General features: G+C 71.3%; 45 protein-coding genes, 3 tRNA genes and 1 pseudogene (1 of these 49 running past the window's edge). 20 read left to right on the top strand and 29 right to left on the bottom strand.

Annotated features, from left to right (window positions below; all coding sequences use genetic code 11):
* Nucleotides 1-447, top strand: the final stretch of a protein-coding gene (locus QM641_RS02845) for a serine hydrolase domain-containing protein (protein ID WP_415113222.1). Its footprint begins 729 nt before the window's first position; 447 of the gene's 1,176 nt are visible here — the last part of the coding sequence; the start codon falls outside the window, past its left edge; its stop codon occupies nt 445-447.
* Nucleotides 448-839: 392 nt separating this feature from the next.
* Here the strand turns inward: QM641_RS02845 and QM641_RS02840 are convergent, their stop codons facing one another.
* The 4 genes from QM641_RS02840 to QM641_RS02825 form a co-directional block, all read right to left on the bottom strand.
* A complete protein-coding gene (locus QM641_RS02840) occupies nt 840-2,924 on the bottom strand; it encodes a glucose PTS transporter subunit IIA (protein WP_415113220.1) in 2,085 nt (694 codons plus the stop codon).
* A 97-nt stretch (nt 2,925-3,021) separates the two neighbouring features.
* Entirely contained in the window at nt 3,022-4,227 is a 1,206-nt protein-coding gene (locus QM641_RS02835) for a serine hydrolase domain-containing protein (RefSeq protein ID WP_415113218.1), read from the bottom strand.
* Nucleotides 4,228-4,255: 28 nt separating this feature from the next.
* Nucleotides 4,256-5,896: a biotin carboxylase gene (locus QM641_RS02830; protein ID WP_415113216.1), complete on the bottom strand. Its 1,641-nt coding sequence runs from the start codon at nt 5,894-5,896 to the stop codon at nt 4,256-4,258.
* A gap of 205 nt (nt 5,897-6,101) precedes the next feature.
* Nucleotides 6,102-7,901, bottom strand: coding sequence for a DUF2207 family protein (locus tag QM641_RS02825; RefSeq protein WP_415113214.1), 1,800 nt, complete (start codon nt 7,899-7,901; stop codon nt 6,102-6,104).
* Nucleotides 7,902-7,985: 84 nt separating this feature from the next.
* Between QM641_RS02825 and QM641_RS02820 the strand changes: the two genes are divergently transcribed.
* Entirely contained in the window at nt 7,986-8,420 is a 435-nt protein-coding gene (locus QM641_RS02820) for a MarR family winged helix-turn-helix transcriptional regulator (RefSeq protein WP_415113212.1), read from the top strand.
* A 323-nt stretch (nt 8,421-8,743) separates the two neighbouring features.
* Here QM641_RS02820 and QM641_RS02815 read toward each other — a convergent pair whose 3' ends face one another.
* From QM641_RS02815 to QM641_RS02785, 7 genes are all read right to left on the bottom strand, one after another.
* Complete coding sequence (locus tag QM641_RS02815; protein WP_415113210.1) at nt 8,744-9,478, bottom strand: ABC transporter permease; 735 nt, start codon at nt 9,476-9,478, stop codon at nt 8,744-8,746.
* Nucleotides 9,475-10,257 (bottom strand): ABC transporter ATP-binding protein, encoded by a 783-nt coding sequence (locus QM641_RS02810; protein ID WP_415113208.1) that lies wholly within the window; start codon nt 10,255-10,257, stop codon nt 9,475-9,477. Before QM641_RS02810 ends, QM641_RS02815 begins: the two co-directional genes overlap by 4 nt.
* Before the next feature lie 36 nt (nt 10,258-10,293).
* Nucleotides 10,294-10,896 (bottom strand): TetR family transcriptional regulator, encoded by a 603-nt coding sequence (locus QM641_RS02805; RefSeq protein ID WP_415113206.1) that lies wholly within the window; start codon nt 10,894-10,896, stop codon nt 10,294-10,296.
* A 36-nt stretch (nt 10,897-10,932) separates the two neighbouring features.
* Nucleotides 10,933-11,673, bottom strand: coding sequence for a hypothetical protein (locus QM641_RS02800; RefSeq protein WP_415113204.1), 741 nt, complete (start codon nt 11,671-11,673; stop codon nt 10,933-10,935).
* A 122-nt stretch (nt 11,674-11,795) separates the two neighbouring features.
* Nucleotides 11,796-12,251: an Hsp20/alpha crystallin family protein gene (locus QM641_RS02795; RefSeq protein ID WP_415113202.1), complete on the bottom strand. Its 456-nt coding sequence runs from the start codon at nt 12,249-12,251 to the stop codon at nt 11,796-11,798.
* Between the two features lie 142 nt (nt 12,252-12,393).
* Complete coding sequence (locus QM641_RS02790; RefSeq protein WP_415113200.1) at nt 12,394-13,875, bottom strand: L-serine ammonia-lyase, iron-sulfur-dependent, subunit alpha; 1,482 nt, start codon at nt 13,873-13,875, stop codon at nt 12,394-12,396.
* Between the two features lie 38 nt (nt 13,876-13,913).
* A complete protein-coding gene (locus tag QM641_RS02785; protein ID WP_415113198.1) occupies nt 13,914-15,725 on the bottom strand; it encodes a GMC oxidoreductase in 1,812 nt (603 codons plus the stop codon).
* Nucleotides 15,726-16,062: 337 nt separating this feature from the next.
* On the opposite strand from QM641_RS02785, the gene QM641_RS02780 reads away from it, so the two are divergent.
* The gene (locus tag QM641_RS02780; protein ID WP_415113196.1) at nt 16,063-17,943 is read left to right on the top strand and encodes an alpha-amylase family protein; all 1,881 of its coding nucleotides are present in this window, start codon (nt 16,063-16,065) and stop codon (nt 17,941-17,943) included.
* A 388-nt stretch (nt 17,944-18,331) separates the two neighbouring features.
* Here QM641_RS02780 and QM641_RS02775 read toward each other — a convergent pair.
* From QM641_RS02775 to QM641_RS02750, 6 genes are all read right to left on the bottom strand, one after another.
* Nucleotides 18,332-18,404, bottom strand: a tRNA-Arg gene (locus tag QM641_RS02775).
* Nucleotides 18,405-18,443: 39 nt separating this feature from the next.
* Nucleotides 18,444-19,037 carry an asparagine synthase gene (locus tag QM641_RS02770; RefSeq protein WP_415113194.1) on the bottom strand — a complete coding sequence of 198 codons (594 nt, stop codon included), beginning with the start codon at nt 19,035-19,037 and terminating at the stop codon, nt 18,444-18,446.
* A 79-nt stretch (nt 19,038-19,116) separates the two neighbouring features.
* Nucleotides 19,117-19,713, bottom strand: coding sequence for a helix-turn-helix transcriptional regulator (locus QM641_RS02765; protein WP_415113192.1), 597 nt, complete (start codon nt 19,711-19,713; stop codon nt 19,117-19,119).
* 488 nt (nt 19,714-20,201) lie between these two features.
* Nucleotides 20,202-21,524: an O-acetylhomoserine aminocarboxypropyltransferase/cysteine synthase family protein gene (locus QM641_RS02760; RefSeq protein ID WP_415113189.1), complete on the bottom strand. Its 1,323-nt coding sequence runs from the start codon at nt 21,522-21,524 to the stop codon at nt 20,202-20,204.
* 84 nt (nt 21,525-21,608) lie between these two features.
* A complete protein-coding gene (locus QM641_RS02755; RefSeq protein WP_415113187.1) occupies nt 21,609-22,502 on the bottom strand; it encodes a universal stress protein in 894 nt (297 codons plus the stop codon).
* Nucleotides 22,499-23,986 (bottom strand): APC family permease, encoded by a 1,488-nt coding sequence (locus QM641_RS02750; RefSeq protein WP_415113185.1) that lies wholly within the window; start codon nt 23,984-23,986, stop codon nt 22,499-22,501. Before QM641_RS02750 ends, QM641_RS02755 begins: the two co-directional genes overlap by 4 nt.
* A 195-nt stretch (nt 23,987-24,181) precedes the next feature.
* Here QM641_RS02750 and QM641_RS02745 point away from each other — a divergent pair, with 195 nt between their 5' ends.
* Complete coding sequence (locus QM641_RS02745; RefSeq protein WP_415113184.1) at nt 24,182-26,089, top strand: hypothetical protein; 1,908 nt, start codon at nt 24,182-24,184, stop codon at nt 26,087-26,089.
* Nucleotides 26,090-26,096: 7 nt separating this feature from the next.
* Here QM641_RS02745 and QM641_RS02740 read toward each other — a convergent pair whose 3' ends face one another.
* On the bottom strand, nt 26,097-27,584 hold the full coding sequence (locus QM641_RS02740; RefSeq protein WP_415113183.1) for a phytoene desaturase family protein: 1,488 nt from the start codon (nt 27,582-27,584) through the stop codon (nt 26,097-26,099).
* A gap of 432 nt (nt 27,585-28,016) precedes the next feature.
* Here QM641_RS02740 and QM641_RS02735 point away from each other — a divergent pair, with 432 nt between their 5' ends.
* A complete protein-coding gene (locus tag QM641_RS02735) occupies nt 28,017-29,669 on the top strand; it encodes a thiamine pyrophosphate-binding protein (RefSeq protein ID WP_415113181.1) in 1,653 nt (550 codons plus the stop codon).
* Between the two features lie 15 nt (nt 29,670-29,684).
* Here the strand turns inward: QM641_RS02735 and QM641_RS02730 are convergent, their stop codons facing one another.
* Together QM641_RS02730 and QM641_RS02725 are read right to left on the bottom strand one after the other, a co-directional pair.
* Complete coding sequence (locus tag QM641_RS02730) at nt 29,685-31,565, bottom strand: FAD-dependent monooxygenase (RefSeq protein ID WP_415113246.1); 1,881 nt, start codon at nt 31,563-31,565, stop codon at nt 29,685-29,687.
* A 28-nt stretch (nt 31,566-31,593) separates the two neighbouring features.
* On the bottom strand, nt 31,594-32,973 hold the full coding sequence (locus QM641_RS02725; protein WP_415113179.1) for an MFS transporter: 1,380 nt from the start codon (nt 32,971-32,973) through the stop codon (nt 31,594-31,596).
* A 173-nt stretch (nt 32,974-33,146) separates the two neighbouring features.
* Here QM641_RS02725 and QM641_RS02720 point away from each other — a divergent pair, with 173 nt between their 5' ends.
* The 8 genes from QM641_RS02720 to QM641_RS02685 all read left to right on the top strand — a co-directional run bounded on the left by QM641_RS02720 (nt 33,147) and on the right by QM641_RS02685 (nt 42,225).
* Nucleotides 33,147-34,094: a helix-turn-helix domain-containing protein gene (locus QM641_RS02720; protein ID WP_415113177.1), complete on the top strand. Its 948-nt coding sequence runs from the start codon at nt 33,147-33,149 to the stop codon at nt 34,092-34,094.
* An 87-nt stretch (nt 34,095-34,181) separates the two neighbouring features.
* The gene (locus QM641_RS02715) at nt 34,182-35,591 is read left to right on the top strand and encodes an aldehyde dehydrogenase family protein (protein WP_415113175.1); all 1,410 of its coding nucleotides are present in this window, start codon (nt 34,182-34,184) and stop codon (nt 35,589-35,591) included.
* A 104-nt stretch (nt 35,592-35,695) separates the two neighbouring features.
* Nucleotides 35,696-37,183 carry a fumarylacetoacetate hydrolase family protein gene (locus tag QM641_RS02710; protein ID WP_415113173.1) on the top strand — a complete coding sequence of 496 codons (1,488 nt, stop codon included), beginning with the start codon at nt 35,696-35,698 and terminating at the stop codon, nt 37,181-37,183.
* On the top strand, nt 37,180-37,872 hold the full coding sequence (locus QM641_RS02705) for a GntR family transcriptional regulator (protein WP_415113171.1): 693 nt from the start codon (nt 37,180-37,182) through the stop codon (nt 37,870-37,872). Before QM641_RS02710 ends, QM641_RS02705 begins: the two co-directional genes overlap by 4 nt.
* Nucleotides 37,873-37,892: 20 nt before the next feature.
* Nucleotides 37,893-39,410 carry a 5-carboxymethyl-2-hydroxymuconate semialdehyde dehydrogenase gene (gene hpaE, locus QM641_RS02700; protein WP_415113169.1) on the top strand — a complete coding sequence of 506 codons (1,518 nt, stop codon included), beginning with the start codon at nt 37,893-37,895 and terminating at the stop codon, nt 39,408-39,410.
* 24 nt (nt 39,411-39,434) lie between these two features.
* Nucleotides 39,435-40,595 (top strand): 3,4-dihydroxyphenylacetate 2,3-dioxygenase, encoded by a 1,161-nt coding sequence (hpaD, locus tag QM641_RS02695; RefSeq protein WP_415113167.1) that lies wholly within the window; start codon nt 39,435-39,437, stop codon nt 40,593-40,595.
* Nucleotides 40,596-40,651: 56 nt separating this feature from the next.
* On the top strand, nt 40,652-41,437 hold the full coding sequence (gene hpaH / locus QM641_RS02690; RefSeq protein WP_415113165.1) for a 2-oxo-hept-4-ene-1,7-dioate hydratase: 786 nt from the start codon (nt 40,652-40,654) through the stop codon (nt 41,435-41,437).
* A complete protein-coding gene (locus tag QM641_RS02685; RefSeq protein WP_415113163.1) occupies nt 41,422-42,225 on the top strand; it encodes an aldolase/citrate lyase family protein in 804 nt (267 codons plus the stop codon). The genes hpaH and QM641_RS02685 overlap by 16 nt, the downstream gene beginning before the upstream one ends.
* Before the next feature lie 20 nt (nt 42,226-42,245).
* Here QM641_RS02685 and QM641_RS02680 read toward each other — a convergent pair whose 3' ends face one another.
* Nucleotides 42,246-42,839, bottom strand: coding sequence for a TetR/AcrR family transcriptional regulator (locus QM641_RS02680; RefSeq protein ID WP_415113161.1), 594 nt, complete (start codon nt 42,837-42,839; stop codon nt 42,246-42,248).
* Nucleotides 42,840-42,938: 99 nt separating this feature from the next.
* Here QM641_RS02680 and QM641_RS02675 point away from each other — a divergent pair, with 99 nt between their 5' ends.
* Nucleotides 42,939-43,952, top strand: coding sequence for a zinc-dependent alcohol dehydrogenase (locus QM641_RS02675; protein WP_415113159.1), 1,014 nt, complete (start codon nt 42,939-42,941; stop codon nt 43,950-43,952).
* Between the two features lie 12 nt (nt 43,953-43,964).
* Here the strand turns inward: QM641_RS02675 and QM641_RS02670 are convergent.
* The 5 genes from QM641_RS02670 to serS all read right to left on the bottom strand — a co-directional run bounded on the left by QM641_RS02670 (nt 43,965) and on the right by serS (nt 48,080).
* Nucleotides 43,965-44,056, bottom strand: a tRNA-Ser gene (locus QM641_RS02670).
* Between the two features lie 352 nt (nt 44,057-44,408).
* On the bottom strand, nt 44,409-45,665 hold the full coding sequence (locus QM641_RS02665) for an LCP family protein (protein WP_415113157.1): 1,257 nt from the start codon (nt 45,663-45,665) through the stop codon (nt 44,409-44,411).
* Nucleotides 45,666-45,725: 60 nt separating this feature from the next.
* Nucleotides 45,726-45,810: transfer RNA gene (locus QM641_RS02660), tRNA-Ser, on the bottom strand.
* 99 nt (nt 45,811-45,909) lie between these two features.
* Nucleotides 45,910-46,818 (bottom strand): HAD family hydrolase, encoded by a 909-nt coding sequence (locus QM641_RS02655; RefSeq protein WP_415113154.1) that lies wholly within the window; start codon nt 46,816-46,818, stop codon nt 45,910-45,912.
* Nucleotides 46,815-48,080 (bottom strand): serine--tRNA ligase, encoded by a 1,266-nt coding sequence (serS, locus tag QM641_RS02650; RefSeq protein ID WP_415113152.1) that lies wholly within the window; start codon nt 48,078-48,080, stop codon nt 46,815-46,817. Before serS ends, QM641_RS02655 begins: the two co-directional genes overlap by 4 nt.
* A gap of 191 nt (nt 48,081-48,271) precedes the next feature.
* Here serS and QM641_RS02645 point away from each other — a divergent pair, with 191 nt between their 5' ends.
* From QM641_RS02645 to QM641_RS02635, 3 genes are all read left to right on the top strand, one after another.
* A complete protein-coding gene (locus tag QM641_RS02645) occupies nt 48,272-49,267 on the top strand; it encodes a diacylglycerol/lipid kinase family protein (protein ID WP_415113150.1) in 996 nt (331 codons plus the stop codon).
* A gap of 197 nt (nt 49,268-49,464) precedes the next feature.
* Nucleotides 49,465-50,511: an LLM class flavin-dependent oxidoreductase gene (locus tag QM641_RS02640; protein ID WP_415113148.1), complete on the top strand. Its 1,047-nt coding sequence runs from the start codon at nt 49,465-49,467 to the stop codon at nt 50,509-50,511.
* Between the two features lie 120 nt (nt 50,512-50,631).
* Nucleotides 50,632-51,057: a hypothetical protein gene (locus tag QM641_RS02635; protein ID WP_415113146.1), complete on the top strand. Its 426-nt coding sequence runs from the start codon at nt 50,632-50,634 to the stop codon at nt 51,055-51,057.
* A 29-nt stretch (nt 51,058-51,086) separates the two neighbouring features.
* On the opposite strand, the gene pheA is transcribed toward QM641_RS02635, so the two are convergent.
* Nucleotides 51,087-52,046, bottom strand: coding sequence for a prephenate dehydratase (gene pheA / locus QM641_RS02630; protein WP_415113144.1), 960 nt, complete (start codon nt 52,044-52,046; stop codon nt 51,087-51,089).
* Between the two features lie 55 nt (nt 52,047-52,101).
* On the opposite strand from pheA, the gene pgm reads away from it, so the two are divergent.
* On the top strand, nt 52,102-53,745 hold the full coding sequence (gene pgm / locus QM641_RS02625) for a phosphoglucomutase (alpha-D-glucose-1,6-bisphosphate-dependent) (protein WP_415113142.1): 1,644 nt from the start codon (nt 52,102-52,104) through the stop codon (nt 53,743-53,745).
* Nucleotides 53,746-53,944: 199 nt separating this feature from the next.
* Here the strand turns inward: pgm and QM641_RS02620 are convergent, their stop codons facing one another.
* Nucleotides 53,945-55,039, bottom strand: coding sequence for a glycerate kinase (locus QM641_RS02620; RefSeq protein WP_415113244.1), 1,095 nt, complete (start codon nt 55,037-55,039; stop codon nt 53,945-53,947).
* 81 nt (nt 55,040-55,120) lie between these two features.
* On the opposite strand from QM641_RS02620, the gene galE reads away from it, so the two are divergent.
* On the top strand, nt 55,121-56,095 hold the full coding sequence (galE, locus tag QM641_RS02615; RefSeq protein WP_415113140.1) for a UDP-glucose 4-epimerase GalE: 975 nt from the start codon (nt 55,121-55,123) through the stop codon (nt 56,093-56,095).
* Nucleotide 56,096: 1 nt separating this feature from the next.
* Here the strand turns inward: galE and QM641_RS02610 are convergent, their stop codons facing one another.
* Nucleotides 56,097-57,071 carry a LacI family DNA-binding transcriptional regulator gene (locus tag QM641_RS02610; protein WP_415113242.1) on the bottom strand — a complete coding sequence of 325 codons (975 nt, stop codon included), beginning with the start codon at nt 57,069-57,071 and terminating at the stop codon, nt 56,097-56,099.
* A 188-nt stretch (nt 57,072-57,259) separates the two neighbouring features.
* On the opposite strand from QM641_RS02610, the pseudogene QM641_RS02605 reads away from it, so the two are divergent.
* A pseudogene (locus QM641_RS02605) lies at nt 57,260-57,671 on the top strand (galactose-1-phosphate uridylyltransferase); the annotation flags it as partial.

The following is a 57,671-nucleotide window of genomic DNA, read 5'->3' as shown; positions in this document are numbered from 1 at the left end:
ACGAACGCGCTGCCCGAGCCGTTCCTGTCCGGGTCGACCATGCAGGGCAGCCCCGACGGCGATCCGCAGGATGCCACGCGGTTCGACCCCTCGTTCACGGGCGCGGCCGGCGGGGTCGTCTCGACGCTCGACGACCTGGAGAAGTGGGCGCACGCGCTGTTCACCGGTGACGGCATCCTGGACGAGAAGACCCAGCAGCTGCGCCGGGACTCCATCCTGACCTCACCGCTGCCGAACACGCCGATCTCGGGCTACGGGATCGGCATCGCGAACCACGACGGCTGGTGGGGGCACACCGGGGAGCTCCCCGGCTACAGCACCGCGGTCTTTCACGACGACGACCTCGACACGACGATCATCGTCGTGGTCAACAGCGACATCGCCCTCGACAGCGGCGTGGCCCCCGCCCCCGCGGTGCTGGCGGCGCTGCAGGCCGCCCTGCGCTAGCCCAGCCGAGCCTCTGCCTTGCTGGCCGAGTCACTGCCCAACTCGCGAGTCACTGCCCTAACGCCGAGTCACTGTGCTCGAACCCAGTGACTCGCCGCGAAGGCAGTGACTCGACGAACGAGAGAGGGCGGGGACAAGCACGCACGGGGCCGGCGTCGCCCAATCACTGCCCTGCTGGCCCAATCACTGCCCTGCTGGCCCAGTCACTGCCCAACCAGCCGAGTCACTGCCCTGCTGGCCCAGTCACTGCCCAACCAGCCGAGTCACTGCCCAACTCGCGAGTCACTGTGCTGGAGAGCAGTGACTCGCCGCGAAGGCAGTGACTCGACGAGGGAGACCGGGCGGGGGCAAGGCGAGACCGCGGGCAGGGCGGGGAACGCGGATGCCTCCACCTACGCCTTGGGCTGGATCGACAGCAGCGGGGCGCCCGCGGCGACCTCGCCGAGCGAGACCGGGTCCACGGAACCGAACTGCTCGGCGTTCAGCACGATCACCGGCGTGATCAGCGGGTAGCCCGCAGCCTCGATGACCGCCCGGTCGAAGACGACCAGCGGCGTGCCGACCTCGACCCTGTCGCCCGCCTTGACCTTGACGTCGAAGCCCTCGCCGTTGAGGTTGACGGTGTCGATTCCCACATGGATGAGCAGCTCCACCCCGTCGTCGAGCACGACCCCGAAGGCGTGGCCGGTCGGCTGCGCCGCCGCGATCGTGCCGGCCCCGGGCGAGAAGACCGTGTTCCCGCTCGGCTGGATCGCCACCCCGGGCCCCATCACCCCGGTGCCGAACACCGGGTCGGGGACCTCGGACAGCGGCACGGCCACGCCATCCAGCGGCGAGTACACCTCGACGACCGTGCGAGTCGCGGTCGCCACCGCGGCCGTGGCCGCACCGCCGACGGCCGCTGCCGCGACGGGAGCGGGGGCAGGAGCGGGGGCAGCAGCGGCGGCGACCGGCGCCGTGCCGGCCTCGGCGGCCTGACGGGCGAACAGCTCCTCCTTCTGCTCGGCCGTCTGGTAGCCGGTCAGGAGGATCAGGATCATCGACGTGGCGAACGCCGCGAGCACCGCGACCGCGTACAGGCCGATCGGCTCGAACGCGGGGATCGTCAGCAGCGACGTGAACACGAACGCCTGCGTCGTGACCCCGTGCTCAAGCCCCAGGAACATGCTGCCGAAGCCGATGATGAGGCCGCCCACGAGGCATCCCACGAGCATGCGCGGATAGATGCGCTTGAATCGCAGATGGATGCCGTAGAGCGACGGCTCGGAGATGCCGCCCAGCAGGCCCGCCGCCAGCGCACCGGTCGCGGTCTGCTTCATCGCCTTGTCGCGCTGGCGCCACGCGATGACCAGCACCCCGGCGGTCGCCCCGAAGCAGGCGAAGTTCCACGCGCCCATCGGGCCCTGGATGAAGTCGTAGCCGAGGGTCTGGATGTTCAGCAGCATGATCGCGTTGATCGGCCAGTGCAGGCCCAGCGGCACCATGAACGGGTACACGAGCGGGATGATGATCGCGAAGATGAAGGGCGAGAACGCGTTGATCGCGCTCAGGATGTTCGCAAGGCCCGCGCCGACGTACACGCCGATCGGCCCGAGCAGGAACGCCGTCAGCGGGATCATGATGAGCATCGCCAGGAACGGCACGAAGATCAGGTGGATGTTCTCCGGGATCACGCGCTTGAGCAGCTTGGTGAGCGGCCCGAGGACGGCGGCCATCAGCAGCGGCGGGAACACCTGCGAGCTGTAGTTGAAGATCGTCAGCGGGATGCCGAAGATCGGGATCGTCGTGACCTCCGAGCCGAGGAAGACGATGTTCTGCGCGCCGTCCTGCGTGGCCAGGGCGGTGAAGCCGGGGAGCATCACGACCGCCATGACAGCGAAGCCCACCCACGGGTCGGCGCCGACCTTCTGCGAGGCGTTGTAGGCGACCATGAGCGGCAGGAAGACGAACACGCACTGCCACATCAGGTTGATGAACTGCCACGACGGCGGCAGCACGACGCCCGGGGCGTTCCACGCCGGGATCACGCCGAGGGTGGCCATCAGCGCCATGAACGTGATGAACAGAGATGCCCCGAGCAGGGCTCCCAGGATCGGCCGGAACGAGTCGGACAGGAACTCGAACAACGTGTCGATCCAGGCGACCTTGCCGCGCACCCCGCTCTCTCGCGCGGCCTTCTTGAGATCGGCATCGGACTGCGCGCCGCCCGAGGGCGCGCCGCCTCCGCCGGCCATCGCGGGCAGGGCCATGATGTCGTTGTAGACGGACTGCACCGCGCCGCCGATCACGACCTGGAAGCGGTCGCCGGCCTGCGGCACGGCGCCGAGGACCCCGGGGATCGCCTCGACAGTGGCCTTCTCGACCACACCGCCGTCGCGCAGCTGGAACCGGAGGCGGGTGGCGCAGTGGGTGAGGCTCTCGATGTTGCCGGGACCGCCGACCGCCTCGACGATCGCTGCAGCAGGACTGTTGGCCATAGCACCTTCTCCTTCGGCAGGCTCCCCCTATGACTCTACCGAGAGCACGCGGCCGGGGTCGAGAGGCGGCGCGGGCAGGCGGCGCGGGCCCCGTAGGTCAGGACAGCGACCACGCCGCCGCGTCGAAGGCGGCCACGGTGGTGAGAAGCTTGTCGCCGTCCTGCGGCGTCGGCCACGTGGAGAGCTTGGCGGCCACGACGCGCGCGGGGCGGTTGACGTAGATCATCTGCCCGTGGATGCCGAGGGCGAGGAACACGTCCGATCCGGGCCGCGGGAACCAGAAGCCGTTGCGGTACATGCCGCCGGGCATGAGCGTCGGCTCCACGGCGGCCGCGAAGGCCTCGCGGGAGTCGGGCGCACCGGTGAGCGTGTCGTCGATCCACCAGGCCGGCAGCACCGGCATCCCGTCGAGCGCGCACCCGTCGCGCAGGAACAGCGAGCCGAACCGCGCGAGGTCGCGCAGTGTCGCCGACACCCCGCCGTCGAACATGGGACCGCCGACCGCGTCGACGCCGACGTTGGCGTCGTGCTCGGCGCCCATCGGCTGCCACAGCCAGTCGGACATGACCTCGGCGCCGGCGCGACCGGTCGCACCCTCGATCACGAAGCCCAGCGCATCGGTCTCGCACGACTTGTAGTCGAACCGGCCCCCGTGCGGGCGGTCGGAGCCGAGCGAGGCGAGGAAGCCGAGCAGGGTGTCGGCCACCCCCTCGTGCTTTCGCGGCGCCCAGCCGATCGCCTGCTCCAGCAGGCGCACCTCGGCGCCGTCGTCGAGATAGTCCTCCGAGAACGCGATGCCGGTGCGCATGTCGACGAGGTCCCGGATGGTCGCGCCGGCATAGCCGGAGCCGGCCAGCGCCGGCACGTAGTCGGACACCGGGCGGGCGGCATCCAACAGCCCCGCACCCATGAGTGCTCCCGCCGTCGCCGTCGTCAGCGACTTGCTCACCGACATGAGCAGGTGCACCGTGGATTGCGTCATCGGGTCGGAGTACGACTCGCCGACGATCGCGCCGTCCCGCGTGACGATCCAGCCGTCGGTCGCCGTCGCGGCCATGACGTCATCGAAAGTGAGGTTCGCACCGGTCCACGGGTGGGTCACCGGCACGCGGGAGAGATCCTCGGCCGCCAGCGCGAACGAGGTCGTGCGCTCGCCTCGGCGGATCGAGTGCACGGGCAGGAAGCTCGCCATGTTCTGCATCGACCAGGACAGATACCCGGCCGACTGCCACTGGTCGAACGGCGGTCCTGCCGGCCTGCTCGCCGTCCCGCCGATCACGTCGCGCTCACCGGCCGGTGGCACGAGCTCTCGCCATGGTGCTCGATCGCGCTCATCCCTTCGCGCCGCCGCTCGTGCGCTCCGGGGCCGGCTGCGCGAGCGGCGAGACCGTGTACATCGCGCGGATCGAGTCGATGAAGTGGGTGGCGCGGATCGACAGCGCACCACGTGTGGTCTGCAACCGCCCCTTGGTGACGAGGATGCCGAGATCCGCGCCCTTCCAGCGGTAGTCGCCGGAGCCGTACACGCGCAGGAAGAACGCCTCGTCCTTGTTGCTGAGCAGGTGCCAGTCGAGCTCGGCCTGGGCGGGAACGAGCGACCCGTTCTCGTCGACGACGTAGCGGCCGGTGGCCGGAGCGGTGGTGATCAACTCGACGGTGGGCTGGGTGTGCTTGATCACCATCGTGCTCCACTCGTCCTCGGCCGCGAGCTCCTCCCACCGCGCGTTGACCTCGGCGACGTCGAGCTCGAACTCCACCTCGGCGTACTCCAGGAGATGGAAGACGAACAGCGGCACGTCCGCGTAGGCGCCCGCGGTGACGTTCGTGATGGCCGACGCGCCGCTGATGCGCGGGTTGAGCTCGCCGAGGTAGACGTCGCCGGTGTCGGTGTCGACGAGCACGTCGACCTCGAAGAAGCCGCGGTAGCCCTCGCCGCCGAGCCGGTTGCCGAGGCGTTCGACGAGGGATGCCGCCTTCTTGCGCGTGGGCTCGTCGAGGACGTCGGGGAACATCTCGTTGCCCGACCAGCCGCCGCGGTACGGGGTGAGCGCCTTGTGCCCGGTGATCTCGGTCATGAACGGACCGACCACGGTGCCGTGCCGGGTGAGGACCGCCTCGACCGCGATCGGGCGGTTGTTGATCCGCTTCATGATCTTCAGCGGAACGCCGCACACCTCGCCGGCGATCTTGGCGAACTCCTCCTCGCTCGTGATGAAGTAGGTCGTCTTGCCGGAGTCGCCGTAGGCGGTCTGCAGCACGAGATCGGTGCCGAGCCTGGCCTTCTTGGCGGCGGCGACCACGTCCTTCCAGCCCTTCACGGTCGTGAGGACGTTGGGGACGCTCGGCACGCCCACCTCGTTGCCGAGCTGGGTGGTGACGATCTTGGAGTCGAGCCGCTCGCGCAGCTGGGCCGACGGCAGGATGAGGTCGTAACCGAGCTCCTCGCAGATCGCCTCGGTCTCGCGGTCGAAGAAGACCATCACGACCTGCGGGCGCACCCCGAACGGCGTGCGCCGGGCGATGTGCGCGCGCACCTCGGCGTTGCGCAGCAGCCAGTTGTTGATCTGCTCGCCGCTCTCGAACTCGATGTAGGGCTTGTCGAGCGGGCTGAACACGCGCGGGTGGTTGCCGTCCCACGCGTCGTAGTAGGTGATGTACGAGAAGCCGCGCACCCAGCGGTCAAGGCCGAGCAGATTGAACGCGGTCGCGCCGACGAAGAACACGGGGCGCTCGTTGGTGCGGAAGTAGTGGCGGATCTCCGACATGTTGCGGAGGGCGTGCTCGGCGCCCTCCTGCTTGGCGGCGCGCGCGTTGGCCGTGCGCCGCTTGGCACGTCGGGAGGGTTTCGCCACGGCATCCTGGTCATCCACGATCGCGATGGCGGTCGTCGGCGGCGGCGCGACGACCGCCTCCGCAGCGCTGTTGCGTCCGGAACTTCTCCGCCCCATGGTGCACTCCTCATCGGCCCTCATCGGCTCAGGCTCAGCCATCCTCGCACAGCGCGAGGACCGGCGACGACCCTGGCGTCGGCACGACGCTGCGGAGTCTTGCGCGAAGGCCTGTCCTCGGCATCCGGCTCACGCGGGTCGGCCCGGAGAACTGGCACCCTCGCGGGGGAAGCTGGCACCCTCGCGGGAGAAAGGGGCACCCTCGCGGGACGGGGAGCGCGGGCGGGGGTCAGACGCCGCCGCCTCCGCCGCCTCCCCCACCGCCTCCGGCGCCGCCCCCGCCGGAGGAACCGCCGGAGGTGGACGACGAGGAGGTCGCCGCCGACGACAGCGAGCCGATGCCCGCGGAGAACGCCGAGGCGTCGAAGGTCCCCGATCCGTAGTACCAGGTCGGCCCGGCGACGCCCGTCTCGGAGTAGAGCACCGCGAGCTGCCGGGACCACTCCTTCTCCTGGCCGAACACGACGGCGTAGGGCAGGAGCGCCTCGTACAGCCGGAGCTTCTGCCTCGGATCGTTCGCGTCGATGCGTACGCGCTCAGCGCCGGCCGGCGACTGCAGCATGCGGATGCGGTCGGCCTCGGCCCACTCGATGAACTCGCGCAGCCCCTTGAGGTGGTCCCTCGCCTCGGCGCCCGCCGCGGTCAGCGGGCGGCGCGAGACGAAACCGACCACGAGCATCAGCATCCCGATGGCGCCGACGTCGACCAGCACCGGCACGAGCGCGTCCGTGCCGTAACCGATCGCGAACATGCCGAGGGCGATCACGGCCGCCGCGCCGAGGGCTGCGAGCACCAGCGGCACGACTCGCGTGCGCACCGGCACCCGGGCGCGCAGCCCGCGCTCGACGAGCGCCTGCGCGGCGGCCTTGAGGATCGTCTGCGCCGCGGTCGACAGCCGCGCGTCGCTCCGGCCGAACTCGTACGTCTCGCCGGGCCGACCGCTCGGGAAGAGCCCTCGCAGCAGCATCCGCCCGTCCGCGTCGGCGCGGGAAGGGTCGACCAGCTCCGCCGTGAGCTTCGCGCGGCGCCACCGGCGCTCGCCCTCCACGATGCGGAGGGAGCCGACGACGGCCTGCTCCAGCACCTCGGCGGGGATCGCCTGGGCGGTGCGGCCCAGCAGCACCGCGCTCTCCAGCGCGTCGAGCCCTGGCGGCGGGGCGTACTCCGCGATGATCGTGGGCCGGCCCGCGGCATCCCGCAGCCGGGTCAGCCGCGCGCGCAGCGCGAAGGCGCCGGCGCCCAGCAGCGCGACCCCGGACAGCCCCTGCGCCCAGCCGAACGGCGAGGCGAGATAGCCGGAGTCGAACAGCGCGAACGTGCCGTCGCGGAAGCCCACCGCCAACGACAGGGTCTCGGAGGGCCCGAGCGCACCGCTGCGGGCGGTCACCACGACCCCGCCGTCCTCGTCGGCGGTGCCGACCTCGCCGCACGGCGTCGAGGCGCCCTGAGCGCCCTGGTAGCAGGCCATGCGACCGGTGAGGGCGGCGGCGAGCTCGGCATCCAGATGCAGCCGCGCGGTCACCGACCCGAACGGCTGCTGCCAGTCGACGCCGTTCACGTCCCAGTAGAACTCCCACCCGGTGTCGGGGAAGTCCCACACGACGTTGTCGAGCGTGTAGGTGAACACGAACGTCTGCCGGCCGTGCAGGTAGTCGTCGGCGCGCGAGGTCATCGTGAACTCGCCGTCGTCGGACGCGCTCTCGGCGGGGCGTCGGGCGCCGTCGGCGTCGGTGACGGAGACCATCCGCGGATGCAGCGGCTGCCCGTTGTAGGTCGTCGGGATCGTCCTGCGCAACCCCCGGTTCTGGTCGTACTCGGGGAAGACCGCGACGAACTCCTCGACGACGCGGAGCCTGGTCGTGGAGTCCTCGGCGCGCGTGAGGGTGTAGTCGACGGTGAGGCTCTCGAAGGTGAAGTCCTGGAGGTTCCCGCCGTCCGACCCGCTCGATGCGGCGGCGGCCAGCGGCACGCCGCACACGAGAAGCACGGATGCCACGAACCCGAGCACGACCCGCAACCACCGCCGCATGCCCCTCAGCCTAGGAGCCGGACCGGCGCCGCGGCGAGGGTCGCCCTTGGCACACCGCCCGAGGCCGGCGCTACAGTGGTCGCCATGACCGACCGCCGCCTCGCCGTCGCGGCGTGGGAGAGCCTTTTCCGCGCGCAGCACGAGCTGTTCGAGGAGTTCTCCGGCGACTTCGACGAGGGCGTGCTCGGCGAGGCCGAGTACGACGTGCTGCTGACCGTGGTGCGCGGGGACGATCAGTCCGCTCGGCTCCGCGACATCACCTCGCACATGCTGATCAGCCAGCCGAGCGTGTCGCGCCTGGTCGATCGCATGGTCGCCAAGGGACTGGTCACGAAGTGCCCCGACCCCGACGACGGACGCGGCGCGCTCGTGCGGGCCACCGACGACGGCGCCGCGGCCTTCCGCCGGGTCGCCGCCGTGCACAGCCGGTCGATCTCCGAGCGCATGGCGGCGCTCTCCGACGACGAGCTTCGATCCCTGCTCGAGCTGACCTCGAAGCTGCGCTCCGACCCTCGCTGAGCCGCGGCACCGAGCGCGGGTGGGCCCGCACCACGGCCCATGACCTCGCACCACGGACCATGGCCCCGCACCACGCGCCATGACCCCGCACCATGGACCGTGGCCCCGCACCATGACCTCGCACCATGGACCGTGGCCCCGCACCATGACCTCGCGAGACCTCCCGTTTGCACCGTTTTCCGGCGGAAAGCGGTGCAAACGGGAGGTTTCGCGGGGACGAGGGCGCGGGGACGAGGACGCGCGGACGAGGGCGCGGGAACGAGGGCGCGGGAACAAGGGCGCGGGAACGAGGGCGCGGGAACGAGGGTGCGGGTGAGCCGCGGTCAAGGGGTGCGGCGGCGCAGGGTGAGCGACGCGAGCACGAGCGCGCCGAGGGCGAAGGCCGCCACGACGAGGATCGGCCGGTACAGCTCCCACCCGACGTCGCCTGTGGCGACCGCGTTCACGGCGTCGATCGCATGACTCAGCGGCAGCCAGTCGCTGATCGCGGCGAGCACCTCCGGCATCCGATCCCGGGACATGAACAGGCCGCCCAGGATGATCTGCGGGAACACGAGCACCGGCATGAACTGCACGGCCTGGAACTCGGTCTGCGCGAACGCGCTCGCCAGCAGCCCCAGGGCGGTGCCGAGGATCGCGTCGACCACCGCGACCAGACCCAGCTGCCAGAGCTCGCCGGCGACCTCCAGCCCGCACACGAGCACCGCGAAGCTCACCGTCACGACGGCCTGCAGGGCGGCCATGAGCCCGAAGGCGAGCGCATAGCCGACGATGAAGTCCGCCTTGCCGAGCGGCGTCGTCATGAGCCGTTCGAGCGTGCCCGACCGGCGCTCGCGGAGCGTCGTGATCGAGGTGATCAGGAACATCACGACGAACGGGAAGAGCGCGAGGATCGGCCCGCCGAACTGGTCGAACACGCCCTGCTGGTCGCTGAAGAGCCACGCGAAGAGCCCGACCAGGATGCTCGGGGCCACCAGCATGAGCGCGATCGACCGCGGGTCGTGGCTCAGCTGCCGGAGCACGCGGCCGGCTGTCGCGAGGGTACGGGTGCCGTTCACGACGCGGCCTCCCCTCTCGCCTCGCGGCGCGACCTCGGATGGGCGGGGTCGCCGTGCGCGGCGATGTCTCGCTCGACGAGAGCGAGGAAGGCGGCATCCGGATCGGACTGCCCGGTGTCGGCGAGCAGGCGCCCCGGGTCGGTGTCGGCGACGATGCGGCCCGCGCGCATGAGCACGAGGCGGTCGCAGCGGAGGGCCTCGTCCATGACGTGGCTCGACACCAGCAGCGTCGCCCCGGCGTCGGCGAGGCTGCGGAAGACGGTCCACAACTCGGCGCGCAGGAGCGGATCCAGGCCCACGGTCGGCTCGTCGAGGACGATCAGCTCGGGTGCACCGAGCATCGCCACGGCGAGCGAGGCGCGGTTGAGCTGGCCTCCGGACAGGTCGGACACGCGCTGGTCCGCCTGCGCGCGCAGTCCCACCTGGTCGAGCACGCGGTCGACGTCGGCGCGCGGGGCGGAGACGACGCGCGCGAAGTAGCCGAGGTTCTGGCGCACCGTGAGGTCGGCGTAGACCGACGCGGTCTGGGTGTCGTAGCCGACCCGGTGGCGCAGCCCCGGCGAGCCGGCCGGCTCGCCGAAGACGGTGACCTGTCCCCCGGCGACGGTCTGCACCCCGACGATCGATCGGATGAGGGTCGACTTGCCACAGCCGGAGGGCCCCAGCAGGCCCGTGATCTGCCCACGCGGGATCGTGAGATCGAGCGCGTCGAACACCGCGGTGCGGCCGCGCGTGACGCGCAGGCCGCGGATCACGACGGCGTCCGATTTATTCATCATGTGATGAATTATGCGCCGACGGATGCCGCCCGTCAATCACCCGAACAGATAGCGCTGCACGGTCGGCCCGACCCGCGCGACGAGGTCGTCGACCGACGCCTCGGCCAGCGCCGGGAGCCGCGCCACGTAGCGGGCGATGATGAGCCCGGCCATCTGGCTGGCCGCGAGGGTCGCGCGCAGCTCCGCGTCCGGCGCGTCCAGGCCCGCGGCGATGCGAGTGAGGAGCTCGCGCTGGAGGAACCCCGCCAGCAGCGGCGTCGTGAGCCGGTTGCCGAGCGCGGCGCGCAGCAGCACGACCGCGCGCTTGCGGATCGCGGCATCCTCGAACTGCTCCAGCACGAACCGCACGGCGCGCTCGCCGACCTCGTCACGCGGGCCGGCGAGGATGCCGGGGATCACCCGGTCGGGGCGGATCGGGATGTCCACCGTCTCGGCGAACAGATCGGCCTTGGTGCCGAAGTAGTGGTGCACGAGCGCCGAGTCGACCCCCGCGCGCGCCGCAATGTTGCGCATGGTGGCGCCGTCGTACCCGCGCTCGCCGAACTCCTCGGTCGCGGCGGCGAGGATGCGCGCGCGCATGTCGGTCCTCGTGACCGCACGCGGTCGCCCGCGGCGGCGGGGCGCGGCGTGCTCGGGCATGACGCCAGCCTACGAGGCCGCGGGAGGCTGGTCAGTTCATTCCCGCGGAGCCTCTTCTTCACCGGGGAGCAGGTTTCCGACGGCAGGCCCTCCGGGCAGCGCGTCCTTCAGGTCGCCGCTGCGCGTGACACCGGTGAGCGGCCAGTAGATCGTGCCGTCGGCGAGGCGCACCGCGAATCCCTGCACAGCGGGTGTGTACACGTCGGTTCCCGCAGGGACACCGACCGACGCGTCGATCGGCCCGAACCGGTCGTGCGCGTCGCTCAGCCTGCTGACGGTCGAGTAGACCACGACCGGCGTTCCCTGGGGAAGGGACTCGTTCCACAGCGCTGCGTCGACGCCGACGGGTGCGTACATCAACACATGGGCACTGCCGCCGTCGGGGCGCTCGCCTTTGATCGTCTCGGTCGCCTTGACCTCGATGAGGACGGAGCCGAAATCGGACAGCGCGTCACCCGCGGCGCCGTACGTCGGGCCGTCTGCGGCTCCGACGACCTCTCCCATGACGACCGAATCGGAGATCTCGGCGAGCTCCGCGTTCGAATACATGATGTTGTAGTCGAACGTGATGTCGCGCATCAGACGCTGGAGTCCCGCGACCGACGGCTCGAGTCCCGCGGCTGCGGCATGCGCGGGGGACGTGGTCGCCGACGCCGTCGCGGCGTCCGGTTCAACGGACCCGCACCCCGTGAGCGCCACGACGACGAACAGGGACAGTCCGCACAGCCACGCCCTGCCACTCTTGCGGATGTGTGCGGTCCTACCGATCGTGGCCATCGGGCCTTCTCCGCCTCTGGAGCAACCTGACGCGCCCACGCTACTCGGGCACGCATCGGAGGACAACCACCTACGAGGCCGCGGGATGCCACGGCACCGGGCCGAGGCATCCCGCGTCGTCGCTACTGGTCGATGGGCTGCGGCCCCTCGGCGCTCTCGTGCGCGCGGATCGTGGGCGCGTCGCCCGCGGCCACGACCTGCACCTTGCGGGGCTTCGCGCGCTCGCTGACCGGGATCGTGACGGTGAGCACGCCGTTGTCGTAGGTCGCGGCGATGCCCTCGGTGTCGATGCCCTGGCCGAGGTTGAGCTGACGCAGGAAGCTCGCGGCCTCACGCTCGCGCGTGATCCACTTCACTCCCTCGCCCTCGGGCAGCGTGCGCTCGGCGCGGATCGTGAGCAGCTGGCCGTCCACGTCGATGTCGACCGAGCCGGGGTCGATGCCGGGCAGGTCGGCCGAGAGCACGTAGTGGTCGCCGTCGCGGTAGAGGTCCATCGGCATGCGGCGCGGGCCGCGGCGCGGGTCGAAGAGGCTCGAGGCGAGGCGGTCCAGGTCACGGAACGGGTCGTAGTTGGCCATTGTTCTCTCCTTCTTCGGATGCTGGTTGTCAGGTGGTCTGCAAAGTTGAGCCTTGTCGACTCAACCAATCACAGATTAGCACTCTCGACCGGAGAGTGCCAACGCTTCGCGTACGGCGAACACCCCGAACCGCTGCGGTCGGTCAGCACTCCACGACGTTGACGGCGAGTCCGCCCTCGCTCGTCTCCTTGTACTTGGTCGACATGTCGATGCCGGTCTGCCGCATCGTCTCGACCACGGTGTCAAGCGGCACGTAGTGCGAGCCGTCACCGCGCAGCGCCAGCCGCGCGGCCGTCACCGCGGTGGAGGAGGCGATCGCGTTGCGTTCGATGCACGGGATCTGCACGAGACCTCCGACCGGGTCGCACGTGAGGCCGAGGTGGTGCTCCATCGCGATCTCGGCGGCGTTCTCGATCTGCCGGTTGGTGCCGCCCATCACCGCAGTCAGGCCGCCCGCAGCCATCGCGCACGCCGAGCCGACCTCGGCCTGGCATCCGCCCTCGGCGCCCGAGATCGACGCGTTCGCTTTGAAGAGCGACCCGAGCGCGGTCGCGGTGAGGAGGTATCGACGGATGCCGCGACGCCGATTCGCCTCGGCGAGCTCCGCCTCATCGAGCCCCGGCCGCGCGCCGGAGCCGAACCCGAGCAGCGCGCTCCCGACGAGCTCCCCATATGGCGTGACCGCGTTGCCGGCGCCGAGCCCGGAGTCGGCCAGGAACCGCCACCAGTACATCCCGACCGCCGGCACGATGCCGGCGGCGCCGTTCGTCGGCGCCGTGACCACCCGCCCACCGGAGGCGTTCTCCTCGTTGACGGCGAGGGCGAAGGCGCCCAGCCACTCCCCCGGCAGCTCGCGGCGCCCGTCCGCCTCGGCGGCCTCGAGCTGGGCACGGATCGTGCTCGCGCGCCGCTTCACCTTGAGCACGCCGGGCAGCACGCCGTCGGCAGTGAGTCCCGCCTCGACGCAGCCGGACATCGCGTCCCAGATGGCGTCGAGACCCGCCGCGACGTCGCCCTCGCTGCGCAGCGCCTCCTCATTGCGGCGCGCGGCGTCGGCGATCGTGATGCCGAGCTCGTCGCACAGGGCCAGCAGCTCACCGGCGCTGTCGAACTGCAGCGGGAAGGGCCGCTCGGCCACGCGCGGGGCCTCGCCGTCGCGGCGGATGAAGCCTCCGCCCACGGAGTAGTAGGTCTCCTGCGCGAGTGCGACGCCGCCGGCATCCCACGCCGTCAGCGTCATCGCGTTCGGGTGTCCGGGCAGCCGCGTGCGCGGCGCGAACTCGATGTCGTCGCGGCGGAAGGGCACCGGCGTGGATCCGGCCAGCGGTAGGGCCTGCCCCTCGGGCCAATCCGACCACGCGGCGCGGACGGCGGCCGGATCGACGGTCTCGGGCTCCAGGCCCATCAGGCCTGCGACGACGGCATCCGGAGTCCCGTGCCCGATGCCGGTCGCGCCGAGCGACCCGTACAGCACGCACGTGACGCGAGCGACGCCGTCGAGCAGCCCGCCGGACCGCAGCCGGGCAGCGAAGTCGAGGGCGGCCCGCATGGGTCCGACCGTATGGGAACTCGAGGGTCCCACGCCGATGGAGAACAGCTCGAACGCAGACACATACGCGCTCACCCTTCCAGCGTAAGCGCCCCCGCGGGCCTGCCGGGCCGTCAGGCGGTGAGGTGCGCCGCGAGCCGCAGCGCGAGCGCCGTCGTGGTGAGGCTGGGATTCGCCGCGGGGGATGCCGGGAACACCGAGTTGTCGCACGCGTACAGGTTCTCGTAGGCCAGGAAGCGCAGGTCCTGATCGACCACGCCGGAGCCGTCCCCGGCCATCCGGAGCGTGCCGACCTCGTGCGCGACGCCGCCGAGCCCCGCGGTCTGCAGGCCGGGAAAGCCCTGCTCGCCGAGCACCGGCTGCGCGCCCCAGGCGGCGAAGAAGTCCGCGGCAAGTGCGTCGGTCTCGGCGAGCACAGCCGGCGGCGGGGGCACCGGCGTCACGGTGACCTGCGCCTTGACCGCCGGGTCGCCGTTCGCGACGACCTTTCCGGCCGGGTTCAGGTCGGCGTAGTGCAGGAAGACGAGCTCCCCCAGCATCCAGTCCCCGCGCGCCGCGCGCTCGCGGCGCAGATGCTCGGGATCGATGTAGCGCCCCTGGTTGAAGTTCGCCCCGAGCTCGACGACGGCGAGGAATGCGTGGTCCTGAGCCGTGGCCTGCGGATGCCGGAGCGCCACCTTCGCGGACTGCGTCGTGCTCGCGAACGGCGAACCGGGCGGCAGCGTGAAGTGGCGATAGCGGATCGTGTGGTCGGTGATGCCGGTGCCGATCAGCCCACTGGGATCGGCGAGCCCGCTCTGCAGCGCGATCTTGGCCGACTCGATCGTCCCGGCACTCAGGACGACCGTCTTGGCGCGGAACTCGCGCTGGCGGCGGCCGAGCATGTCCCAGCCAACGACTCCGGTCACCCGCCCCGGGTCGGCTGGATCGGTGAGCACGCGCCACACCGCCGTGTTGAGGTTGACCGTCGGCTTCACGTAGGTGTCGTCGTCGACGAGCCGGCCCTGCATGAGGAGGTCGGCGGTGGAGAAGACCCCGGCGCCGAGCGACAGCTCGGTGGTCCCCTCGTACTGCACGGCGACGCGCGCGTCCGTGGCGGTGAACCCGGGGAAGGCGGCCTGCAGCGCCTGGCGACTCGAGCCCTGGTACGGGTCGGGGTCGGGCGGCACCGAGCCCATGAACGCCTCCGCGGCCGCGAACCCCTCCTGCAGCAAGTGGTCACGCACGGCGGCGGGCCAGGCGGCGAGCTCCCAGGGCGCCTGGCGCGGGATGAGCCCGCCCCAGAACAGCGATCGCCCGCCCAGGTTGAACGCCTGCGCACCGGCGAACTGCGAGCCGGGACCGGGCACGTAGTTGATGACCTTGAAGTCGTCCCACAGCGACCAGATGTGCTTGTCGAACCTGCCGGTCTTCAGGCGCCGGGGCAGGTTGCCGATGTGGGTCGGGAACAGGTACGAGCCGACCTCGAGCACGAGCACCTCGGCGCCGAGCGCCGCCAGCCGCGACGCGAGCACGCCGCCGCCCATGCCGGAGCCGACGACGATGACGTCCCACTCCTTGTCGGGGCTGAGGTTGCGCGTGAAGAAGCGCTGCGCGACCGCAGGGTTCTCGACGATCGCCTCGTCCGCGAGCTGGAAGGGGCTCGTGGCGGGATCGGCGGGGTCATAACCCGCGTCTCCGTCGACATCGAGTCCAGCCGCGAACTGCCCCGGATCGAGGTGCCGGTTGCCGGCCTTGTGCCACCGGCCCGGCGTCAGCACGAACGTGAAGTCGATGCCGCCGGGGAAGGCGGCCTCGTCGAGGTAGAAGGTCCACGCGCCGTCCACGTAGACCCCGCCGCGATCGAGGTCCCAGTTCGGGCCCCAGCGCATCGTGACGGTCTGGCCGGGCGCGAAGTAGTCGGTGACGTAGCGGATCGTGAACATGGGGCCTCCTCCGTTCCAAGAGCGGGCGCCGTTGCCCCTGATACAGCGGATCCTCGCCCCGATCGATACGCTCCGCACCCAACGCTGCCGGCGCGTTCGCCGAGTCATTGCTCTCCCACCGAGTCACTGCGCTGCAGGGCAGTGAGTCGCAGCCAAGGCAGTGACTCGGCAAACTCGGCAGTGACTCGGCGCGGGGCTGGGGGCCGGTGCGAGGCGGTGATCCGGCGCGAGGCTGGGGGCCGGCGCGGGGCTGGGGGCCGGCGCGAGGCTGCGGCTCGACGGATGCGCGTCCGGCGGCGCGACCTCCTAGTCTGGGTCGGGTGGAAAGGGGTCCCGCATGAGCGCACTGACGACCGTCGAGGCCGACCGCGCCGCCGCGCGGGAGGCGGCCGGAGACGTCGACGAGGCCTTCCTCGCCCGCTTCGACACCCAGTTCCCGCGTCTGCACAGCCTGTTCACGCGGCTGTACGGCGACCGCGCGGACGGCAGCGAGGCGCTGGCGGCGGTCGTGGCATCCGCCGCCTCGTCGTGGATTGCGCGGCCCGCCGACCTGAAGGCCCACGACGCACGGCGCGAGGCGGACCCGGCATGGTTCCAGTCCGAGCGGATGCTGGGCGGCGTCTGCTACGTCGACCGCTACGCGGGCGACCTCGAAGGCATCCGCGCGCAGATCCCGTATTTCCGCGAGCTGGGGCTCACCTACCTGCACCTCATGCCCCTGTTCGACGCTCCGGAGGGCGACAACGACGGCGGTTACGCGGTGTCGAGCTACCGGCGCGTGAACCCCGCGCTCGGGACGATGGAGCAGCTCGCGGAGCTGGCATCACAGCTTCGCGAGGCGGGCATCTCGCTCGTGCTCGACTTCATCTTCAACCACACCAGCAACGAGCACGAGTGGGCCCGGAAGGCCGTCGCGGGCGAGCCCGGCTACGAGGACTTCTACCTGATCTTCCCCGACCGCACCCTGCCCGATCGGTACGAGCAGACCACGCGTGAGATCTTCCCCGACGACCACCCTGGCTCGTTCGTGCCGCTGCCCGACGGCCGGTGGATCTGGGCCACGTTCTACCGGTTCCAGTGGGACCTCAACTACGCCAACCCCGCGGTGTTCCGCGCGATGGCCGAGGAGATGCTGTTCCTCGCGAACCAGGGCGTGGAGGTGCTCCGCATGGATGCCGTCGCCTTCATCTGGAAGCGCCTGGGCACCCCCTGCGAGTCCCTCCCCGAGGCGCACCTGCTGCTGCAGGCGTTCAACGCGGTGCTGGCGATGGCCGCCCCCGGCATGGTGTTCAAGTCCGAGGCGATCGTGCACCCCGACGAGGTGGTCACCTACATCTCGCCGGATGAGTGCCAGCTCTCCTACAACCCGCTGCAGATGGCGCTCACGTGGGAGGCGCTCGCCACGCGCGACCCGCGCCTGCTGCAGCAGGCCCTGGAACGCCGGCACGCCCTGCCCGCAGGGACGGCGTGGGTGACCTACGTGCGCGGCCACGACGACATCGGCTGGACCTTCGCCGACGAGGATGCCGCCGAGCTCGGCATCCACGGTTTCTCGCACCGCCGTTTCCTCAACGACTTCTACGTCGGCCGGTTCGAGGGCACGTTCGCCCGTGGGGTGCCCTTCCAGGAGAACCCGAAGACCGGCGATGCCCGCGTGACCGGCACCACGGCATCCCTCGCCGGCGTCGAGGCGGGCGACCCGCACGGCGAGGACCGCGTGGTGCTCGCGCACGCGATCCAGCTGTCCACCGGCGGCATCCCGCTCGTCTATCTCGGCGACGAGGTCGCCCAGCTCAACGACTACACGTTCGCCGACGACCCCGACCATCGCGGCGACAGCCGCTGGGTGCATCGCGGTCGGCGTCCGGACGCGCGCTACACCGAGAGGACGGATGCCACGACCACCGCCGGCCGCGTCTTCGGCCGCCTCACGCGCCTGATCGCGGTGCGCAAGGCCACGCCCGAGCTCGGCGGCAACGAGCTGATCGGCTTTCACGCGTCGGCGCCGGGGGTGCTGGGCTACCAGCGCCCGGGAGACGGGTCGGTCGTCCTGGTGCTCGCCAACGTGGGCGACCACGCGGCGCACGTGTACCCGCGCACCCTCAGCGGCTTCGCGTCGTCGGCGACCGACCTGGTCGCCGACACCGAGGTCGACCTCTCCGAGGGGCTGACGCTGCCCGCGTGCGGCTTCGTGTGGCTGCGGGTCACGCCGCGCTGACCCGATCTCCGCCGGTCAGCCGGGCCCGCTGCATCCGCCGGTCTGGCCGGCCGGTCTGGCCCGCCGGCATCCCTCGCGCTTCACTTGGCGCACTTCGTCGCCGCGGCCGGATTCCGCGACCATACGCGCCAAGTTCACGCGCACCCCGCGCCCTTCACTTGGCGCACATCGTCGCCGCACGCGGGTCACGCGACCATACGCGCCAACCGAAGGGACGCAGCTCCCCCGGCATCCCAAACCTGGCGCATCCCGTCGCCGCACGCGGGTCACGCGACCATACGCGCCAGGTTTGCCCTCGGGGAGTTCGGGCACGGACCGGCCTGGCGTGGCTGCGTCGGCGCAACGCGAAACCCCGGCCGACCTCATGGTCGACCGGGGTCTTGTGCTGCGCGCCCGAAGAGACTCGAACTCCCAACCTTCTGATCCGTAGTCAGATGCTCTATCCATTGAGCTACGGGCGCACGGTCAGCGCTCGCGCGAAGACCGACGATCAGGATACCTCACGACGATGCATCCGCCGAATCGGTGCCGACCATCTCCCGCAGGGCATACTCCTTGGCCAGCTTGCGCAGATCGACCCTGCGCAGCGCCTTGATGCGCTCGGCGCGCTGCGCCGCGTAGTCGGCGTCGCGGTCGGGGCGAGCCGCGGTGATGTCGAGGGAACGCTCGATGTTGCTCGCGACCTCCGCCCACGCGGCCTCGCGCGCCTCGAGCACGAGCATGACGAGGGCGAGCTCGTCGTCGGCGCGCTCCCGCAGCTCCTGCGCGACACGGCGGGACTGGTTGCGCCGGCGCTTGAGGTTGCGCACATCGCGCTTGCGGTAGTCGTGCGTACCGTCGGACTGCGAGTGACGGTGCTGGGCGATCTTGCGCTCGTAGTCGGTGCGCTTGGCATCCTGGTCCGCCTCGTCGGCGAGGGCGAGCAGCGCCTCGCGGGCGACGACGACGAAGTGGTCGACATCGAAGTCCTTGCCCTCCGCGAGGACGTACATGAGGATGCTGTTCTTCAGCTTGAGCCTCGTGACGGCAGCCGCGAGATAGACGCCCTCGGCGACGATGTCGGCGTTCTTCGGCCGCGTACGCTCTTCGGACACCGGACCCCCTCACCTCGATCCTACGGTGCTCCGGTGCCCGCGCCGACCGGCCCCGGGTTCGCCCGCGGCGCGTTCGCCCTCAGTCCCCCGGCGTCGCGCTTCGCGCCGCCGGGCGCCCGCGCTTGGGACGGTCGGCGGAGAGCTCGAGCACGGCCGCGGTCCCGCTCGACGCGAGGCGCGCCGCCACGCCGTCCAGCCATCGCAGCTCGGCCTCGGCCGCGAATACCGCGGCCTCGTGCAGAAGCTCCCGCACCACCTGTTCCGGGCCCGCGTCGTGCGTCGAATCGTCCGCCCGCAGCGCGGCCAGCCGGCCGGCCGAGGCCGCGCGCTGGGTTCGGACGACCGCGGCGACGTCGACGCCCGGGAGCGTCGCTGCCATCGTGAGCTTGATCGCCAGGTCGTCGCGCGAACCGTCCGGGCGTGCGACCGGCGCGCTCAGCCAGTCCGCGACCTCGTGCGATCCGGCATCCGTGATGCGCCAGTAGACGTGGCCCTGCGCATCGGCTTCGCCCCGGGCCACGAGGCCGTCGCGTTCGAGCCGATCGAGCGTGTTGTAGATCTGTCCGACGTTCAGCGGCCACGTGCCGCCGGTGCGACGGGCGAACTCGGCGCGCAGCTGGTAGCCGTAGCACGGCCCCTGATCGAGGATCGCCAACAGGCTCTGGCGTACCGACACGGCTCTCCCTCCTGACCGTCGAGCGGTTCTCGACGATGTGGTTGTCGAGTATATGCATACGCGGCATCCCGAACCTCTTCGCGGAGCTCCGGCTGAACCTCATCCCGAGTCACTGCTCCCAGAATCGAGTCACTGCCCCCGCGCCAGCGGTACCCAGCGCGCGAGTCACTGCTCCCAGAATCGAGTCACTGCCCCCGCACCAGCGGTAGCCAGCGCGCGAGTCACTGCTCCCAGAATCGAGTCACTGCCCCCGCACCGAGTCACTGCCCTGGAGCGCAGTGACTCGCGCGGAAGGCAGTGACTCGGCGCGGAAGGCCGGGGATGCGGAGGGACGGGGATGCCGGGGAGACAGACACACGCGGGCGCCACGACACCGCGCGCGACCGCACGCGGGCGCGACAGCACCCGGGCGAGACCGCACCCGGGCACCACGACTCCTGGGCGCAACAGCACGCGGGCGCGACAGCGCGCACCGGGCGGGACGAGCGTCAGGCGGCGAGAGCCTGCGCGAGGTCGGCGACGATGTCGTCCACGTCCTCCAGCCCGATCGACAGCCGCACGGTGGTGGGCGAGATGCCGCCGTCGGCGAGCTGGGCAGGGGTCAGATGGCTGTGCGTCATCGAGGCGGGGTGGGCGACGAGGCTGCGCGCGTCGCCGATGTTCGCGACCAGGCGCACGAGCCGGAGCGCGTCGACGAAACGGGCCACGCGCGCGAAGTCCGACTCGGGGTCGCCGGTGCCGTGCAGGTCGAACGCGAACACGGCGGGCACGCCGCGCGGCAGGTATCGCTCGGCCAGGGCCGACCAGCGCCCGCCGGCAAGCCCCGGATGGTGCACGACGGCCACCTCCGGCCGGCCGGCGAGAAACTGCGCGACGCGCAGCGCCGAAGCGCTGTGCCGCGCCACGCGCAGATCGAGCGTCTCGATGCCCTGCAGGAGCTGGAAGGCGTTGAAGGCCGACAGGGTGGGGCCGAGGTCGTGCACGTACTTCGTGCGGATCAGCGTCGTGAGCGCCGTGCCCTCCGCTCCGAACCGCTCCCACAGCACCAGATCCCCCACGCGCGCGTACGGGCGCGTCAGCTGCGGCCAGCGGTCGGGCTCGGCGCCGAAGTCGAACGAGCCGATGTCGACCACGACCCCGCCCAGCGACGTGCCGTGCCCGCCGAGGTACTTGGTCGCCGAGTGCACGACGATGTCCGCGCCGTGCGCGCCCGGACGCTGCAGGTAGGGCGTGGCGATGGTGTTGTCGATCACGAGCGGCACGCCCGCCTCGTGCGCGAGGTCGGCGACCATGCGCACGTCCAGCACCTGCGCGGTGGGGTTGGTCACCGACTCGGCGAAGAACACGCGCGTGGCGGGGCGGACGGCATCCCGCCAGGCGCGGGGATCGTCCTGGTCGACGAAGGTGACGTCGATGCCGCAGTCGGCGAACGTGTCGGCGAACAGGTCGATGGTGCCGCCGTACAGCGGCGCGGCGGCGACGATGTGCCCGCCGGAGGCGACCAGGGGCAGGAGAGCGACGGCGACGGCGGCCTGGCCGGATGCCACGGCCACCGCAGAGCGTCCGCCCTCCAGCGCCGCGACCCGCTCCTCCAGGACGGTCTGTGTGGGGTTGCCGGCACGGCTGTACACGTGACAGGAGCTGCGCAGCGCGAACGCGTCGGCGGCCTCGGCGAGCGAGGAGAACCGGTACGCGGTGGTCTGGTGGATCGGGGGGACCGCCGCCGGACCGGGCTGGTCGTGCCCGTACCCTCCGTGCACCTGCCGGGAGGCGAATCCATGGGGTGCGGCGGTCGGGTCGGGCGCAGTCATGCCCCCCATCTCAGCGGAGCGAAGGCCCGGCCCGCCCGGGTGTGTCGAAGTGTTGCGAACCCGCGACCCACCCGGGCGATCGGGTCAGCGGATCGCCGCACCCGGGACGGCGATGACCGGCACCGGCGCGTAGCGGATGATCTTGGTCGCGCTCGAGCCGAGGAAGACCTGCGCCAGCCGGTGCGTCGAGGACGATCCGACGATCATGATGTCGCCGTCGTTCCACTCCAGCGACCCGATGGCCTGCTCCCAGTCGTCGCCCTCGGCGAGCTCGGCCTCCACCTCGGCCTCGAAGCCGGTCGAGTGCAGGTGCTCCCGCGCCTCGCGCTGAGCGGATGCCGCCTGGATCTTCCAGCGCTCGATCACCTGCGTCTCGGCGTGGCTGACCGTGTTGGTCGCCATGCGCCGCGGCGCGACCAGGAACGTCACGATCCGAAGCCGCGCGTTCACGCTCCGGCAGATATCGGCGACGGCGGTCAGCAGCGTCCAGCTCACGTCGTCGTCGCGGAAGCCCACGGTCACCCGGGTCACCGGGCTCTCGCTCCGGTAGCCGCGCGGGGCGAGCGCCACCGGGACGGTGGACGAGTGCACGAGCCGGTCGGTCTTCGAGGTGAGCCGGATGCGGCCGTCGACGACGTCATCGCCCGAGCCGACCACGATGGTCGAGGCATCCAGCTGCGTCGCCTGCTCCAGCAGGGCCTGCGGCACCGAGCGTGCGCTCACCCAGCCGGCGGTCGCCTCGATCCCGACCTGCTCGGCCAGATGCTCCTGAGCGAGCTCCGCGCTGCGTTCGCCCTCCTCGCGCGCCCACGCCTGGAACTCGCGGTCGGTGCCGCCGGCCGCCACCGGGACGGCCCAGCCGCTGGGCACGACCGTGACCACGCGCACGGGCTCGGGTCGCGAGCGGGCGAACTGGCAGGCCAGCTCGATCGCGCTGCGGTCATCCTTGTGCGGACTGTATCCGACGACGTAGGTCACTTCTCAAGCTCCGGGTGGATCGGCTCGGCGATCTCCTCGTCCGAGGTGTAGGTGTTCAGCGTAGCCTTTCGGCGCCCGTAGCCCAGGTAGAACAGGAACACGATCACCAGCCACGACACGCAGATCAGCCACGTGATGGGACGCAGGCTCGTGAGCACGTAGACGCACACCACGACGGTGAGGATCGGCACGACGGGGTACAGCGGCACCTTGTAGGGCCGCTCCAGGTGCGGGTGGCTGCGACGCAGCCGCATGAGCGAGATCGCGACCACGCTGAAGGCCACGAGCGTGCCGAACGAGACGCTGTCCCACAGGTAGTCCGACGGGACGAGGCCCGCGACGATCGCGACGAGGATCGAGACGACCGTGATGTTGAACCTCGGGGCGCCGGTGCGGGCGTCGACGTGCTCGAACTTCTTCGACACCATGCCGTCGCGCGAGATGGAGAACAGGATGCGGGTCTGCCCGTAGAGCGTCACGAGCGTCACCGAGAACACCGAGATGACGGCGCCCGCGGCCAGGATCGTCGCCCAGATCGGGGTGCCGGTGACGTTCTCCAGGATCTTCGCGAGACCGGCCTCGCCGGCCTCCTCGGTGCCGAACCATTCGGCCGGCTCAGCGGCGAGGCCGGCGATGCAGACCAGGATGTAGATCGAGGTCACGATGATGAGCGCCCCGATGATGGCACGCGGGATCGCCTTCTGCGGGTTCTTCACCTCCTCGCCTGCGGTGGCCACGGCATCCAGTCCGATGAAGGAGAAGAAGATCGTGCCGGCGGCCGCGCTGATGCCGGAGGCCTGGGCGAAGAAGTCGGAGAAGTGGTCGGCGTTGAACGCGGTGATGCCGATGACGGTGAACAGCACCAGCACGCCGAGCTTGATGACCACCATGATCGCGTTGATCGTGGCCGACTCCGACGCGCCGCGGATCAGCAGCAGCGCGCACAGGGCGATGAGCACGACGGCCGGCAGATTGATGCCGCCGCCGGTGGCCACCCCGTCGTCGCCGGGGATGAACGACACCGACAGCTCGACGGGCAACTGCCACCCGAACAGCTGGTGCAGCAGCTCGTTGAAGTAGCCGCTCCAGCCGACCGCGACCGCCGAGACGGCCACGCCGTACTCCAGCAGCACGCAGCCGCCGACGATGACCGCGACACCCTCGCCGAGAGCGTGATAGCTGAACGAGTACGTGGAACCGCTCACCGGGATCGACGAGGACAGCTCGGCGTAGCAGAGCGCGGACAGGCCCGCCGCGGCCGCGGCGAGCAGGAACGAGATGATGACGGCGGGGCCTGCGACCGGCACCGCCTCGCTCAGCACGAAGAAGACGCCGGTGCCGACTGTCGCGCCGACGCCGAACATCATCAGCTGGAACGTGCCGAGATTTCGCGCCAGCTCCTCGCCTTCGTGATGCTTGCGCTGGAAGATGATGGGCTTGCGCCGCAACAGCTGCGCTCCGAGTCCCATGCCCTGCTGAGCCATGTGCCGCTCCCTCTGTGGACGATCGTCTGAGTATCCCGTCGGTCAACAAAAGGTGTCAAGGAACCACCCGCAATGTCACCGGTCCGTAACACGGATTCGCGACGCTCTCACGGACCTGCGCACGGGCCTGGGGGACGTTGTGAGGGCGTGAAGGCGACCGGCTCGGACGTCGGCGCGTGCGCATAGCATCGGGTCATGGAAGATCGCCCCACTGAGACCGACCTGGCCCGCCGCCTGCCCGCCCTGATCGCCGCCGTCGCCGAGATCGAGCGCCCCGGCGAACACGCACTGCGCGCGACGGTGATCGCCTCGGGACTGCCGATACAGCCGGATCCCGACCAGGGGCGTGCGAGCCGCTCCGGCAGACAGCGATTCGACTTCCCCTTCATCGTCGAGCGGGAGTCGACGGCCTTCGAGCGTACGCTGCGCGCGGCGGTGTCCCGCACCGTGGGCCGCGCGTCGGGGAGCGACAAGCACTGGGATGCCGGTTCCTACGCGGTCGTCCTCACCGTGTTCACGGATGCCGTCGAGGTGACCTTCACCCCGCAGCTGTCCGTCACCCGGCTCGTCGCCGCGGCCGCCGACTGGCTCGGCGGCATGGACGCGAGGGCATGGCTGGTCGCCTACGACATCCGCGCGGCGGACGACGCCGCCCCCTCGGTGCTGCACCTGCCGGCACCGAAGGTCGACTTCCTGCGAGCGAAGCTGCACTCCAGAGACGCCGAGCCTCTGCACGTGCAGCTGTACATGGGGCCGGGACCTCGCGTGCCCGGGTCGACGGCGAAGGACGACGACAGTCGCTACGACGAGATCCTGGCCCTGCTGACCGCACGCCTCGGCGAGACGCCGACACCGGGCTGGTGGCGCTCGGGCCTGCGCACGTTCAAGATCGCACGCATGCGCACCTACACCCGCACCGTCACGTTCAGCGAGACGGCCCCGGGCAAGGTCAGATCGGCGCTCGGACGAGTCGTCGACGCCCCCAGGACACCCGAACCGGTTCCCGCCGAGGCCGTCGCGCTCCTGAAGCGTTTCGCCGCGTTCCGCGCGCAGCCGATCGACGACGTCATCGCCGCGCTGCAGGCCGAGGGCGTGCTGAGCACCCAGGAGCCCGAACAGCTCCGCGGGCTGGTGCGCGTGTGCGATCCCGCGGGACGCGCGATCGCACTCGGGACCGTCGACGGCAGGTTCGCGCGGGCATCGGTCGAGGCGGCCACGGCCCCCATCGGCTACTCGGGCGAGGACAAGAACGAGCCGCTGATCAGGGCCGCGCTCCAGGAAGCCTTCGGCCCGCAGCTCGGTGAGAGCACCACGAGGCGCTGGGAGCACGGACCCATGATCGTGCAGTACGACGGGCGCGGCACCGATCACGACTTCCCGCGCACGCGACTGGCGATCGGCGAGGACCGGACGGCGGTCTACGACGTCGGCCGGTGGCTCACCGACGGGGTCGCGCTTCCCGACATCCCGCTGCGCGATGCATGGCACGCCCGGTGCTTCGGCGCGGCGATCTCGGGCGGATCTGTGCCGGCGATGGCGGCCGGCATGCCGGTGTGGCGCGTGGACGAGCGCCTGCTGTGGCTCGACGCCGACCGCGTCCGCAGCGCCGGGCCAGGCCAGTGGCCGGAGTGGGCGCCGAGCCTCGGCGGCGGCGGCACGCTGGAGACCCCGACGTCGGAGTCACTGGCCCGGTTCGTGGAGGTCGTCTCCGGGTGGCGCTGGCCGTCGGTCGGCGAGGTCTGGGCCGAGCTCGTCGACCTCGGGTGGGCGACGAACGACCCCGACACCGTCACGCAGTCGTCGCCGGCGCAGGTCAGGATCAGCCTCCGGCGCCCGGCGGGACGCTACCTGGCGCTACAGCTCGTGGACGGGCAGGTCGAGGCCTGGTTCGTCGAGCTCGCGGTGAAGGACCAGAACGAGCAGCTGATTCCCATCTACGAATCGATGCAACAGCTGCTCGAGCCGTACCTGGACGAGCACGCTCCGGGTGCCGCGCACTACACCGTAGGGCAGACGGCTATCACGCTCGACCGCGTCCGGTGGGGGCGCGGCGGCGGCACGGTATCTCTGGCGGCGAACAAGCACCTGTCGGTGCGGCCCTGAGCCGCACTCAGCGCTCCGGTCCCGCCTGCGCGCCGGGTGAGAGGTCCGGTGCGGCGGGGATGCCGAAGCGTTCCCGCAGCGCGTATCGTGCCGCATGCCAGCCGCTGAGGCCATGGACACCCGGGCCCGGGCTGGTCGACGCGGAGCAGAGGTAGATGCCCGGCACAGGGGTGCGCCACGGTGCCGGGCCGAGCACGGGCCGGCGCACCAGCTGCCGCAGATCCGGCGTACCCGCTGCGATGTCGCCGCCGGCATAGTTGGGATTGTGGCGCGCCACCTCCACCGCGGTGCGCGACGATACGCCGAGGATCGTGTCGCGAAATCCGGGCGCGAACCGCTCCAGCTGCGCGATCACGGCCTCGGTGCGGTCGAGCGGGCACCCGGCCGGCACGTGCGTGTAGGCCCACAGCGTGTGGGCGCCGCCCGGCGCGCGCGTCGGGTCGAACAGCGATGGCTGCGACACGAGCACGTACGGCGAGTCGGGAAGGCGCCCCCGCGCCACGTCCCGCTCCCCCGCGGCGATCTCCGCACGCGTGCCGCCGAGGTGGACCGTGCCGGCCTCGCACAGCTCTGCCCGGGCCCACGGCACCGGTGCGGAAAGCGCGAAATCGACCTTCGCGACCCCGTTGCCGTAGCGGAAGCGCTCCAGCGCGCGGCGATAGCGCCGCGGCATCCGCTCGCCTGCCAGCGCCACCGCCGCCCGCGGGGTGACATCCAGCAGCACCGCCCCGGCGGGCGGCAGCTCGTCGAGCGCGCGCACCTCGTGGCCGGTCACGACCTCGCCGCCGTGGGCCTCGAGGTCGGCGACCAGCGCTGCGGTGATCGCCCCGCTGCCGCCGATCGGGATCGGCCAGCCCTGGCCGTGCGCGTACGCCGCCAGCACGAGCCCCGCGCCGGCGGCCGCCGGCCCGTCCAGCGGAAGGATGGCGTGCGCGGCCGCGCCGGCCAGGAGGGCCTGCGGCTCCTCCCCCCGGAAGCGGATGCCGCGCAGCGGTGAGCCCTGCTCGGCGGCGGCCAGAGCGAGCCGGGCGGCGGTGAGCGGATGCCGCGGCATCCGCAGCAGCGTCGACCCGGTGAGCTCGGCGACCTGCCCGCTGCGGCGAGAGAGCGGGCCGACCAGCGCGGCGTACGCGCGTCCGTCGGCGCCCAGCGCCGCGCGCGTGCGGTCCAGGTCGCGATACGCGAGCGCGGCGCGTCCGCCGTCGAGCGGGTGCGCGAAGGAGATGTCGGGCGTCGCGAAGCGCACGCGCTCGCGCAGTCCGAACGCCCGGAAGAAGGCCGACTCGAAGGCGAGCGGATGCACGGCCGAGCACACGTCGTGCACGAAGCCGGGCAGGGTCAGCTCGGCGCTGGTCGCGCCGCCGCCGGGGACAGCGGCGCGCTCGAAGACGCGGACGCGCAGTCCGGCACGGGCGAGCGTGACCGCGGCCGCGAGCCCATTGGGCCCCGCGCCGACGACGATAGCGCTGTCGCTGGCGGAGGTGCTCCGTGGCATCCGGCGCCCCTCCGATCCCGTGTCCTGCGCGTGTCGCGATTTGTCCCCCAAAAGGTGGACAGTTGTGTGGTAGCGTGTCACACGGTTCGGATCTGGCGCGTGGGAGCGCTTGCCGCACCCGCTGGGGTTAAAAAGAAAACTGGGGATCTGGGGCATACGGATCGATGTCTGCGACATCGAACGACCCTTGGTGAGACGGTCCCCTCGCGCCGTATCGCCGTAGGAAGCTCGGGCGCGAGGGAACCGGGAGAGCCCGTGACACCTTGATCTGCTGGGGACAGATCCTCGGCTCCGGCCGCTGGGGACAGCCGAACCGACAATGTCGGGACACGACACTCCACCACAACCCTAAGGCGTCGAACCTTGGCATCGCCTCAACGCGCCCCGACGATGTCGCAATCGGTCTCGGTCCCCTGTCTCGAAAGGCCTGACATGCCGACCGTCTCCGCCCACGTCGCCGCCACCCTCGCCGCCCACATCGACCACGTCTTCGGGGTGATGGGCAACGGCAACGTCTGGTTCCTCGACGCCCTGGAGCGTCACGCCGACGTGCACCTCACCCCGGTCCGGCATGAGGCGGGCGCCGTGGTCGCCGCCGACGCCTACCATCGCGCCTCCGGCGATCTCGCCGCGGCCACCGCGACCTATGGCGCGGGATTCACGAACACGCTCACCGCTCTCGCCGAGGCCGTGCAGGCCCACTCGCCGCTCGTGCTCGTGGTCGGAGACGAGCCCACCTCGGGTCCGCGCCCCTGGGACGTCGACCAGATCGCGCTCGCCTCGGCCGTCGGCGCGCGCACGTACACGGTCGGGCGGGCGGATGCCGCGGCCACCACCATCATCGCGATCGAGCATGCCCTGCGCTACCGGGTGCCGGCCGTGCTGGCGATCCCGTACGACGTCGCGACGCTGGAGGCGGGACCCATCCCGGCGGCCCCCGAGCTGCGCCATCCCGCCCCGCTCGCCCCGACGGGCCCGTTCGCCGCCGCGACGGTGCGGCAGCTCGCGCGGGCGCTGGCGGGCGCCGAGCGGCCGTTCCTGCTCGCCGGCCGCGGCGCGTGGGAGTCGGGCGCCGGTGCGGCCCTCGGCGCCCTCGCCGACGCGACCGGTGCGGTGACGGCATCCACCGCGCTCGGTCGCGGGATCTTCCCGCGCGGCGAGTTCGACCTCGGGGTGACCGGCGGGTTCGGCGCCGACGGGGCGATGGCGCTCGTGCGCGAGGCCGACGTCGCGGTCGTTTTCGGAGCGGGGCTCAACCAGTTCACGATGCGCTTCGGCGACCTCTTCTCGCCCGAGACGCGCGTCGTGCAGGTCGACGTGACCCCGACTGCGACGCATCCGCACGTCGGCGGGTTCATCCGCGGCGACGCGCGCCTCGTCGCCGAGGCGCTCGTGACCGAGCTCGAGGCGCTGGGGGCAACGCCCAGCGCCTGGCGGGAGCGGGTCGACGTGGCCGCGCTGCGCGCCTATGAGCTCGGCGAGGAGCTCGCCGACGACGGGCGCCTCGATCCGAGGGCGGTCGCGCGGCGCATCGGCGAGCTGCTGCCGGAGGACCGGGTCGTCGTCTCGGACGGCGGGCACTTCATCGGCTGGGCCAACATGTACTGGCCGGTCGCCTCGCCCGACCGCATGATGATGGTCGGCACGGCGTACCAGTCGATCGGCCTCGGCTTTCCGTCGGTCCCCGGTGCGGCCGCGGCCAAGCCGGAGTCGACCGTCGTGCTCACGACCGGCGACGGGGGCGGGCTCATGGCCCTCCCCGACCTGGAGTCGGCCGTGCGCGTCGCAGGCGGGCGCGGGCTCGCGGTCGTGTGGAACGACGGCGCCTACGGCGCGGAGGTCAACCTGTACGGGCTCAAGGGCGTCGCCGAGGCGCCGATGCTGATCCCGACCGTCGACTTCGCCGGCCTGGCGGATGCCGTGGGCGCCGAGGGCGTCGTCGTGCGCGCGCTCGCCGACCTCGACCGGCTGGAGACGTGGGCGGCACAGGATCCGGCATCCCGCCCGTTCCTGCTCCTGGACTGCCGCATCTCGACGACGGTGATCGCGCCCTACCAGCAGGAGATCATCCGCGTGAACTCCTGACCGTCGCGGATGCGCCTACCGCGCCGGCAGCAGGACGCCGGCGAAGAACGCGGCCAGCTCGTCGGTCGCCGAAAGCGGCAGCACGGCGGCGACGTACTGGTCGGGGCGCACCACGACCACGACCCCGTCGCGCGACAGCCCGCGCTCGTCGAAGATGTCGACGTCGTTCCACACCGTGGGCGCGGCGGCGAACACCTTCTCCCAGTCGCGCAGGCCCAGCGGTCCGGTCTCCGGCCGGAACACGGCCGGCACCGTCGTCGGATCGATCTCGTCGTAGCCCTGCTGGTAGATTGCCTTGACGTCGAACACGGCGTCGACGTCGGCCCCGGCAGGCGTGTAGCGGGCGATCGGCGACTCGTGCGAGCCCATCCACGACGCCCAGGCGTCGAGCGCCGAGCCGTCGCGGTCGCCGAAGGCGTAGATCCGCCACCGCCCGTCGGCACGAGCGTGGTGCCCGAGCTGCACGACGTTGCCGTCGGCCACGAGCGTGACCGGCGCGGAGTGGAAACGCTTCCCCAGAGGGAAGCCGGATGCCAGCTCTTGATGCGCGGCGTCTCCCACCACGATCGACGGCCCGTACTGCGTCATGAACCCGGACGGGAACTCGGCCGTGCCGAGGTAGTAGGTCGCCAGCTCGGTGGGGTCGCTGATCTGGTCGGGCTTTCGCGCCATGAGGCTCGACCACTCGCGGTCGAAGTCGATGAGCTGCTGCGCGACCGGCTGCCGCTCCGCGGAATAGGTCGACAGCAGGGCTGCGGGGCTGCGCCCGGTGAGCACGGAGCCCAGCTTCCAGCCGAGGTTGAAGCCGTCCTGCATCGACACATTCATACCCTGGCCGGCCTTCGCGCTGTGCGTGTGGCACGCGTCGCCCATGAGGAACACCCGCGGGTCGTGGCCCTCGCCGACGTCGACGTCGTCGAACTTGTCGGTGACGCGGTGACCGACCTCGTAGACGCTGTGCCAGGCGACCTGCTTCACGTCGAGGGAGTACGGATGCAGGATCTCGTTGGCGTGGCGGATGATCTGTTCGATCGGCGTCTGCCGAACGCGGTGGTGGTCGTCCTCGGGCACCTCGCCGAGGTCGATGTACATGCGGCACAGGTACCCGCCCTCGCGCGGGATGTGCAGGATGTTGCCCGCCGTCGAGGCGATGGCGCATTTGATGCGCCAGTCCGGGAAGTCGGTGTTCACCAGCACGTCCATGACGCCCCACGCGTGCGCCGAGATGCCGCCGAGGTGCTTGCGGCCGATCGCGTCGCGCACGCGCGAACGGGCGCCGTCTCCGCCGGCGACGTAGCGCGCCCGCACCGTGCGCTCCTGGCCGGCCCGGTCTCCCGCGACGTAGCGGATCCGCACCTCGACGGGATGGTCGCCCTCGTCGTGCACGGTGAGCCCCACGAACTCGACGCCGTAGTCGGGGACGATCCGGCCGGGGCCGTGCGCTGCCGCCTCGGCGAAGTAGTCGAGCACGCGCGCCTGGTTGACGATGAGGTGCGGGAACTCGCTGATCTTCAGCGCGTAGTCCTCGGTGCGGGTCGTCCGGATGATGTTGCGCGGATCCTCCGGGTCGGGGTTCCAGAAGTTCATCCAGCCGATGTTGTAGGCCTCGGCGACGATCCGGTCGGCGAAGCCGAAGGCCTGGAAGGTCTCCACGCTGCGCGGCTGGATGCCGTCTGCCTGGCCCAGCACGAGGCGGCCCTCGCGGCGCTCGATGATGCGCGTGGCGACCTCGGGGTACTGCGACAGCTGCGCGGCCAGCAGCATGCCGGCCGGCCCTGACCCGACCACGAGCACGTCCAGCTCGTCGGGGAGGTCGTCGGGCCGGTCGAGCCCGATCGCGGCGGCATCCTGTACCCGCGGGTCGCCGGAGACGTAGCCGTGGTGGTGGAACTGCATCGTCATCGAACCTCTTCCCTGCGGGAGCCTACGCCTTCGAGAGCCCGTAGACGGGGCTCTGCGCCTGCTCGGCCTCGTGGTCGGGACCGAGCGGGATGCCACGGCGATCGCGCAGCAGCAGCGTGCCGAGCAGGCCCAGGCCCGTCATCGCCGCGAGGTACACGGTGACGCCGGTGGTCGAGCCCGTGCTCTGCACGATCGCCTGCGCGATGGTCGGGGCGAACGCCCCGCCCAGGATCGCGCCGATCGCGTACGAGATCGACACCCCCGAGAAGCGGATGGATGCCGGGAACAGCTCCGTGTACAGCGCCGCCTGCGGCCCGTAGGTGAGACCGAGCCCCACGGTGAGCACGATCAGGGCGAGCGTGAGCATGCCGATCGCGCCGGTGTCGACCAGGGGGAACAGGAGCAGCGCGCCGACCAGCTGCAGCACCCAGCCGATCACGTACGTCGTGCGCCGGCCGATGAGGTCGGAGATCCAGCCGCCGATCCAGGTGAAGACGAGCCAGGAGGCCCCCGACAGGGTGACTGCTCCCAGCACGTCCGCGGGGGCGAGTCCGATCGGGCCCTCGGGGTCGGTCGCGTAGCGCTGGATGTAGCCTCCGGTGGTCATGTACCCGACCGCGTTGTTGCCGGCGAACACGAGCGCGGCGATGATCACGAGCACCGCGTGCTTGCGGAACAGCTGCACGATCGGCATCCGCGTCTGCTCCTTGCGCTCGGCGAGCTCGGTGAACACGGGGCTCTCCTCGACCCGGCGGCGGATGTATGCGCCGATCACGATCAGCACGACGGAGAGCAGGAACGGGATGCGCCATCCCCATTCGAGGAACCACTCCGGACCCGGGATCGCGACCAGCGCCATGATCCCGGAGGCCAGGAGCAGCCCGAGCGGCACCCCGATCTGCGGCGAGGCGCCGAACAGCCCGCGCTTGTCCTTGGGCGCGTGCTCGACGGCCATCAGGACCGCGCCGCCCCACTCACCGCCGGCGGAGATCCCCTGCACGATACGCAGCGTGATCAGCAGGATCGGAGCCGCTATGCCGATCGCGGCGTGGGTGGGGAGCAGCCCGACGAGAGTGGTGGAGGCCCCCATCAGCACGAGCGTGAGCATGAGCACAAGGCGCCGTCCGTACCGGTCTCCGAGGTGGCCCGCCAGGAACGCGCCGAGGGGGCGGAAGAGGAAGCTGATGCCGACGGTGAGGAACGAGAGCAACTGCGCGATGCCCTCTCCCGCCGGCGCGAAGAACAGGGTCGCGAACACGAGGCCCGCCGCCTGCGCGTAGATGAAGAAGTCGTACCACTCGACGGTCGTGCCGATGACGGTGGCGAACACGACTCGACGGCGATCCTGCGTCGTCGAGATGGTCCCCGTCGGCGTGAACCCTTCGGGAGTTGCTGCGCTCATGCTCTGCTCCTCTGCAGACTCGACGTCCTTGTCGCACCGGGCGAGCGTTCACCCGTCGGCGCAGGACTGATCATATACGATTTCAGATACGACGCAAGAGAGCGACGAGAACTCGACTATCCCTCCGGATAGCCGTACGCTCACGGCCAGGGAAGAACCAGAGGCGGTTGCTCATGGCACACGGGTCCACCACTCGGGCGGACACCCCCGGCGTGCGCGGGTTCTCACAGTTCTGCGCGACGGTGAACGACGCGTTCGTCCCGCTTCAGGTGCGCTCGGAGCAGCCGGAGTCGTTCCGCGGGTCGGTCCGGCATGTCAGCGCGGACGAGGTCCACGTGTCGCTCGTCGAGGCGACCGAGCACGTGGTCGAACGCACTCCCCTGCTCATCGCGACCGCACCGCGACGGTGCTACAAGGTCAGTCTGCAGCTGGACGGCCACGGGCTGCTCGTGCAGGACGGCCGCGAGACGCTGCTGCGCCCCGGCTCGCTCGCGATCTACGACACCGCCCAGCCGTACTCGCTCGCGTTCGACGGCCGGTTCCGCTCACTCGTGCTGATGTTCCCGTCGCATCTGGTCGACCTGCCCCTGGACGCGGTGGGCGCCCTCACGGCGACGCCCCTGGAGCACTCCGGCGGCGTGGGCGAGGTCATCGTCCCGCACCTGAAGACCCTCGCCGCGAACCTGGATGCCGTGCAGGGTCCCGCCGGCGGACGCCTGGCACGCGGCACGGTCGAGCTGATCGTGACGCTCCTGTCGCAGGAGCTCGCACAGGGGCGCGTCGCGGTGAGCCCTCGTCAGCAGCTGTTCGCCGACGCCCTCCGATACATCGACGCGCACCTGGCCTCGCCCGGGCTGGATCCGCGCAGCATCGCCGCCGCGCACTTCATCTCGCCGCGTCTGCTCCACGCGATCTTCCGCGAGAACGGGGCGACGGTCGCCACCTGGGTGCGCAGACGCCGCCTGGAGGAGTGCCGGGTCCGCCTGCGCGATCCGGCCTTCGACGCCCGCTCCGTCATGAGCATCGCGTCCGAGTGGTGCTTCACCGACGCGGCGTACTTCAGTCGCGCATACCGCTCGGAGTTCGGGTGCTCTCCGAGCGAGTCCCGCATCCGCACCTGATCGTGCGCGATCGGCACGCCCGCGTGCAGGATGGGACAAACCGAAGCGACCGACGCCCCCGACACTGAAACCGACCCAGGAGGACCCATGGACACCTACGAGACGCTGCTCGCCGCGATCGCTCCAGCAGACGGGCCCACCCGCGAGGTCCACGATCCGGCCACGGGCGAGCTCATCGCGTCGGTGCCCGTGCACGACCGCTCCCACCTCGACAAGGCGATCGCACGCGCCCGTGCCGCCCAGCCGGGCTGGGCGGCACTCGCCGACGAGGAGCGCTGCGGCATCCTCCAGCGCGTCGCCGACGCGATCGAGAGCTCCGCCGAGGCGCTCGCCCGCGTGCTGTCCCGGGAGCAGGGCAAGCCGTTGAACGGGCCGAACGCGCGCTTCGAGGTCGGCGCGTGCGCGGCGTGGCTGCGCGCGACCGCGGCCACGCCGCGACCCTCTGAGGTCGTCGTGGACGACGGCGAGACGTACGCGGAGCTCCACTACCGGCCCGTCGGGATCGTTGCGGCGATCACGCCGTGGAACTGGCCGATGATGATCGCCATCTGGCAGATCGCCCCCGCGCTGCGGATGGGCAACACCGTCGTCGCCAAGCCGTCGGAGTACACGACGCTGAGCGGTCTCGCACTGGCCGCGGTCATGAACGAGGTGCTCCCCGAGGGCGTCCTGAACGTCGTCGCCGGCGCGGGCGACATCGGCGCGGCGATCGTGGCCGACCCCGCGTTCGGCAAGATCATGTTCACCGGCTCGACGGCGACCGGGAGCCGCATCATCGAGAGCTCGGCGGGCAACATCACCCGGCTCACGCTGGAGCTCGGCGGCAACGACGCCGGCATCGTCCTGCCCGATGTCGATCCCGCCGCCATCGCGCAGGACCTGTTCTGGGGCGCGTTCATCAACACGGGCCAGACCTGTGCGGCGCTCAAGCGGCTCTATGTGCACGAGGACGTCTACGACGACGTGGTCGACGCGCTCGCCGGGGTCGCCGCGGCCATGCCCATGGGCGTCGGTCTCGACGAGGAGAACGTGCTGGGACCGCTGCAGAACCGGATGCAGTTCCAGGTCGTCGACCGGCTCGTCGAGGCGGCCAAGGCGTCCGGGGCCCGGGTGGTCATCGGCGGCGAGCCCGACCGCGACGCCCCGGGCTTCTTCTACCCGACGACGCTCGTGGCCGATATCGCCCCCGACAACCCTCTCGTCGTCGAGGAGCAGTTCGGCCCGGCGCTGCCGATCGTGCGGTACCGCGACCTCGAAGAGGTGATCGAGTGGGCCAACGCGCTCGATGTCGGACTCGGCGCATCCGTCTGGTCGGCCGACCGCGAACGCGCCGTCGAGATCGCCTCGCGCCTTCAGGCGGGGACGGTCTGGATCAACTCGCACGGCGGCGTGCACCCCTTCATCCCGTTCGGCGGGGTGAAGCGATCCGGCTACGGACTGGAGTTCGGCGTCGAGGGACTGAAGGCGGCGTCGGTGCCGCAGGTCATCAACGGCTGATCCGACAGGCCGCCGGCCGGGTCGGCCCGTGCCCGCGGCATCCGCTTGATCACCGCCGACGGATCATATACGATTTCAAATACAAATCGAGGGCAAGGGGGCTCATGACCACTCCAGCGGACACCCCTGACCGGCGATTCGCGGGGCTCCCCGGCCGGCCGGGCAAGATCGTGGCGGTGCACATCAGCTACGAGTCCCGCGCCGCCCAGCGGGGCAGACGCCCCGCGCAGCCCTCGTACTTCTTCAAGGCGTCGAGCTCCGTCGCCGCCTCGGGTGGCACGATCGAGCGCCCGCCCGGCACCGAGCTGCTCGCCTTCGAGGGCGAGATCGCGCTCGTCATCGGCACCGCGGCACGGCGCGTCCCGCTGGCATCCGCCTGGGACCACGTCGGCTGGATCACCGCCGCGAACGACTTCGGCCTCTACGACCTGCGCGCCGTCGACAAGGGCTCCAACGTCCGCTCGAAGGGTGGCGACGGATTCACCCCGATCGGCCCGCAGCTCATCGACGCGCGCACCGTCGACCCCGCCGCGGTGCGGCTGCGCACGTGGGTGAACGGCGAGCTCGTGCAGGACGACACGACGGCGGGACTCATCTTCCCGCTCGCCCAGTTCGTCGCCGACCTGTCCCAGCACTTCACGCTCGAGCCGGGCGACGTCATCCTCGCCGGCACGCCCGCCGGCTCGTCGGTCGTCGTGCCCGGAGATGTCGTGGAGGTCGAGATCGACGCGGGCGGCGCCTCATCGGGCCGACTGGTCACCACCGTCGTGCAGGGAGAGGGAGCGGGGTTCGACCCCGCGCTCGGATCGCTCCCCGCCGTCGACGACACACAGCGCGAGGAGGCGTGGGGATCGGCCGAGGCCGCCGGCCTGCCGGCGCGTCCACCGGCAACGACGGGGCTGACTCCCTCGTTGCGGGCCAAGCTGGAGGCGGTACCGGTCGCCGGGCTCTCGCAGCAGCTGCGCAAGCGCGGACTCGACAACGTCACGATCGACGGCGTGCGTCCCCTGCATCCGGAGCTGAAGCTCGTCGGCACCGCCCGCACCCTCCGCTTCGTCCCGAATCGCGAAGACCTCTTCGCGAGCCACGGCGGCGGCTACAACGCGCAGAAGCGCGCGTTCGACGCGGTCGGCGAGGGCGAGGTCGTCGTCATCGAAGCGCGCGGCGAGGCGGGGTCGGGCACGCTCGGGGACGTCCTCGCGATCCGCGCGCATGCCCGCGGCGCCGCCGGCGTCGTCACCGACGGGGGCGTGCGCGATGCGGATGCCGTGGCCGCCGTCGGCATCCCGGTGTACACCGCCGGCGCCCACCCCGCCGTGCTCGGACGCAAGCACGTGCCGTGGGACCACGACGTCACGATCGCGTGCGGCGGCACGACCGTCCAGCCCGGCGACGTCGTCGTCGGCGACGCCGACGGCGTGATCGTCATCCCGCCCGCCCTCGCCGAGGAGGTCGCCGACGCGGCCCTCGCGCAGGAGGAGGAGGACGCCTGGATCGCCGCCCGCGTCGCCGAGGGGCATCCCGTCGACGGGCTGTTCCCGATGAACGCGCAGTGGCGCGCCCGCTATGACCGCGACAGGTCGACGCGATGATCCAGCTGCCGGGTGAGAACGCCACGAGCAAGTCGCAGGACGCGTACCGCTGGATCAAGGAGCGCATCGCCGCGGGCGACTTCACCCCGGGGTACCGGCTCGTGCTCGGCACCATCGCCGGCGAGCTCGACATGAGCGTCGTGCCCGTCCGGGAGGCGATCCGGCAGCTCGAGGCGGAGGGCCTGGTGACCTTCGAGCGCAACGTCGGCGCGCACGTGTCGATGGTCGACGACTCCCAGTACCGCTACAGCATGCAGTCGCTGTCCATCCTGGAGGGCGCAGCGACAGCGCTCGCGGCCCGTCGCCTCCGGGCGGACGACCTCCGGCGCGCCCGTGAGATCAACGCCCTCATGATCGAGACGCTCGACCACTTCGACCCCCGGGCCTTCACGTCGCTGAACCAGGAGTTCCACGCGACCCTGTACGGGGAGTGCGCCAACCCCCGCCTGCTCGAGCTCGTCGCATCGGAATGGAGCCGGCTCGGCAACCTGCGCGAGTCGACCTTCAGCTTCGTGCCCGGCCGGGCCGCGGAGTCCGTGCGCGAGCACGAGAACATCGTCGGGCTCATCGAGACCGGCGCTCCCCTCGGCGAGATCGAGAAGGCGGCCCGGCGACACCGATCGGCCACTCTCGACGCCTACCTGATCCACGAGCATCCCGACGAGACGCTCGGACTGCCCGCCTTCTGATCCGTCCCAAAGGAGTCACGATGTCCGACACCGCCCCCGCGCTTGATCGCCGCCACATCCCGGCCGACCTGCCCGACCGCATCCGCCACTACATCGACGGCGCGTTCGTCGACTCCGCCGACGGCGACACGTTCGACGTGCTCGAACCGGTCTCCAACGAGGTGTACGTGCAGGCGGCGGCCGGCAAGAAGGCCGACATCGACCGCGCCGTAGCCGCCGCCCGGCGCGCGTTCGCCGACGGCCCGTGGCCGAAGATGCTCCCCCGGGAGCGGTCCCGCGTGCTGCACCGCATCGCCGACATCGTCGAGTCGCGCGACGCCCGCCTCGCCGAGCTGGAGTCGTTCGACTCGGGGCTGCCGATCACACAGGCGCTCGGCCAGGCCCGCCGCGCCGCGGAGAACTTCCGCTTCTTCGCGGATCTGATCGTCGCGCAGGCCGACGACACCTTCAAGGTCCCGGGTCGGCAGATCAACTACGTCAACCGCAAGCCCATCGGCGTCGCGGGGCTCATCACCCCGTGGAACACGCCGTTCATGCTGGAGTCGTGGAAGCTCGGGCCGGCGCTGGCCACAGGCAACACGGTCGTGCTCAAGCCCGCCGAGTTCACGCCGCTGTCCGCGTCGCTGTGGGCGGGCATCTTCGAGGACGCGGGGCTCCCGCAGGGCGTGTTCAACCTCGTCAACGGACTGGGCGAGGATGCCGGCGACGCCCTGGTGAAGCATCCCGACGTGCCGCTCATCTCGTTCACCGGCGAGAGCCGCACGGGCCAGATCATCTTCGGCAACGCCGCCCCGTACCTCAAGGGCCTGTCGATGGAGCTCGGCGGCAAGAGCCCGGCGGTCGTCTTCGACGACGCCGACCTCGACGCCGCGATCGACGCGACGATCTTCGGGGTGTTCTCGCTCAACGGCGAGCGCTGCACCGCAGGCAGCCGCATCCTCGTGCAGCGGGGCGTCTACGACGAGTTCGTCGAGCGCTACGCCGCGCAGGCGCGGCGCGTGCGAGTGGGCTACCCGCACGACCCCGCGACCGAGGTCGGCGCGCTCGTGCACCCCGAGCACTTCGAGAAGGTCATGAGCTACGTCGAGTTCGGCAAGGGCGAAGGGCGCCTGGTCGCCGGCGGCGGGAGACCTGCGGGCTTCGAGTTCGGCAACTTCGTCGCCCCGACAGTGTTCGCCGACGTGGCCCCGACCGCGCGCATCTTCCAGGAGGAGATCTTCGGCCCCGTGGTCGCGATCACCCCGTTCGACACCGATGAGGACGCCCTGGCCCTGGCCAACGACACCAGGTACGGCCTGGCCGCCTATGTGTGGACCAACGACCTCAAGCGCGCACACAACTTCGCCCAGTCGGTGGAGGCCGGCATGGTGTGGCTCAACTCCAACAACGTGCGGGACCTGCGCACCCCGTTCGGAGGTGTCAAGGCATCGGGACTGGGGCACGAGGGCGGATACCGCTCGATCGACTTCTACACCGATCAGCAGGCCGTGCACATCACGCTCGGCAAAGTGCACAACCCGACCTTCGGCAAGAACTGACCCCTCGGAAGCAAGGACGCTGACATGACCACCCGCGACGACATGACCCTGACGTCATCCGGCTTCTACGTGAGCCAGGAGGCGCCGATCCGCAGCGACGATCCGATCCCGACGCCCAGCTGCCCTCCGCCGGACGTGCTGCGCTGCGCGTACATGGAGCTCGTCGTGACAGACCTCGCCGCATCGCGGGTGTTCTACGTGGACGTGCTCGGCCTGCACGTGACCGAGGAGGACGACGAGGCGATCTACCTGCGCTCGACGGAGGAGTTCATCCACCACAACCTGGTGCTGCGCCAGGGTCCGGTCGCGGCGGTGGCCGCCTTCAGCTACCGGGTGCGCACCCCCGGCGATCTCGACCGCGCCGTGGCGTTCTACACCGAGCTCGGCTGCGACGTGCGACGCAACCCGGACGGCTGGACGAAGGGCATCGGCGACTCGGTGCGGGTGACCGATCCGCTCGGCTTCCCGTACGAGTTCTTCCACGCAACCGACCACGTGGAGCGGCTGTCGTGGCGCTACGACCTGTACAGCCCCGGTGAGCTCGTGCGCCTCGACCACTTCAACCAGGTCACCCCCGACGTCCCGCGGGCAGTCGGCTACATGCAGGACCTCGGCTTCCGCGTCACGGAGGACATCCAGGACGAGGAGGGCACCGTGTACGCGGCGTGGATGCGCCGCAAGCCCACCGTGCACGACACCGCGATGACCGGCGGCGACGGCCCGCGCATGCACCACGTGTGCTTCGCGACGCACGAGAAGCACAACATCCTCGCGATCTGCGACAAGCTCGGCGCGCTGCGGCGCTCCGACGCGATCGAACGGGGCCCCGGCCGCCACGGCGTCTCGAACGCGTTCTACCTGTACCTGCGCGACCCCGACGGACACCGCGTCGAGATCTACACGCAGGACTACTACACCGGCGACCCGGACAACCCGGTGGTCACGTGGGACGTGCACGACAACCAGCGCCGCGACTGGTGGGGCAACCCCGTCGTGCCGAGCTGGTACACCGACGCCTCGCTCGTGCTCGACCTCGACGGGAACCCGCAGCCGGTCATCGCGCGCACCGACTCGTCGGAGATGGCCGTCACGATCGGCGCGGACGGCTTCTCGTACACTCGCACCGACGACGAGCAGCTGCCGGAGTGGAAGCAGGGCGAGTACAAGCTCGGCCACCAGCTCTGAGGCCTGTCGGCCCGGCCGGCCCGGCCGGGCCGGCCACAACGGAAAGGAACCCGAGGATGCTCGACCCCGACACCATCGCGGCGATCGCCGACGAGCTGGCCGAGGCCGACCGCACGCACCGCCTCATCCCGCGCATCACGAGCCGCTACCCTGACGCGACGGTCGAGGACTCGTACGCGATCCAGGGCGTGTGGCGCGACGCGCAGGTGCGGGCAGGCCGGCGCCTGGTCGGTCGCAAGATCGGCCTGACCTCGAAGGCGATGCAGCAGGCCACCGGCATCGACGAGCCCGACTACGGCGTCATGTTCGACGACACGGTGTGGGAGAACGGCGCGCGGATCCCGGTCGACCGGTTCACGAACGTCCGCATCGAGGTGGAGCTCGCCTTCGTCCTCAAGGAGCCGCTGGAGGGCCCTGCCTGTTCGCTGTTCGACGTGCTGCGGGCGACCGAGTTCGTCACCCCCGCGCTGGAGATCCTCAACTCGCACATCGAGCTTGAGGGCCGGACGATCGTCGACACGATCAGCGACAACGCCGCCTACGGCGGCATGGTGCTCGGCGGCAACCCCATGCGACCCGACGAGCTCGACCTGCGCTGGGTGTCGGCGCTCCTGTACCGCAACGAGACGATCGAGGAGACCGGCGTCGCCGCCGGCATCCTCAACCACCCGGCGACGGGCGTGGCGTGGCTGGCGAACAAGCTCCACCAGCACGGGGCGCGCCTGGAGGCGGGCGAGATCATCCTGGCCGGCTCGTTCACCCGGCCGCTGTGGGTCTCGCGCGGCGACAGCGTGCTGTGCGACTACGGACGGATGGGGACGATCGCGTGCCGGTTCGTCTGAGGCCGACCTTCCGCGAGGCGCTGGCCGCGGCATCCCGTCCCCTCGTCGGGATGTGGGTGTGCTCGGGCTCGCCCCTGGTCGCCGAGATCTGCGCCGGGGCGGGGCTCGACTGGCTGCTCGTAGACATGGAGCACTCCCCCAACGGGCTGGAGTCGGTCCTGGCACAGCTGCAGGCCGTCGCCGCCGAGCCGGTGACCCCGGTCGTGCGCGTGCCGATCGGCGACGTCGTCACGATCAAGCAGGTGCTCGACCTCGGTGCGCAGAACCTGCTCGTCCCGATGATCTCCACCGCCGACGAGGCGCGCGAGATCGTGACGGCGGTGCGCTACCCGCCCCGCGGGCGTCGCGGCGTCGGCTCGGCGCTGGCCCGCTCGGCGCGCTGGAACCGGGTCGAGCGGTATCTTGCGGATGCCGACACTCACGTCTCGCTGTTCGTGCAGGTCGAGACGGCCGAGGGCATCGCCAACGCCGCTGCGATCGCCGCCGTCGACGGGGTCGACGGCGTGTTCGTCGGCCCGAGCGACCTGGCCGCCTCGATGGGCGTGCTCGGCCAGCAGACCCACCCCGACGTGACCGCCGCGGTGCTGAGCGCGTTCGAGGCGGTGCGCGGCGCGGGAAAGCCGGTCGGCGTCAACGCCTTCGACCCCGCCGTCGCCCAGGCGTACGTCGACGCCGGGGCGTCCTTCGTGCTGGTGGGCGCCGACGTCGCGATGCTCGCACGCGGCTCCGAGGCGCTCGCCGCACGCTGGGTGCCGGCCGCCGACGACTCGCCACGCGCGTCTTACTGACGCGGCGGCGGAGCTCTCGCTCAGGGGATCATCCGGCTCATCGCCTCGGCGAAGGGCGCGAGCCTGGCTGCCACGTAATCATCGAGATCGTCTGTGGGCCGCTCCCGGTCCGACCAGCGGATGCTCGCGCTGCTGGACACCGCCAGCAGCGCCTCGACGACATCCCGCACGACCTCCTCGTCCGTGCCCGGCGATCGCCGCCGCGCATAGTCGCGCAGCAGCTCGACCGCGTCATCGGTTCGAGCCCTGATCACCGCGCGCAGCTCGTCGTCGCTGCGGGCGATCCGCCACCGCAGGGCGAGCGCATCGTGCTCGGCACGGGTGTAGCCCAGCGCCGCCACGATCGCCGCCGCCAGCGCGGCGACCACGCCGAGACCCTCGCTCGCTGCCAATGCCGCCCGCACGCGGTCGACGCTGGCATCGACCTCGTCGCTCATCAGGTCGCGCTTGGCGGGGAAGTAGTGAAACAGCGTCGTGCGGCTGATGCCGACGGCATCCGCGATCTGCTGCAACGAGGTCGCCGCGTACCCCTGACGAAGAAACAGCGTGCGAGCGGCATCCCGGATCTGCTCGTGCGTGGTCTCGCGGGGCCTGCCCCGTCCGCGCCCGCTCAATCGCAACCGTCTCTCGCCTCAATTAATGAACACTGTTAGGATAATGCACATCCGTGGGAACCGCCACGTCTCGCCCCGCACACCATCAGGGAGATCACCATGAAATCCGTGCGCATCACCGCCCCCGAGGTCAACGAATGGGTCGAGATCGACACGCCCACCGCAGGACCGGCCGACGTGCTCCTGAAGATCAAGGCGTGCGGCATCTGCGGCTCCGACGCCTTCTACACCCACAACGGCGGAATCCCGCCCCGCATCGGCGCCACGCCTCTCGGCCATGAGCCCGCCGCCGAGGTCGTCGAAGTCGGCGCGGACGTCACCGGCTTGAAGGTCGGCGATCACGTCGTCATCGACACGATGGCGTTCACCGACGGGCTCCTCGGCTCGGGCGGCGCGCAGGGCGCGCTCTCCGAGTACGTCGTCGTCCTCGACGCTCAGCCCGGCCGGCAGCTCAGGGTCATCCCCGAGCACGTGCCCTGGGAGGTCGCCGCGCTCAACGAGCCCATGGCCGTCGCCTACCACGCCGTCAACCGCACCGACCCGGCACCCGGCGACAAGGTCGTCGTCTTCGGCGCCGGGCCGATCGGCCTGGGCGCCGTGCTCGGCTATCGCCGGCGAGGCGCGTCGCACATCGTCGTCGTCGACATCATCCCCTCGCGCCTGGACAAGGCGCTGCAGATCGGCGCGGATGCCGTGATCAACTCCGCCGAAGAGGACCTCGCAGCCCGGCTCATCGAGCTGCACGGCGACGGCGCGAGCGCCTTCAACCGAGGAGCACGCTCGGGCACCGACATCTTCCTCGACGCCGCCGGCGCGCCGTCGATCCCGCCGACGGCGGCGGGGTTGGCCAAGCACGATGCGACCCTCGGCATCGTCGCGGTCCACAAGCGTCCCGTCGAGCTCGACTTCGGATCGATCCTCGCCTCGGAGCTCAACCTCGTCTGGTCGATGGGCTACCCCACCGAGATCTTCGAGGTCACCGACGACATCATCGAGAACTGGGAGAAGTACGCCCTCATCATCAGCGACCGCCTTCCCTTCGACCGCGCGCTGGAGGCGCTGGAGCTGGCGAAGACCCCGGGAGCGGCCGACAAGGTCGTCGTCACCTTCTGACCGGGGGATAGATGGCGGAGACGGAGGGATTTGAACCCTCGGTCCCCGTGAGGGGACTCCACCTTAGCAGGGTGGTGCACTAGGCCTGACTATGCGACGTCTCCAGGCATCCGGTCGCGAACGGGCGGATGCGCCTGTCCATGATAGCCAATGGATGCCGCCTCGCTGACACGCTCGTCCCGGGTGTGCGGCCTGCCAGGCGTGCGGCGTGCGGCGTGCGGCGCGCCAGGTTGGCCCGTTCGGTCGTGCGGGCGGCATCCGGCGACACTTTGCGCCAGGTAACGCCGGCTCGCGCGCCACCGGTGGGCGCGTCTGGTCACGCGGGGCCCACGGGGCGACCAGACGCGCCAACTCAACCCCGGCGCGTCTGGTCGCGACGCGCCCGCACTGCGGCAGAACGCGCCACGTTTGCGTTGCGAAGAACCCGCGGCGCCGGCGGGACGCTCCCACCTCGCGTCAGCGGAGGTTGCCGTTGGAGCAGGTCTCCTGCGCGGCCGTCTGCCCGGTGATCTCCGGCGGCAGCTCGATCGCCGTCTCCGTGGCCTGCGGCGTGGGCGTCGCGGACGGATCGGTGGTCCCGGGGGTCGCCGGCTCCACCACGACGACGCCGTCGCCCTGACTCACGTCTCCGGTCAGCTTCAGCGGCTGGTTGGCCGCGAGCGCGGCCCACAACGCATCCGCCGCGTCATAATCGGGCACGACCCGGTTCGGGTCGTTCGGGTCCTCGTAGACCGGGTACTGGAGGAACACGATCTCGTCGAACGGCACGTTCTTGACCGCGAGGGCGATCTGCGCGAGAGCCATCGGGTTGGTCAGCGACTGCGACGGGGTCACGTTGTCGACCGCGACCCTGGCGAGCTTCAGGAGCGTGGCCGGATTGGAGAGCACCTCCTCGCTCACGAGCTTGCGAGCCAGCCGAGACATGTACTGCTGCTGGTTCGAGATGCGACCGAGGTCCCCGCCGTTGCCCACGCCGTAGCGCGTGCGGAGGAACTGCAGCGCGCTGACGCCCGCCAGCGTGTGGTTGCCCGCCTCCAGGTCGAGCCCCGTGTTGGGGTCGTAGATGCCGCTGGCCAGACACACCTCCACGCCGCCGATCGCGTTGGTGATCTCGATGACCCCGCCCCACGTGACCTTCGCCGCGTACTGGATGTCGAGCCCGGTGAGCTGCGAGACCGTCTTCACGACGCACCCGAGCTGCCCGTAGACGTATGCCGTGTTGAGCATGTCATACGTGTCGCCGGTGTCCTCGCCATCCGCGTTCGTGCATGCAGGGATGTCGATCATCAGGTCGCGCGGGAACGAGATGACGGTGACACGGCGCGGCTCGTCGGAGATGTGCAGGAGCAGGTTGACGTCGTTGAGCTCCTCGTCGGCCTCGGGGCCCTCGCAACGGTCACCGAAGATGTCCGCATAGGCGGGCTCACAGGCATCCGTCCCGGCCAGGAGCAGGTTCACGCCGCCCTCGATGGCGCCGATGTCCGGAGGCACGGCATCCTGCCCCTCCAGGTCGACCGCGTCCTTCGTGAAACTCGTCGTGAAATCGAAAGCGGCGTAGGCGGCCACGCCCGCGCCGGAGACGACGATCACGCCGAGAGCGACCCCGATCATCGTGAGCAGCTGGCGCAGCGGATGCGGCGTCCTCAACATGCCATGGCGGGCGACCGGGCGCCGTCGATGCGACCGCGTCGTGGTCACGGGCCTCTCGCTCACGAGTGTCCTCTCGGGTGGGGTATGGCTCTCCAGCGCCCCCGTGGCGCTCCAGGAAGCCGGCGGAGGGTGTGGGATTCGAACCCACGGGACATTGCTGCCCACTGGTTTTCAAGACCAGGTCCATCGGCCGCTCGGACAACCCTCCCGAGGGATGCCGCGGCATCCCTCGAACAGGCGTCGAGTCTAGTCGACGGACCCCCGCCCATTCTGGGACAGGCCCGCTGGAGACACGCTGAACACGCCCTCAGAGCATGCCGAGCACGGCGGCCACGCCGCCCGCGTGCACCGACGCGGTGGTCTCCGGCGCCTCGCGCCTGACCTCATCCGGCCCCTGCGCCATCGCGATCGCCCGCCCGCCGTGCTCGCGCGCCCAGCGGAACATGCCGACGTCGTTGCGGCCGTCGCCCATCACGAGCACGTGCGCGGGGTCGATGCCCAGCCACGTGCGCACGCGCTCCAGCGCGGTGGACTTGTCCACGCCGTGCGGGGCGATGTCGAGCCACGCCGACCAGCCCACCGCGTAGGAGACCTGGTTCAGGCCGATGCGTGCGACGAGGTCGACGAAGTCCCTGTCGTCGTCCTGCGGCGAGACCACCACGACACGGCAGACCGGCTGCCCGCCCAGCTCGTCGAACGGCACGCGCCGCGCCGCACGCAGGTTCCAGTCCGGCAACGGGTCGGTGTAGAGCCGCTCCCCGTCGGGCAGCTCGACCATGTAGTTCGCGTCGGGGAGGTGGGCGCGGAGCATCGACAGCACCTCGGCGGGATGGAACGTCTCCACCCGGAACCGCTCGTAATGCGCCTCGTCGGCATCGACGCGTCGCATGATCACCGCGCCGTTGGAGCACACGACGTACTCCGGCGCCATCGCCAGCACGCGCAGGATGCCGCGGGTGCCCTCCCAGCTGCGACCGGTGGCGAGCATGACCTCGTGGCCGGCGCGGTGGGCGTGGGCGACGGCATCCACCACCCCCGGGCTGAGCGACTCGTCCTCCAGGATGACGGTGCCGTCGATGTCGAGCACGATGAGCAGTCGCTCGGTGGGCACGTCGGGGTTCTCGGTGTCGTCGGCGAGATCCTCGACGAGCCGCGCAGCCCTGGTCGACTGCACGACCTCGACGCTGCCCGTGGCAGGCAGGCGTTGCATGCTCATGTGAGCGGCTCCAGCACGTCGACGCCTCCGAGGTAGGGCCGCAGCACCTCGGGCACGACCACCGACCCGTCGGCGCGCTGATGGGTCTCCAGGAGCGCGACGATCCAGCGGGTCGTCGCGAGCGTGCCGTTGAGGGTCGCCACATGCTGCGTGCGTCCTCCGTCCGGGCGGTGCCGGATGTCGAGGCGGCGCGCCTGATAGGTCGTGCAGTTCGATGTCGAGGTGAGCTCGCGATACGCGCCCTGGGTGGGCACCCAGGCCTCGATGTCGTATTTGCGCGCGGCACTGGAGCCGAGGTCGCCCGCGGCCACGTCGATGACGCGGTAGGCGAGGCCGAGGTCCTGCAGCATGCGCTCCTGCAGCTCGACGAGGCGGTCGTGCTCGGCCTCGGCGTCGTCGGGGGCGACGTAGACGAACATCTCCAGCTTGTTGAACTGGTGCACGCGGATGATGCCGCGCGTGTCCTTGCCGTGCGAGCCGGCCTCGCGCCGGTAGCACGTCGACCAGCCCGCGTAGCGCTTGGCCCCGGCGCTCAGGTCGAGGATCTCGCCCATGTGATAGCCGGCCAGCGGCACCTCGCTCGTGCCCACCAGGTAGAGGTCGTCGTCGTCGAGACGGTAGACCTCGCCGGCGTGCTTACCGAGGAATCCGGTGCCGCGCATGACCTCCGACCGCACGAGCGTCGGCGGGATCATCGGTACGAACCCGGCATCGAGGGCGCGCTGCATCCCGAGGGACAGGAGCGCATACTCCAACCGGGCCCCGACGCCGGTGAGGAAGTAGAAGCGGCTGCCCGACACCTTCGTGCCGCGCTCCACATCGATCGCGCCGAGCAGCTCGCCGAGGGCGAGATGATCGCGCGGCTCGAAGTCGAAGACCACCGGCTCGCCGTGCGTGCGCAGCGTGATGAAGTCGTCCTCGCCCCCGGCGGGGACGCCCTGGAGCACGACGTTCTCGATGGCGTCGAGGGCCTCGGCGGCGTTCTCCTCGGCGACGGAGGCCGCGTGCTGTGCCTGCTTGACGCGCGCGCTGAGCGCCTTGGCCTCCGCCACGAGGGCGGCCTTCTCGTCTTTCGACGCCCGCGCGACGAGCTTGCCGTGGGCGTTCTGGAGGGCCCGCAGCTCCTCGAACGCGGTGATCGCGGCGCGCCGGGCGCGGTCGGCGGCCAGCGCCTCGTCCACCGCGGCGACCGACTCCCCGCGCGCCTGCTGGGAGCGCTTGACGAGGTCGGGATTCTCACGCAGGAGGGCCGGGTCGATCATCCGACCAGCCTAGTCCGGCCGGCCGCGGCGCCCGAAGCGGCGACGGAGCGAGCCCTGCCGGCTCCCGCCGCCGTCACCCGCCGGCGGTGTCCCGCTTACATGGTGAATCGGTCCTCGGGGCCCCGGAGCCACCTGCCTACGGCACTTCGCCCTGTAAGCGGGACACAAGTCCGGCGGGTATCGTGGGGCGCATGGTCGGCCGGTCGCGCTCCGCGGGACGGGCGGCGCTCGTCTACAACCCGACCAAGGTCGATAAGAAGGCCCTGCGCGCGGACGTACGCCGACTGTCGAACGAAGCCGGCTGGGCCTCGCCGCTGTACTTCGAGACCACCGTGACCGACCTCGGCGCCGGCGTGGCCCGACGTGCGCTGGCCGCCGGAGCGGATGCTGTGCTCGTCGCCGGCGGAGACGGCACCGTACGCGCGGTGAGCGAGGCGATGAACGGCTCCGGCGTGCCGCTGACGATCGTGCCCAGCGGCACCGGAAACCTGCTCGCACGCAATCTCCGCCTTCCGCTCTACGACCGGGACCTGATGATCCGCACCGCCTTCGCTTCCCGCACCCGCGCGATCGATGTCGGCGTCGTCCGCCTGACCCGGGCGGACGGTGCGAACGAGGAGCGCGCGTTCGTCGTGATGGGAGGCATCGGCCTCGACGCCGCGATGATCGCCAACACGAGCGGCGACCTGAAGAAGCGCGTCGGCTGGGTCGCCTACGTCGACGGAGCCGCGCGCTCGCTCGTGGGCGCGAAGCCCTTCCCGGTCATCTACCAGCTGCCCGGCCATCGGATGCACCGCGCGCAGGTGCAGAGCATCCTGTTCGCCAACTGCGGGACACTGCCGGCGGGGCTGGAGCTGATCCCCGAGGCGTCGGTCTCGGACGGTCAGCTCGACGTGGCCGTGTTTCAGCCGAAGGGGCCTCTGGGCTGGCTGCTGGTGTGGCGTCGGGTGGCGTGGGACAACAGCGTGCTGCGGCGCTTCCGTGCGGGGCAGCGCGTGCTCGCGCTGCGCACGAAGGACAACGCGGTGCGCTACGCGCGCGGCACCGGGATCGACGTCGCGACGCAGAGCGCCCAGCCGGTGCAACTGGACGGCGACGAGTTCGGCGCGGCCGTGCACGTGCACTGCCGCGTGGACCACGGCGGGCTGCTGGTGACCGTCCCGGAGGGCTACCGCATCGGGACGTGAGCTGGGACGGGCCGCGGTCTCGCCCGAAATGGTGGCCGCACCAAGGCTGGATTGCGCTCGGACAGCCCAGCTCACCGCCTTCCGCCGCATTCAGCCTTCGTTCGGGCCGCATAACTCCCGTGCCCCCGTCCGTGACCGCAGGGCGGACGGTGCTCGACGCGGAATACCCCGGATGCCGGGCCTCGTTGTCCTCGGAGATGGCTGCCTCCCCCGCTCCCGCCCTCTCGGTCCTCGACCTCGTACCGGTGCGCACCGGGCAGACCAGCGCGCAGGCGGTCGCGGCCTCGCTCGCGCTCGCGCGTCGCGCCGACGAGCTCGGCTACCGCCGCTACTGGTTCGCCGAGCACCACAACATGCCTGCCGTCGCCTCGACCACCCCGCCGGTGCTCGCGGCGGCCGCCGCGGCGCGCACGGACCGCATCCGCGTCGGCTCGGGCGGGGTGATGCTGCCCAACCACTCCCCGCTCGTGGTGGCGGAGCAGTTCGCCGCGCTGGAGGCCCTCGCCCCGGGGCGCATCGACCTCGGCATCGGTCGCGCGCCGGGGAGCGACCCGGTGATCACGCAGCTGCTGCGGATGTCGGGCACCATCAGCGACGTGGAGCGCTTCCCCGACCACATCCGCGACATCCTCGCGCTCGCCTCGGACAAGGGGGCCACGCTGCGGTTCACCTCGGGCGGCACCTACGACGTGCACGCGACCCCCGCGGCCACGACCACGCCGGAGGTGTGGCTGCTCGGATCGAGCGACTACTCCGCGCAGCTCGCGGCGGCGCTCGGCCTGCCCTACGTCTTCGCGAACCACTTCTCCGGCACCGGACTGGAGCGCGCACTGGACCTGTACCGCACGCAGTTCCAGCCTTCGGCGCTCCTCGAGCGCCCGCGCACCTTCCTCACCGCGAACGCCGTCGCCGCCGCGACCGGTGCTCTGGCCGAGGAGCGCATGCTGCCGCAGGCCCGCATGATGGCGCGGCTGCGCGGCAACCTGCCGCTCGTCGCCCTCGAGACCGTGGAGCAGGCGGCCGAGGCCGAGGCATCCGATCACCTGGCAGCGCCCCTGATCGAGGGCCTCCGCCGTCGCTGGTTCGTCGGCACCGGCCCTGACGTCCGTGCCGGGCTCGCCGCGTTCGCCGCCGAGCACGGTGTGGACGAGGTCATGGTGTCGCCGGTCGCGGCGGCCCATGACGACGATCCGATGGATGCCACGCCCGCCCGCGTCGAGACGCTCGAGCTCCTCGCGGTCTGAGCGCCGCGAACGTCGCGCGCGACGGCCTTCTCGCAAGGCCGGCATCCCCTCTTTCCTTCGAGCCAGGTCGTGGATATAGTGATATCACTTTAAACTGATATCACTTTTCGAGGAGCGGTCATGAGCAGCACAGGCACACCCACCGGATCGGTGCTCCCGGCCGCAGCGCGTAACCCGCTCGGACGCGTCGCCCTGATCGTCGCGATCGTCCAGGTGCTCGGCGGCCTCGCGTGGACGATCATCCAGCCCACCGTTATCGCACAGGCCGCGGCGGCCGCCCTGGCGACCCCGACGGATCCGTCGAACCCGATGCCGCCGGGCCTCGCGACGCAGGGCATGATCACGACGGGCGTCAACATCGCGCTGTTCGTGCTGGCCCTGGTCGCGCTGATCCTCGGCATCGTCGCGTGCCGCCGCTCGGGCCTTCCCAGGCTCGGCGGCGCCATCGCCATCGGCGTCGGCGGCGCCGCGGTCGCAGGCTACGCGGGTCTGCTGATCGGCAGCCTGGTCCTCACGCTCACGTTGGCCGGGTCGGTCACCCCGTAGCGCGGCGCACCGCAGCACGCGTGGGCGGGCTACCGGTCGGGCTCGCCGGAGAGGAGACCGCGCAGCCAGTCCCGCGCCTCCACGAACACCTCGTCGGAGTACCGGTCCGGGTAGCGAACGATCGCCCGGTCGGCCCGCGGGTACGAGCCGAGGAACGTCACCTTCGGACTGAACCGGCGAAGCCCCAGCAGCGCGTCGGCCATGCGCTCGTCCTCGATATGGCCGTCGGCGTCGATCACGAAGCGGTAGCGGCCGAGCGCATCGCCGATCGGACGGGACTCGATGAGCGACAGGTTGATGCCGCGCGTGGAGAACTGCTCCAGCAACTCCAGCAGCGCGCCGGGATGGTCGTCGGGCAGCTCGGCGATGAGCGAGGTCTTGTCCGCCCCGGTCGGCGGCGGGGGCGCCACGGTGCGGCTCACGAGCACGAACCGCGTCACAGCGTTCGGGTTGTCGCCGATGTCCTCGGCCAGCAGCTCCAGCTCGTGATGATCGAGGATGCCGGGGGGCGCGATTGCGGCATCCGCATCACTCGTGCCGTCGACCAGGCCCACCGCCGAAGCCACGTTGCTCGCCGCAGGCAGGTGCGCGTGTGCGGGGAGCGCCCCGGTGAGCCACTGCAGGCACTGCGCGTAGGCGACCGGATGCGCGGCCACGAGAGTCACGTCCTCCAGCCGCGCGCCCGGACGCCCGACCAGCACGAAGCTGACCGGCACGAGGTACTCCCCCACGATCCGCAGGCCCGGCATGGTGGCCAGGGCATCCTGCGCGGTGGACACGCCGCCGTCGATCGAGTTCTCGATCGCGATCATCGCGGCATCCGCGCGCCCGGCGACCACGTCGCCCAGCGCCTCGCCGACGTTGCGCACCGGCCGCCAGGTCTGGTCGCGCGCCTCGGGCACCTGGCCGAGGGCCACCTCGGTGAAGGTCCCCGCCGGACCCAGGTAGCTGTACACGCGGCGGACGGCGTCGTCGGAGGGGCAGGTCACGGATAGAGCCTAGCCCTGACGTGCGCAGGCGCAGGCGCGGTGACAGACTGATCCCATGAGCCGTGCTGGACAGCCCGCCGAGGCATCCGACCTCGTCGACATCGATGAACTGATCACCGCCTACTACGACCGCAAGCCCGACGCGTCGATCCCCGAGCAGCGGGTCGCCTTCGGCACGAGCGGCCATCGTGGCTCGTCGCTGTCGACGAGCTTCAACGAGGACCACATCCTCGCCACGACCCAGGCGATCGTGGACTACCGGAGCGCCCAGGGGATCGCGGGTCCCCTGTTCCTCGGTCGCGACACGCACGGGCTGTCGCTGCCCGCCGAGCGCACCGCGGTCGAGGTGCTCGTCGCCAACGGCGTGGACGTGCGCACCGACGCGCGCGACGCGTGGGTGCCGACCCCGGCGCTCAGCCACGCGATCCTCGCCTACAACCGCGGGCGGGCGCTCAACGATCCGGGCCGGGCCGACGGCATCGTGGTCACGCCGTCGCACAATCCGCCGCGCGACGGCGGCTTCAAGTACAACCCGCCCAACGGCGGCCCCGCCGACACCGACGCCACCGGCTGGATCGCGAACCGCGCGAACGAGCTGATCGCCGCGGGGCTTGCGGGTGTCAAGCGCACCCGTCACGCCGACATCCCCGTCGGCCGGGTCGGCTCGTACGACTTCCGCGAGGCGTACGTCGCGGATCTGGATAACATCATCGACGTCGCGGCGATCCGGGACGCGGGGGTGCGCATCGGCGCCGACCCGCTGGGCGGCGCCTCGGTCGAGTACTGGGCCCTCATCGGCGAGCGCTACGGCCTGAACCTCACGGTCGTCAACCCCGAAGTCGACCCGACCTGGCGGTTCATGACGCTCGACTGGGACGAGAAGATCCGCATGGATCCTTCGTCGCCCTCCGCCATGGCCGCGCTCGTCGCGCGCCGCGACCAGTTCGACGTGCTGACCGGCAACGACGCGGATGCCGATCGCCACGGCATCGTGACCCCCGATGCGGGGCTCATGAACCCGAACCACTATCTCGCGGTGGCGATCGACTACCTGTACCGCAACCGTCCGGGCTGGCCGGCGGATGCCGCGATCGGCAAGACCCTCGTCTCGTCGATGATCATCGACCGCGTCGCCGAGTCGCTCGGGCGGCAGCTCATCGAGGTGCCGGTGGGCTTCAAGTGGTTCGTCCCGGGCCTGCTCGACGGATCGGTCGCGTTCGGCGGCGAGGAGTCGGCCGGCGCTTCGTTCCTGCGCAAGGACGGCACCGTGTGGACGACCGACAAGGACGGCATCCTGCTGTGCCTGCTGGCATCCGAGATCATCGCCGTCACCGGCAAGACGCCCTCGCAGCGCTACGCGGAGCTGGAACAGGAGTTCGGCGCCTCGGTGTATCAGCGCGTGGATGCCGCAGCGACCCCCGCGCAGAAGGCGGCGCTGTCGAAGCTGTCGCCCGAGGCGGTCACCGCGACGGAGCTCGCCGGCGAGCCGATCACGGCGAAGCTGTCGCACGCGCCGGGCAACGGTGCCGCGATCGGGGGGCTGAAGGTCCAGACCGAGCATGCGTGGTTCGCCGCGCGCCCGTCGGGCACCGAGGACGTGTACAAGCTGTACGCGGAGTCGCTCCGGGGCGCCGAGCACCTCGCCCAGGTGCAAGAGGAGGCGCGCGCGGTCGTCGCGGCCGCCCTCGGCGACGCGTAGACCCGGCGGGGGCGCGACTCACTGTCGCAGGCCTCACCCCCCTCCCCCGCCCCTCCCACGCCCCTCCCACGCCCCCGCGGGTCACTGCCCTCCCACGCGAGTCACTGCCCAACTCGCGAATCACTATGCTCCAGGGCAGTGACTCGAACGTAAAGCAGTGACTCGACGGGCGAGGACGTCGGGCGGGGCGCGACAGGGCTCAGGGCAGGGCACGGGCGAGCTCGGCGCCGGCGCGCCGCAGCCAGCGCTGCGGGTCGGCGAGGGCCGCCTCCGCCGACCCGGCGAGCTCGGTGAGCGAGACGGATGCCACGAAGCCCGACACGTCGGCATCCGCGTCGATCCGCCCGGCGACGAGCGCGACGGGCACGCGCTCTGCAGCGGCGAGCGCGGCCACGAACCCGGGCACCTTGCCCGCGGCCGACTGACCGTCGAACGCCCCCTCGCCCGTGACCACGACGGATGCCGCGGCCACCGCCCCGGCGAGCCCGACGAGCTCGGCCACGCGCGACGCGCCAGGGACGAGCTGGGCGCCCCACACGCCCAGCGCGAAGCCCGTGCCGCCGGCCGCGCCCGCACCCGGTGCCGCCGGATCGCCGGGGACGAGCGCAGCCAGGCGCGCCAGCGCCGCATCGGCGCGGACGACACCGGCCCCGTCGAGACCCTTCTGCGGACCGAACACCGCGGCCGCGCCGTGCGGGCCGAGGAGCGGGTTGGTGACGTCGGTGAGAACGGTCGCGCCCCCCTCCGGCGGCGGACGAAGTCCATCGAGGTCGACGGCTGCGAGCGCCTGCAGGCCCCGCGCCCCGGAGGCGATCGGGCGCCCCCGCGCATCGGCGAAGCGCGCACCGAGCGCGGTGAGCATGCCCGCGCCGCCGTCGGTCGATGCGCTCGATCCGATGCCGAGCACGAGCCGCGTCACGCCGTGATCCAGGGCTGCGGCGATCGCCTGGCCGAACCCGGTGGTACCGGCATCCCAGGGCCGCAGCCCCTGGGAGAGCACTTCGATGCCGCTCGTGGAGGCGAGCTCGACGACGCCGGTGCCGTCCGGGAGCAGGAGCCACGCGGCATCCACTGCACCGCCGTCCGGGCCGCATACCTCTATCGGCATATACCGGATCTCCGGGGTCGCCGCGGCGAAGGCCGCGAGCGTTCCTTCACCGCCGTCCGCCATCGGCCGCGCCAGCACCCGATCGTGCGGGCGCTGGGAGCGCCATCCCGTGGCCAGTGCCTCCGCCACGGCGGATGCCGAGGCCGAGCCCTTGAAGCTGTCCGGGGCGAGGACGACGGTCCGCACGCTCACGCTGCGAGCCTACGCCGCGTCATCGGCACGACGGCGCGTGCGCGCAGGGTCGGACGCAGACGGCACAATGGAGGGATGACGTGGCTTGTGACCGGCGGTGCGGGGTACATCGGAGCGCACGTGGTGCGTGCGCTCGCGGGAGCGGGCATCGATCCCGTCGTGCTGGACGACCTGTCCACCGGGCACGCGCGGTTCGTGCCAGGCGGTGTCCCGTTCGTGCGCGGATCGATCCTCGACCGTGCGCTCGTGGAGCAGACCCTCCGCGACCACGACGTCACCGGGGTGATCCACGTCGCCGGGTTCAAGTACGCCGGCGTCTCGGTGCAGCGCCCGCTGCACACCTACGCCCAGAACGTCGAGGGCACCCGCATCGTCCTGGAGGCGATGGATGCCGCCGGCGTGGCGAACCTGGTGTTCTCCTCCTCGGCCGCGGTCTACGGCACCCCCGACGTCGACCTCGTCACCGAGGACCTGCCGAAGCGTCCCGCGTCGCCGTACGGGGAGTCGAAGCTGATCGGCGAGTGGCTCATCCACGACCAGGCGGTCGCCACCGCGGACGCCGACCGTCCCCTGCGGCACACGTCACTGCGATACTTCAACGTGGTCGGCTCCGCCGACCCCGCCGTCTACGACACGAGCCCGCACAACCTCTTCCCCCTCGTCTTCGAGGCGCTCCTGGCCGGCCGCACCCCCCGCATCAACGGCGACGACTACGACACCCCCGACGGCACCAACGTGCGCGACTACGTGCACGTCGGCGACATCGCCGCTGCCCACGCCGTCGCCGCGCGCCGCCTGGGGGCTGGCGAGGCCCTCGAACCCGCCTACAACCTCGGCTCCAACAACGGCCTGTCCGTGCGCCAGATCATGGATGCTATGGCCCGGGTCACCGGCATCCCCTTCGTCCCCGAGATCGCACCGCGCCGCCCCGGCGACCCCGACCGCATCGTCGCCACCGGGGACCTCGCGGCGCGCGACCTCGACTGGGCCAACCGCTACACCGTCGACGATATGGTGCGCACGGCCTGGCAGGCGCGCTCCGGCGCGTAGCTCAGCGCGCCGGCGGCGCTGTGCTGGCCCGCACGATCAGCTCCGCGGGCAGCGTCTCGAACCGGCGCGGAACGCCCTCCTCGATGCCGGCGACCAGCGCCGCCACGGCGCGCTCACCGAGGGCGTCGAAGTCCTGTCGCACGGTCGTCAGCGGAGGACGGTAGTCCGCGGCATCGGCGAGATCGTCGAACCCGACGACGCTGATGTCCTCGGGGATCCGCCTGCCCGCGTCGGCCAGCGCGCGCAGCAGCCCGAGCGCCATCTGGTCGTTGGCCGCGAAGACCGCGGTGACCGCGGCCTCGGCGGCCAGCACCGCTCCCGCCGCGTACCCCGATGCCGCGCTCCAGTCGCCGCGCAGGGGAGCGGGCGCCGACACCCCCGCGTCCTCCAGCGCCGCGCGCCATCCGCGCTCCCGCTCGTTCGCGGCGAACGCGTGCACGGGGCCCGCGAGGTGGTGGACGCTCGCGTGACCGAGCCCGAGGAGGTGGCGCGTGGCGGCCCGTGCCCCGCCGGCGTGATCGGTCTCGACGATGCCGAAGCGGGCGTCGGGCGGGGAGTCCACGATCACGAGCCGCAGCGCGTCGGGTGCCGCGACGGTGCGCGCGAGCTCGGTCGCCTCGTTGAGCACGATCGCCCCGTCGACGCCCTGTTCGCGAAGTCGCTCGAACGCCCCCGCGATGTCACCCGCGCCGCCGAGAGTGACCACGACCACCGCGTAGCCGCGGGCGGCCGCAGCGTCGGCGACCGCCTGCAGCATGCGCGAGTTGCCCACCGTGGCGAGGGTCGTCGCGACGAGCCCGATGGTCTGGGTGCGGCCGGTCCGCAGCGCCCGCGCGGCACGGTGGGGGCGGTAGCCCAGCTCGGCCATGGCCCGCTCGACCCGCAGTCGCGTCCTGTCCTCCACGTGCGGACTTCCATTGGCGACGCGGCTGACGGTCTGCCCGGAGACTCCGGCGCGCGCGGCGACGTCGGCCATCGATACCCGCCGTCCGGCGTGCGGTGCCGGGCGGGCGCGCCGCTGGAGGTCTCGTTCGAGCCGAAGATGGTCCTTCATCGGATCGCTCGCCATGACCGGCTCCCGTCTGTAGCGCGCCGTGCCGCCGGAAAAGCGTCCCGGATACAGGGCTGTTGACGATAACATACCCCGTCTGGTACGGTGTTGACGTGAACATACCTGTAAGCGGGCCGGATTTCACGGCGACGACCCTCGGCGCCGGCGTGATCAAGCGTCCGACCCGCCTCGCCGACGGCCGCGACCTGATCTACTACGACGACCCCGGCACGTCGCTGGGCCCCGAGCGCCGAGCCGACACCCGCGACCTCGACCCGCGGCCGGCGACGGCGACCATGCGGCGCGACGTGCTCACCGGCGACTGGGTGTCGGTGGCCGCGGCGCGACAGAACCGCGTTTTCCTGCCGCCCGCCGAGCTCGACCCGCTCGCACCGCAGAGCCCCACCAACCCGTCCGAGGTCCCCTCGCGCTACGACGTCGCCGTGTTCGAGAACCGCTCGCCCTCCTTCGGGCCGGCGCTCGCCGCCGCCCACGGCGCCGCCCCCGCCGCCGCCGACCCGCCGC

The sequence above is a fragment of the Microbacterium sp. genome (genome assembly GCF_047605725.1).
GTDB lineage: Bacteria > Actinomycetota > Actinomycetes > Actinomycetales > Microbacteriaceae > Microbacterium.
Note: the sequence above shows the minus strand (reverse complement) of the source record. Positions and strands in the feature narration are given on the sequence as shown.

Coding starts and splice junctions, on each gene's coding strand:
- hpaE (WP_415113169.1), top strand. CDS start 37,893: ATGTCCGACACCGCCCCCGCGCTTGATCGCCGCCACATCCCGGCCGAC.
- QM641_RS02640 (WP_415113148.1), top strand. CDS start 49,465: ATGGCTGCCTCCCCCGCTCCCGCCCTCTCGGTCCTCGACCTCGTACCG.
- QM641_RS02830 (WP_415113216.1), bottom strand. CDS start 5,896: ATGAGGGCCGATGAGGAGTGCACCATGGGGCGGAGAAGTTCCGGACGC.
- QM641_RS02720 (WP_415113177.1), top strand. CDS start 33,147: ATGGCACACGGGTCCACCACTCGGGCGGACACCCCCGGCGTGCGCGGG.
- QM641_RS02820 (WP_415113212.1), top strand. CDS start 7,986: ATGACCGACCGCCGCCTCGCCGTCGCGGCGTGGGAGAGCCTTTTCCGC.
- QM641_RS02785 (WP_415113198.1), bottom strand. CDS start 15,725: ATGTTCACGATCCGCTACGTCACCGACTACTTCGCGCCCGGCCAGACC.
- QM641_RS02810 (WP_415113208.1), bottom strand. CDS start 10,257: ATGATGAATAAATCGGACGCCGTCGTGATCCGCGGCCTGCGCGTCACG.
- QM641_RS02730 (WP_415113246.1), bottom strand. CDS start 31,565: ATGCAGTTCCACCACCACGGCTACGTCTCCGGCGACCCGCGGGTACAG.
- QM641_RS02745 (WP_415113184.1), top strand. CDS start 24,182: ATGGAAGATCGCCCCACTGAGACCGACCTGGCCCGCCGCCTGCCCGCC.
- QM641_RS02710 (WP_415113173.1), top strand. CDS start 35,696: ATGACCACTCCAGCGGACACCCCTGACCGGCGATTCGCGGGGCTCCCC.
- galE (WP_415113140.1), top strand. CDS start 55,121: ATGACGTGGCTTGTGACCGGCGGTGCGGGGTACATCGGAGCGCACGTG.
- serS (WP_415113152.1), bottom strand. CDS start 48,080: ATGATCGACCCGGCCCTCCTGCGTGAGAATCCCGACCTCGTCAAGCGC.
- hpaD (WP_415113167.1), top strand. CDS start 39,435: ATGACCACCCGCGACGACATGACCCTGACGTCATCCGGCTTCTACGTG.
- QM641_RS02675 (WP_415113159.1), top strand. CDS start 42,939: ATGAAATCCGTGCGCATCACCGCCCCCGAGGTCAACGAATGGGTCGAG.
- QM641_RS02760 (WP_415113189.1), bottom strand. CDS start 21,524: ATGACTGCGCCCGACCCGACCGCCGCACCCCATGGATTCGCCTCCCGG.
- QM641_RS02655 (WP_415113154.1), bottom strand. CDS start 46,818: ATGAGCATGCAACGCCTGCCTGCCACGGGCAGCGTCGAGGTCGTGCAG.
- hpaH (WP_415113165.1), top strand. CDS start 40,652: ATGCTCGACCCCGACACCATCGCGGCGATCGCCGACGAGCTGGCCGAG.
- QM641_RS02805 (WP_415113206.1), bottom strand. CDS start 10,896: ATGCCCGAGCACGCCGCGCCCCGCCGCCGCGGGCGACCGCGTGCGGTC.
- QM641_RS02780 (WP_415113196.1), top strand. CDS start 16,063: ATGAGCGCACTGACGACCGTCGAGGCCGACCGCGCCGCCGCGCGGGAG.
- QM641_RS02715 (WP_415113175.1), top strand. CDS start 34,182: ATGGACACCTACGAGACGCTGCTCGCCGCGATCGCTCCAGCAGACGGG.
- QM641_RS02800 (WP_415113204.1), bottom strand. CDS start 11,673: ATGGCCACGATCGGTAGGACCGCACACATCCGCAAGAGTGGCAGGGCG.
- QM641_RS02740 (WP_415113183.1), bottom strand. CDS start 27,584: ATGCCACGGAGCACCTCCGCCAGCGACAGCGCTATCGTCGTCGGCGCG.
- QM641_RS02705 (WP_415113171.1), top strand. CDS start 37,180: ATGATCCAGCTGCCGGGTGAGAACGCCACGAGCAAGTCGCAGGACGCG.
- QM641_RS02735 (WP_415113181.1), top strand. CDS start 28,017: ATGCCGACCGTCTCCGCCCACGTCGCCGCCACCCTCGCCGCCCACATC.
- QM641_RS02725 (WP_415113179.1), bottom strand. CDS start 32,973: ATGAGCGCAGCAACTCCCGAAGGGTTCACGCCGACGGGGACCATCTCG.
- QM641_RS02645 (WP_415113150.1), top strand. CDS start 48,272: ATGGTCGGCCGGTCGCGCTCCGCGGGACGGGCGGCGCTCGTCTACAAC.
- QM641_RS02610 (WP_415113242.1), bottom strand. CDS start 57,071: ATGGCCGACGTCGCCGCGCGCGCCGGAGTCTCCGGGCAGACCGTCAGC.
- QM641_RS02825 (WP_415113214.1), bottom strand. CDS start 7,901: ATGCGGCGGTGGTTGCGGGTCGTGCTCGGGTTCGTGGCATCCGTGCTT.
- QM641_RS02795 (WP_415113202.1), bottom strand. CDS start 12,251: ATGGCCAACTACGACCCGTTCCGTGACCTGGACCGCCTCGCCTCGAGC.
- pgm (WP_415113142.1), top strand. CDS start 52,102: ATGAGCCGTGCTGGACAGCCCGCCGAGGCATCCGACCTCGTCGACATC.
- QM641_RS02840 (WP_415113220.1), bottom strand. CDS start 2,924: ATGGCCAACAGTCCTGCTGCAGCGATCGTCGAGGCGGTCGGCGGTCCC.
- QM641_RS02635 (WP_415113146.1), top strand. CDS start 50,632: ATGAGCAGCACAGGCACACCCACCGGATCGGTGCTCCCGGCCGCAGCG.
- QM641_RS02750 (WP_415113185.1), bottom strand. CDS start 23,986: ATGGCTCAGCAGGGCATGGGACTCGGAGCGCAGCTGTTGCGGCGCAAG.